We start from the raw sequence: 54,880 nt of genomic DNA, 5'->3' as shown, positions 1-54,880 counted from the left end.
AGTTCAACTTCGCCTCGGGCGTCGACGTCCGCGGCCTGAACGTCCTCGTCAGCGAACGCCTCTTGTAGCGCGAGCGCGAGCGCTACCGTGAAGGCGTGAGCCCGGCGGACCTGGAGACCCTGGCGTACCTGCGGCGCGCCAAGGACCTGATCGACCGCGAGTACGCGAAGCCGCTCGACGTGCCGACCATGGCGCAGAAGGCGCTCATGTCGCCCGCGCACTTCTCGAGGCAGTTCCGCGCCGCCTACGGCGAGACGCCGTACAGCTACCTCATGACGCGACGGATCGAGCGCGCGATGTCGCTGCTGCGCGACGGCATGAGCGTCACCGACGCGTGCATGGCCGTGGGCTGTACGTCGCTGGGCTCGTTCAGCTCGCGGTTCGCCGAGGTGGTCGGCGAGACGCCGACCGCGTACCGCAGCCGCGAGCACACCGCGGTCAAGGCGATGCCGCCGTGCGTCGCCAAGGTGCAGACCCGGCCGGTGCGCAACAAGAGCAGGATCGAAGAAGCAACCGCCGAGGCTGCGACCTAGGTTCGTGGGCATGACCATCACACTCAAGTACTGCAACGTGACCGTGAGCGATGTCGACGAGGCGATCGACTTCTACGGGGCCCTCGGCCTCAAGGTCCAGAACGACGTGGCGTCGGGAGAGTTCCGCTGGGTCACTCTCGGCAGCGACGCGCAGCCGGGGCTCGGCATCGTCGTCTCCGTGCCGCACGCCGGCCGCTCCCAGGTGGAGGGCGACGCGCTCCAGGAGCTGCTCGTGAAGGGCTCGCTGCCCACGCTCGTGTTCAGCTCGGACGACGTGGACAGGACGTTCGAGACCCTGCGCGAGTGGGGCGCCGAGGTGCTGCAGGAGCCCATGGACCAGGGCTGGGGGCCGCGCGACTGCGCGCTGCGTGATCCGTCGGGCAACACCGTGCGGATCAGCCAGGCCGCCTGACCGACCCGTTCGCCGCGGCGCGGGTCGGCTACGTTCGGCGTATGCCCACCCGCGCCGCGTCCTCGAGGACCGCGTGCATCGTCGGTGGCGGACCGGCGGGGCTGATCGCTGCGGAGGTGCTCGCCACGGCCGGCGTGGCGGTCACCGTGCACGACCGGATGCCGTCGGTCGGGCGCAAGTTCCTGCTCGCCGGGCACGGGGGACTGAACCTGACGCACTCCGAGGATCGCGAGCCGTTCCTCTCCCGCTACGGCTCGTCCGCCAACCATCTGGCACCCATGATCGACGCGTTCGGCCCGCAGGACCTGCGCGACTGGAGTGCCGGTTTGGGCGAGCCCACGTTCGTCGGGTCGAGCGGGCGCGTGTTCCCGGAGGCGTTCCGGGCGATCCCTCTGGTGCGCGCGTGGCTGACGCGGCTCGCGGGGCTGGGCGTCACGATCCAGACGCGGCGGACGTGGACGGGGTGGACCGACGACGGGGTGCTCCGGTTCGCGGACGGCGTCGAGCCTGCCGCCGACGCGACCGTCTTCGCGCTCGGCGGTGCCTCGTGGCCACGTCTTGGCTCGGACGGCGGATGGGTGGAGCACTTCACCGGCCGTGGAGTCGAGGTCGCCCCTCTCCGAGCCGCGAACGTGGGTGTGCGCGTGGCGTGGAGCGACGTGCTGGCCGAACGGTTCGCGGGGACGCCGCTCAAGAGCGTCGCGCTGACCGTGCGCGGGTCGAGCGGGTCGAGCGGGTCGAGCGGTTCGACGGGGCGCGGTGACGCGATGGTGACGCGGCACGGCATCGAGGGCGGCCCGGTGTACGCGATCGGAGCGGCGATCCGCGACGGCCTCGACGCGGGGGCCTGCGTCGTCGAGGTCGACCTGCGGCCGGCGCGCACCGTCGACGAGCTGGCAATGTCCCTCGCGCGCCGCCGTCCCAAGGAGTCGTCGTCCACGTGGCTCCGCCGCACCATCGGTCTCGACCCGGTCGCCATCGCATTGCTCCGCGAGGACGGGCCGCTGCCCACCGACCCGCGGGGGATGGCCGCACTCGTCAAGGCCGTGCCGGTGACCGTCACCGACACGATGCCCATCGCGCGCGCGATCTCGACCGCAGGGGGCATCGCGTGGTCGGAGGTCGACGAGTCGCTCATGCTGCGCCGCATGCCCGGCACGTTCGTCGCTGGAGAGATGCTCGACTGGGAGGCGCCGACGGGCGGCTACCTGCTGCAGGCCTCCTTCGCGACCGGCGTGGCCGCTGCGAGGGGTGCGCTGGACTGGCTGGAGCGCCCGACGCCGTGACATGACGAAGGGCCCGCCATCCACATCGCTGCGGATCACGGGCCCTTCGGTGCGCGGAGGATGGGGGATTCGAACCCCCGAGGGCTTTCACCCAACACGCTTTCCAAGCGTGCGCCATAGGCCACTAGGCGAATCCTCCCGGCCGACTGAGGATACCGGACTCGCGCCGGGTCTCCGAACCGGCAGTCCTACTCGCGCCAGTCCAGCGCGTAGAGGTGGTCGCCGGCGCTGTTGGTGTAGAGGTCGACCTGCAGCGCCGTGGTCGTCTGGTCGGCCCAGGTGGCCGTCCCGGAGCAGCGCATGACGAGGACCTCTCCCGTCTGCGGCAGGCGCAGCGCGGCGCGCGCGTCCGTGACCAGCACCATGGCGTCGGCGGCGGCCAGGGGAATCTCGTCGGGCTTGACGTTCTGCCGGGAGAACGTGACCGCCTCCGCGCCGACTTCTGCGCACGAGAGCGAGCGCAGGTCGTCGACGGCGGCCTTGTGGCGCTCGTTCAGGAAGACGGGGATGGCGATCGCGGCGAGCACGCCGACGGCGACCACGGCCGCGACGACGCAGCCGACAACCAGGAGGACCGTGGCTGCCGGGCTCCGGCTGGGTCGGGCCGGTGGGAACGGACCGCCGACCATGGCCGGCTGACGGTGCTCGGTCCACTGGACGCCGTCGAACCAGCGCAGCATGGCGGGGTTGTCAGGCTCGGCGTACCAACCGGGTGCTGCGGTGCTCACTGTCGTCCTCGCGTCGTCGTCGCCCTGCCCATCGGCATCTCATCGGCACGGCGACCACCCGGCTGAAGGCGACCGCTCAGGGCAGGACGCGCAGGGTGGGCGCCTCGAGCGGCGCAAGCATGGCCTGGGCCTGCGAATCGTGCGGCGGCCCGCCCTCGCTGCGGGTGTAGTAGCCGACCAGGAAGTCGCGCAGCGGGGCCGTGGGCAGCACCCAGGTCCCGTCGTCGGCCACCAGCGACGGGCGGACGGCCAGGCCGAGCAGCAGCATGCCGGGGATGCGCGCGAGACCGGGGGCGAGCGACGGCTGCACGTAGTCGATCGGCAGGCGGCGAGCCCCCCGGCGCAGGTAGAAGCGCTCGCGGGCCGCGGGGTCGCCGTGCTCGGGCGAGCCCGTGTGGACGGCCGGGTCCTCGATCTCGGCGATCACGACGAGCGGGTCGAGCCCGCTCCGCCACGCCGAGAGCGCCGCGTCGAGCAAGGTGCCGCCCACGCCCCTGCCTCGCCCACCGGCGCCCACGGCGAGATAGGAGAGCAGGAGCACCGCGCTGGCGGCATCCCAGGCGCCGACGGCGAGCGCGACGGCCTCGTCGTCCGACGAGGCGACCAACGCCACCAGGTCGCCGGCCTGCAGCCCGGCGACCATGTCCTCGGCGGACTCGAGCTCGTCGGGCGGGAACGACGGCGCGAGGATCTCGCCGTGCAGCGCGCGCAGCTCCTCGGCGTCACGGACCGGCGTGACCTGGACGGACATGACTCGACTATGCGGCGAGCGCCGTCCGCATTCAATGGACAGCGCTCGTCGGGTCCGGTAGACCCGCAGCCATGCCTCTGCCACTGCGCGCGATCCCGCCGTCCGGCCCGCCGGACGGTGGCGAGTGGTGGGCCGCGATCCCCGCGGTGCGTCAGGTTCTGACCGAGGGCTGGGACCTCAGCCCGATCACGGTGCTGGTCGGCGACAACGGCGCCGGCAAGTCGACCCTGGTCGAGGCGGTCGCGGTGGCGTTCGGGATGGGCCCGGAGGGCGGCTCGATCGGCTCGGGATACACCACGCGCCCCAGCGAGTCAGGGCTCCGGCTGAGCGTCCGGCGCGACATCGGCGCGGGGCGCTCGGGCTTCTTCCTGCGTGCCGAGACGATGCACGCGTTCTACTCGTTCCTCGAGGACAACCCCGGCAGCGGGTACGAGCCCGCGTTCCACCGGATGTCGCACGGCGAGTCGTTCCTGTCGCTGATCGGAGACCGCATGACGCGTCCCGGGCTCTACGTCCTCGACGAGCCCGAGTCCGCGCTCTCGTTCGACGGCTGCCTCGCGCTCGTCGCGAAGGTCAAGGATCTGGAGGCGAACGACTCCCAGGTGCTGCTGTCGACGCACTCGCCCGTGCTCGCGGCGATCCCCGACGCGGCGATCTGGGAGGTCGGCGAATGGGGGCTGCGCCGGTGCGACTGGGAGGACCTGGACCTGGTCCGCCGCTGGCGCGGGTTCCTCGAGTCGCCGGAACGCTTCTTGCGGCACGTCCTCGACTGACGCCGCGTCACACCCGCCGGTGGACCACGAGTGGCAGCACCGAGGTCGCGCCCGCCCGACGCAGCGCGGCGGCGGCCACTGTCACGGGCCACAGGGACGCGGTCGCGTCCACGACGAGCAGCACGGCGCGGCCCCGCACGGAATCGGGCTCGGGCACGGCCAGCGCGTCGCGCCATGCGGCCGCCTCGGCGGCGGAGGTCAGATCGCGCGACGCGCGGGCGGCCGCGACGGCGGCGTCGTCGATCCTCAGTGTCTCGGTGGCCATGCGGCCGATCTCCGCGATGCGGGCGGTCAGGCCGGCGGTGAGCTCGGTGAAGCCGGCGGCGGGCAGGCCCACCACGACGGCCGGCCGCTCGCCCCACTCGCGGCCCCAGGCCCGCAGCAGCCCGACGAGCCCGTCGACCAGCTCGTCGGGAGGCGCGGCGTCGCGGGCGAACACGGCCGCCACCAGCTCGCGCCACTCGGGGGCGTCGGCGTGGATGAGCGCGCGACCCGGCGCGGCGAGCTCGCCGGGCGCGATCCGGCCGCTCGCCCCGAACACCCCACCGGGCCACATCTTGCGGGGCTCGACGGGGTGCGACTGCGTGCGCAGCAGGCCCGCGACCGCGCGGGTGGACTCGAGCGACGGCTGCTCGGGCAGGCCGTCGGGGAGGGTGCCGGTGCACACGCTGCACCGGCCGCACGGCTGGGCGCTCGGGTCGTCGAGCGACTCCTGGAGCAGCTGCATGAGGCAGCGGCGGCCACTCGCGTAGTCGCGCATGATGTCGGCTTCGCGGCGACGGACCGCGAGCACACCTGCGTAGTGGGCCTCGTCGTACTCCCACGCCCGGCCGGTGGCCGCCCAACCGCCCTCGCTGCGCTCGACCACGCCGTCCACGGCGAGCTGCTTGAGCATGAGCTCGACGCGCGTGCGCCGCAGGCCTGACTCCGCCTCCAGCGCGGGCACGCTGGTGGGCGTGGACGGGAGCACGTCGAGCAGCCGCCGCATGGCCTGCGGGTCCGGGATCGAGGCCGTGGCGAAGTAGTCCCACACGCCGGCGTCCGCGGACGAGGTCAGCAGCACGACGACCGCGTGGTCGATGCCGCGGCCGGCGCGCCCCACCTGCTGGTAGTACGAGACGGGAGACGGCGGGGCGCCGACGTGCACGCAGAAGCCGAGGTCGGGCTTGTCGTAGCCCATGCCGAGGGCGGAGGTCGCGATGAGCGCCTTGAGCTCGTTGGTGCGCAGCGCCTCCTCCAGCCGCTCGCGCTCGGCCCCGTCCAGCTGCCCCGTGTAGGCCGCCACCGGGAGCGCGTCGCCGTGCTGGTCGCGGACCGCCTCGGCCAGCCGGTGCGCGTCGGCGACGGTCAGCGTGTAGACGATGCCCGAGCCGGGCAGGTGCGGCAGCTGCTCGGCGACCCACGCGTAGCGCTGCAGCGGCGTGAGCGAGTCGATGACCGCGAGCTCGAGGCTGCTGCGGGCGAGCGGCCCGCGCAGCACGAGGGTGTTCGCGCCGAGCTGCGCCGCGACGTCGTCCGTCACGCGGGCGTTCGCGGTCGCGGTGGTGGCGAGCACGGGGGTGTCCGGGTTGAGCGCGCGCACCGTGTCGGCGACCCGGCGGTAGTCGGGCCGGAAGTCGTGACCCCAGTCCGAGACGGCGTGCGCCTCGTCGATCACCAGCATGCCCAGATGGCCGGTGAGCGCGTCGAGCACCCGACGGCCGAAGCCCGGGTTGGCGAGGCGCTCGGGGGAGACCAGCACCACGTCGATCGCTCCCGAGCGCAGCTCCTCCTCGACGCGCGCCCAGTCGCCGACGTTCGACGAGTTGAGCGTCGCCGCGGTCAGGCCGGCCCGTGCCGCGGCGGCGACCTGGTCGCGCATGAGGCTGAGCAGCGGCGAGACGACGAGCGTGGGCCCAGCCCCCTCCGACCGGCGGATCGCGGTCGCCGCCCAGTAGACGGCCGACTTGCCCCACCCGGTGGCCTGGACCACGAGGACCCGGGCCCCGGGCTCGAGGAGGCCGGTGACGGCAGCGAGCTGGTCCTCGCGCAGCTGTGCTCCCGGGCCGGCCAGCGCCTCGATGACCGTGGTCGCCGTGGCCTGCCGCGTCGGGCTCAGGGCCGGACGATCGGCAGGAGGCCCGGCCGGCGAGGCCGCCGCGGAAGCGGCCGGGGAAGCAGTGCTCGTCATGAAGCCACCGTAGGTCGCCCGACCGACACCACGGGCGCGTCGTCCCCCGTTGACGCAATGGACAGATCTGTCTACTGTCGCTTAGACAGAACGGTCTACCCACTGGGGGTCTCGATGGAACGCCGCATGTCGCCCACCGCCACGCTGGCGCTCCTCGTCTCGATCGTCGTGACGTTCCTCGCGTCGTCCGCTGCGCCGACGCCCCTGTACGCGACCTACGGCGCCGAGTGGGGGTTCGGCTCGCTCGGTACCACGCTCGCGTTCGGCGTCTACGCGGTCGCCGTGCTCGTCTCGCTGCTCGTGCTCGGCCGGCTGTCCGACGAGCTCGGCCGACGGCCGGTCATCCTGGCGGGCATCGCCGGGCAGGTCGTCGCTCTGGTGGTTCTCACCACCGCGCCCGACTACGCCGCGCTGCTCACGGGTCGCGTGCTGCAGGGGGTGGCCACGGGTGCCGCCGTCGGGGCGCTCGGCGCCGCGATGCTCGACGTCGACCGCACCCGGGGAGCGATCGCGAACGGGACGGCGCCGGGTGCGGGCACGGCCATCGGAGCCCTGCTCGCGGGGGTCGTGGTGCAGTTCGCACCCGCGCCTACCCACGCCATCTACCTTCTGGTGATCGCCCTGCTGCTGCTCCAGGGAGTGGGGGTCCAGCGCATGACCGAGACCGCGCCGCGCCTGCCCGGTGCTGCCGCCAGGGCGCGCGCCAGCCTCGTGCCCGAGGTGCGGCTGCCCCGGGCCGTGCGGCCCCGCATGCTGGTCGCGGCGCCCGTCGTGCTGGCCGTCTGGGCGCTCGCGGGCCTGTACGGCTCGCTGGCACCCTCCCTGGTGCGCGAGCTCGGCGGTCAGGGGGTGCTGCTCGGGACGCTCGCGCTGACCACGCTCGCCGGCGTCGCCGCCGCGGCGGCGCTGGTGCTGCGCGAGCGGAGCGCGCGGACGCTGATGCTCGTCGGGATCGCGTCCGTCGCCGTCGGGGTGGCCGCGACCCTGACGGCCGTGGGCGCCGGGTCGCTCGTCGGCTTCTTCGCGGGGTCGTTCGTGGCCGGCATCGGGTTCGGCGCGGGGTTCCAGGGGGCCGTCCGCACGGTCGTCGGCGCGGCCCAGCCGCACGAGCGCGCCGGGGTCCTGTCCGCGGTGTACGTCGTCGCGTACCTCGGGATGGGCGTCCCGGCCGTCGTCGCCGGCTCGCTCGTCGGCCACGTGGGAGACGTCACCGCGGTGGTCCGCGACTACGGGATCGCGGTGGTGCTCCTCTCCCTCACCGCGCTCGCCGGGCTGCTGCGGCCCGAGGCGGTCGTGCCCGCCGGACCCGCGGCGAGTGCCGAGACGCCCGTCGTCGAGGCGGTGCGGGCGTGAGCGTGAGTAGGGTGGACGGGCCTGTCCTGGAGGAGGAGCGCGCGATGGTGACTACTCGCAGCCCGGCGCGCGACCGGCTGCTGGCCGCGGCGAACGAGCTCTTCTACGCCGAGGGCGTGCACGCCGTCGGCATCGACCGCGTGATCGAGCGTGCGGGCGTCGCCAAAGCCTCGCTGTACAACACGTTCGGCAGCAAGGACGCGCTGGTCGGGGAGTACCTACGAGGTCGGCAGCAGGCGAACAGGGAGCGGATCACCGCGGCGGTCGAGGCCGCCGACGGCCCGCGGGCGCGGCTGCTGGCCGTGTTCGACGCGCAGGCGGCCCTCTTCGCGCGGCCCGGCTACCGCGGGTGCCCGTTCGTCGCCGCGAGCGCCGAGGCGGAGCCGGGCGGGACGGTCCAGAAGGTGTCCGACGAGTACCGGGCCTGGGTGCGCGCGCTGCTCACCGAGCTGGCACGCGACGCCGGTGCGCCCGACCCCGACGCCCTGGCCCGCCAGCTCTACCTGCTCTACGACGGCGCGGCCATCGCGGTGCGCATGGACCGCGACCCGTCCGTCGCAGATCCCGTCCGCGAGACGGCCGCGCTGATCGTCGACGCGGCGCTGCGCGGCTGACCAACGCCCGACCGCAGCGCCGACCGGCGCCCGGCCGCGACCTCGCGCACACTGGGGCATGGCCAGCAACGCGACCGACCAGCCCGTCGTCCTGCTCGACGTGGACGGCACCCTGGTGGACTCCAACTACCTGCACGTGGACGCCTGGCTCCGGGCGTTCGCCGACGTCGGCATCGCGGTGGACGGCTGGCGCGTGCACCGCTGCATCGGCATGGGCTCCACCCAGCTGGTCGACGCGCTCGCGGGCGACGACGCGGACCGGGTGCGCGACGCGGTCGAGGAGGCCCACTCGTCGTACTACGCCGCGGCGAGCGACATGCTGCGGGCGTTCGACGGCGCCCGGGAGCTCGTCCGCGAGCTCGCCGACCGGGGTGCGCGGCCGGTGCTCGCCACGTCCGCCTCTCCCGACGAGCTGGAGCGGCTGCGCGCCGTGCTCGACGTGGAGCAGGAGCTGCACGCGGTGACGAGCGCGCAGGACGTCGAGGAGGCCAAGCCGGAGCCCGACCTCGTGCGGGTCGCGCTCGCGGCGGCGGACGCGTCGCCGCAGGACGCCGTCTTCGTCGGGGACACCGTGTGGGACGTGGAGGCCGCGAGACGGGCCGGCGTCCCGTGCGTCGGGTTGCGCAGCGGGGGCATCGGGGACGACGAGCTGCGCGAGGCCGGCGCCGTCGCGATCTACGACGACGCCGCCGCCCTGCTCGCCGACCTGGACGGCAGCCCCCTGGTGCGCCGCGTCACGAGCTGAAGCGGGCCACCTGGCGGATCTTGTTGGTGGCATCCAGCGCGGCCACCTTGTACGCCTCGGACAGCGTCGGGTAGTTGAGCACCGTGTCGACCAGGTAGTCGATGGTGCCGCCGCAGGCCATGATCGCCTGGCCGATGTGCACGAGGTCGGTCGCCGAGGTCCCGAAGATGTGCACGCCGAGCAGCTGGCGGGTCTCGGTGTGCACGAGCAGCTTGAGCATGCCGTAGGAGTCGCCGACGATCTGCCCGCGGGCCAGCTCGCGGTAGCGCGCCACGCCCACCTCGTACGGCACGGCCTCGGTGGTGAGCTCCTCCTCCGTGCGGCCGCAGTAGGAGATCTCCGGGATCGTGTAGATGCCGATGGGCTGGACCGACGCGAGCTCGCGGGCTGGCTCGTCGAACGCGTGGTACGCCGCGAGCCGCCCCTGGTCCATGCTGGTCGCGGCCAGCGCGGGGAATCCGATGACGTCGCCCACCGCGAAGACGTTCGGCACCGCGGTGCGGTACTGCGCGTCGACGGCGATGCGTCCGCGGGAGTCCGCCGAGAGGCCGGCGGCCTCGAGGTTCAGGGAGTCCGTCTGCCCCTGACGGCCCGCCGAGTACATGACCGCGTCCGCGGCGATGCGTTTGCCCGACGCGAGCCGCGTCACCGTGCCGTGGTCGTTGCTGTCGACCCCCTCCACCTCCTCGCGGAAGCGGAACGAGACCGAGAGGTCGCGCAGGTGGAACTTGAGGGACTCCGCCACCTCCGGGTCGCACATCTCCAGCATCGCGGGCCGCTTGTCGATGACGGTCACGCGGGTGCCCAGCGCGGCGAACATGGACGCGTACTCGATGCCGATGATCCCCGCGCCCACCACCACGAGGGAGTTGGGTACCTGCTCGAGGGCGAGCACACCGTCGGAGTCGAGCACCGATCGCTCGTCGAACTGCACCGTGCCCGGCCGGTGCGGCCGCGACCCGGTCGCGATCACCACGAACCGCGTGCTGAACCGTGTGCGCCGCACCCCGTCGTCGTCGAGCACGTCGATGGTGTGCGCGTCGGCGAACGACCCGGTGCCGCCCAGGATGTCGACGTGGTTGCGCAGCAGCTGCGCGCGGATCACCTCGGTCTCGCGGCCGATCACGTGCTGCGTGCGCGCGAAGAGGTCCTCCATGGTGATGTCGGACTTCACGCGGTAGCTCGCGCCGTAGACCTCGCGCTGCGCCATGCCGGTCAGGTACATCACGGCCTCGCGCAGCGTCTTGCTGGGGATCGTGCCGGTGTTGACGGAGACGCCGCCCATCATGTGGCGGCGCTCGACGACGGCCACCTTGCGGCCCAGCTTGGCGGCGGCGATCGCGGCCTTCTGCCCGCCCGGGCCGCTGCCGATGACTATGAGGTCGTAGTCGTAGTGCGCGGGTTCGTCGTGACTCGTCGTCTCGCCGGGAACGCCGTCCGTCGCCATCCCAGCAGTCTGCCCACATTCGTCCGGTCCCGTCAGGTGGGCGGCAGGATCGACCTCCGGCCTGCGTTACGATTTCCGGCAGACCCCTCGTGCGGCGTCATCTCGCTGAACTCCCCCAGGGCCGGAAGGCAGCAAGGGCAGGTGAGCTCTGGCGGGTGTGCGGGGGGTCCTTGCTTTCCCGCTCACGTCCCCCGCAGCGCGAGCCGCGTGAAGGTCTGCGCCACCCCGGCCTCCCTCTTGAGCCGCCGCACCAGCGCGTCCAGCGCGGGCGGGTCCGGCACCACGGCGTGCAGCAGGTAGTCGTACGAGCCGGTCACGTGCACGGCGTCGAGCAGCTGCGGGAACCCCGGGGGCTGCAGCAGCGCCGCGGTGAAGCCCTCGTTCGTGGCGTCGGGCGCGAGGCGGACCTCGATGAAGACCTCGAGGCCGGGCGGTCGGCCTCTGCCCGCCTGCGGCGCCGACGCCACGGTGAAGCCACGGATGACGCCCGACGAGAGAAGCCGTCGCACGCGGGCCGCGGCGGCGTTGGCGCTGAGGCCGACGCGCGCGCCCAGCTCCCGGTACGGCAGCCGCGCATCCGCCGTCAGCTCGCGGATGATCTCGTCGTCGATGGCGTCCATGCAGCGATTCTCGCAGGTGACTGCCGATATCGCGGCCGCGGACCCTGCTGCTGGTGGCGGCCGCGGATGCTGGGGCCGTGGAGACGAACGCGCTGGCGCTGGGTGCCCTCGCCGGGCTGGCCGTGGCCATGCCGCTGGGGCCCGTCGGCGTGCTGCTGCTGCGCGAGTCGCTCCTCGCGGGGCGGCGGCGTGCGGTGGCCGCGGCGCTCGGCGTCGCGACCGTCGACACCGTGTACGCGCTCGCGGCGGTGCTGCTGGGCGCGCGGGTCGCGGCTGTGGAGTCGGCAGCGGACGCGCTGCGGCTGGTAGGCGGCGCGGCGCTGCTCGTGATCGGCGCGGCGGGGCTCGTCCGGTGGTGGCGGACGCGGCGCGACGTGGTCGAGGTCGAGCAGGGGGCCGCGGGGTCCGCCTACCTGCGGTTCGTCGGGTACACGGCCCTCAACCCCGCCACCCTGCTGATCTTCGCGACGGTCGCCACGGGTGCGGTCGCGCAGCTCGGTGACGGCCGCCCGAGCGCCGCCGTCGGCGCCGCGTTCGTCGTCGGGGTCATGACCGCCTCGGCCGCCTGGCAGGTGGTGCTGGTCGTCATCGGCGGGCTCGCCGGCGCGCGTCTCGGCCCTCGCCTGCGCGCCTGGGTCACGCCCGTCGGGTCGGCGCTGCTGGTGGCGCTCGCCGCTTGGGTGGTGGCCGGGTGAACGCCTGGGGGCGGCCGTCGTCGTGTGTGGGCGCGGGCGTCTAGGGTGCGGGGGTGAGCCAAGCCCTGTACCGCCGCTACCGGCCGGAGAACTTCGCCGAGGTGATCGGGCAGGACCATGTCACCGCGCCCCTGCGGCAGGCCCTGCGCAGCGGTCAGGTCAACCACGCCTACCTGTTCTCGGGCCCTCGCGGCTGCGGCAAGACGACGTCCGCGCGCATCCTCGCGCGCATCCTCAACTGCGCGCAGAACACCGAGGCGACGCCCACGGACACGCCGTGCGGGGTGTGCCCCTCGTGCGTGGAGCTGGCTCGCGGCGGACCCGGCAGCCTCGACGTGGTCGAGATCGACGCGGCGAGCCACGGTGGCGTCGACGACGCGCGAGAGCTGCGGGAACGCGCCACCTTCGCGCCGGCGCGCGACCGGTTCAAGATCTTCATCCTCGACGAGGCGCACATGGTCTCGCCGCAGGGCTTCAACGCGCTGCTCAAGATCGTCGAGGAGCCGCCGCCGCACATCAAGTTCGTGTTCGCGACCACCGAGCCGGACAAGGTCATCGGCACCATCCGCTCGCGCACGCACCACTACCCGTTCCGGCTGGTGCCGCCCGACGTGCTGGTGCCGTACCTGGACCAGCTGTGCGCGACGGAGGGCGTGCCGGTCGGATCCGGGGTGCTCCCGCTCGTGGTGCGCGCCGGTGGCGGCTCCGTGCGTGACACGTTGTCCGTGCTCGACCAGCTCATCGCCGGGGCCGGTGACGGCGGGCTCGAGTACGAGGGCGCGGCCGCGCTGCTGGGCTACACGCAGGCGTCGTTGCTCGACGACCTCGTGGAGGCGATCGCGGCACGCGACGGCGCGAGCGCGTTCCGCGTGGTCGACCGCGTCATCTCCACCGGCCACGAGCCCCGTCGCTTCGTCGAGGACCTGCTCGAGCGCCTGCGGGACCTCATCGTCATCGCGGCGGCGGGCGACGCGGCCGACTCCGCGCTGCGTGACGTCCCCGCGGACCAGATGCAGAGCATGCGGACGCAGGCCGCGCACCTGGGTGCCGCGGAGCTGTCCCGTTCCGCGGACCTGGCCAACGCCGCCCTCACCGAGATGACCGGCGCGACCTCCCCGCGGCTGCACCTCGAGCTGCTGATGGCCCGCCTGCTGCTGCCCGCCGTCGACGACGACCGCGCCGGGCTCGGTGCTCGGCTCGACCGGCTGGAGCGGGGGTTGCCGGCGGCCGCCCCCGCCCGGGCCGGCGAGCCGGTGCCGTCGACGCCTGCCGCTCCGGCCTTTGCCGCGGCACCTGCTGCTGCGGCGGTGTCCACCGCTGCCTCCATGCCCACCGCTGCGCCCATGCCCACCGCTGCCTCCATGCCCACCGCTGCGCCCATGCCCACCGCTGCGCCCGCGCCCGCCGCTCCCGCTACGCCTGCCGCGCGGCCTGCGACCGCGCCCGCGGCGCGGCCCGAGCCCGCAAGTGTGGAGCCCCGTCCCGCAGCGGAGCCGAGCGCTCAGGAGCCGCCCTCCGCGGAGCCCGTCGGAGCAGAGCCCGGCGCCCAGTCGGCTGCCGCCGCGCCGTCGGACCCGACGGGCCCCGCTGCCCCGACGCCTGAGCCGGAGCCGGCGTCGGAGTCGCCGGTCCCCGCCCCGGCTGCTGCTCGCCCGGCGGCCCCGGACGCCCCGGCCGCCCCGGCGCCCGCGCCCGCGCCCGCAGCACAGTCCGCCCCGCCGGCATCGCACGCCGCGGCAACGCCCGCCCCAGCGGCGTCCGGCGGGCCCGACACCGAGATGATCCGCCGCCGGTGGCCCGAGGTCCTCGAGACCATCAAGGGGCTGCGGCGCGTCACCTGGGCGCTCGTCGATCCGCGGAACGCGCAGGTCGCGGACCTGGACGCGACCACCCTGCGCCTGTCGTTCGACACGGCGGCCCTCGCCGGCACGTTCCGCAACGGCGCGCACGGTGACGTCGTCGCCCGTGCCGTGCGCGAGACCCTCGGTTTCGACGTGCGCGTGGAAGGGATCCTCGCGGAGCAGGCGGGGGCTCGTGCCGCCTCGCCCGCGCCGGTCGCGCGGCCGGCCGCGGACGCCGGGTGGGAGACCCCGGCCACCTCGCCCGCCGCCGGGCGGAGCGCGGTCGAGCGTGCGGCCGCGTCGTGGGACCAGGAGCCGCCTCCCGCGGAGCCGCCGGTCGACCTCGACGACCCGTGGGCCACGCCGCGACCCGACAGCGTCGCGCCCGAGCCGCCCGCCGACGAGCCGTCGGTGCGCGCGCGGGGAGCGGCTGCCGCGCGCTCGGTGCTCGAGCAGACCACCGAGGCCGACGACCCGTCGCCCGACGACCCGGACATCACCTCGACCGGGCTGGTCGGTGCGCCTCTGGTCGCCCAGATGCTCGGCGGCACGGTCATCGACGAGCAGCTCGACGACTCTCGCGGCTGACGCGCGGCGTATCGGCGCTCCGATGCGGGTGTGAGCCGTGGGGGCGCGCGTCGAGCTACGCCCGCGCGCAACCTCGTAGGCCCGCACGCGACCCCGTCACGCGCGTGCGTTGAACTCCAGCGTGGCCACCGGGCGCCCGGCCTCGACGGACGCCTCGAAGGTCACCCGGCCGTCGGCGCCGTGCGCCACGCCGGCGCCGGCCGCGATGACGGCATCGCCGGACTCGCCGAGGTCCCTCTCGCACGCGGCCGCGAGCCGCGCGGTGTCGGTGCCCGAGTGCCAGCTCCGCGCGGCGTCGTCGAACCAGGCAGCCAGCTGTACGCACCGGACCGAGGCCGAGGCGGGTGTCGCGGTCGCCGCCCAGCGGACGCGCGCTCCTGCCGGCTCGTCTCCGCCGGTGAGGGTGACCGGCACGCCCCGCACGGAGGCCGTCGTGGTGTCGTCGGTGCGTCGCTCGGGGGTTGCATCCGGGATCCACCCCGCGGGGCCGCCGAAGGTGACGAGGCCCCGTGCCTGGCCCAGAGCGGCGCTCGGCCCGGGGTCGGAGCACGACGCGAGGACCGCGGCGCTCGTCACGGCCACGGCGGCGAGGACGGCGGTGCTGCGGCGCACGGGAACCTCCATCGGACGGTCGTGAGGACGGACGGGTGGCGACCCGGCTCCGCCGAGGATCGCCTCCCTTGCTGGGAGCCGCCTGGGTGCCGCGTGACCGGCCCGCCGCGCAGGAGGCGTCCGGCCCCGCGGCCCCGCCACCCCGTAGGCTGGCGGTCGTGTACGAAGGCGCGGTCCAGGACCTGATCGACGAGCTCGGGCGGTTGCCCGGGGTCGGGCCCAAGAGTGCGCAGCGCATCGCGTTCCACATCCTTGCCGCCGACCCCGCGGACGTCCGGCGGCTGTCGGACGCGCTGGTCGAGGTCAAGGCGCGCGTGAAGTTCTGCGAGATCTGCGGCAACGTCACGCAGGAGGAGCAGTGCCGGATCTGTCGAGACCCGCGCCGGTCGCCCACGTCGATCTGCGTGGTCGAGGAGCCCAAGGACGTGGTCGCGATCGAGCGCACGCGTGAGTTCCGCGGCAGGTACCACGTGCTCGGCGGCGCCATCAACCCGATCGCCGGCATCGGCCCGGACGACCTGCGGATCGCGCAGCTCATGAGCCGGCTCGCGGACGGCACCGTCACGGAGGTCATCCTCGCCACGGACCCGAATGTCGAGGGTGAGGCGACGTCCACGTACCTGGCCCGGCTGCTGGTGCCGATGGGGCTGACGGTGAGTCGGCTCGCGTCGGGTCTCCCGGTGGGCGGCGACCTCGAGTACGCCGACGAGGTCACGCTGGGCCGGGCGTTCGAGGGACGACGACGAATCAGCGCATGAGTGGGGAGCGACCGATGACCGACCAGACCTGGAGCGCGGACGCCGACGTCCGCGAGATCGCACAGTCCGTGGCCGAGCAGTCGCGCACCTTCCTGATCACCGTGACCGAGGTGGGCGCCGGCGGCGCGCCCGAGGCTGCGCTCCCGCTCCTGCTGCTCGCGGTCTCGGACCTTCTTGCCGCGGGTGCGCGGCTGGGCGCGACCACCGACGTGGTGCCCGCCGAGCGCTTCGAGCCGGACGTCGGCCCCGACCCCGACCTCGAGCCGCTGCGCGCGGCGCTCGTCAACGCGCTCGAGGGCGTCGACGAGTACTTCGAGATCGTGGACCCGCTGCTGGGCACGGACGTCGAGGCCGTGACGCTCTCGGGGAACCTCGTCGGCATCGCGGGCGCGCTCGCGCAGGGCCTGCGGCACTACGAGAGCGGCGGCGTGCTCGAGGCCCTGTGGTGGTGGCAGTTCTCCTACCTGTCCGACTGGGGCGAGCGCGCCTCGAGCGTGCTGCGGACGCTGCAGTCGATCCTCGCCCACCTGCGCCTCGACGTCGCGGACGACGTCGCCACCGAGGCGGAGTACGACGCGCTGCAGCCCTAGGCCACGCGCGTCCCGCGCGGCAGCTTGCGCGACGGGATCGTCAGGCGGCGGACGGCAACCACGAAGCCGACCACGCCGAGCAGGAGGTTCGCGGCGAGTCCCCACGGCCACACGGGTCCCGGCGTGTGCCGGTCCGGCGCGGCCGGTGCGGTTCCCTCGCCGTACATCCAGCACTCGTCCAGCACCTTGTCGGGCGAACGCAGGTCCCGCACGCCGTCGCGAATGGATCCCAGGGGATCGGCCGTGCCGCCGCCCGTGTCGTCGGGCGGCGGCGTGGGCCGGGTGCCCGCACCGTCGGCGACCACGACGAAGGGGTTGATCCCCAGCAGCCACCACGTGCGCTCGGTGTGGGAGACGTCGCGGGTCTGGGTGGTGAGCTCGCACTCCGGCTGGCCGTCGTAGTTCCAGCTCGCGGGCGGAGCCCAGACCGTGACCTGCTCCTCCTGCGTGATGGAGGGGAACGTCAGGCCGAACAGCGTCGGCGTGAGCAGCACGAGGGCGGCCACGGACATGAACGTGAGCACCGTCGACCCGGCGGTGCGGGACACGAGCGCGGAGAACCCGAGGCCGATCCCGCAGACGGCGGCGAGCAGCAGCGCGACGATCACCACGACGCGCAGCAGGGCGGACGGCGGCGTGTTGCCCCGGAACAGCGCCAGCACCAGGAACGGGACGCTGATCAGCAGGAACACGCAGGCGGCGAGCCACGCCGCGGCGAGCTTGCCGAGGGCGATCTCCGCCGGGCTCAGCAGCGTCACCTGCAGTGTCGCGAGCGTCCCGGCGTTGCGGTCGCCGTTGACGGTCGTGGACGTGAGGGTCGGGGTCACGAGCAGGCCGAGCCCCAGCACGAGGTAGACGACCGCCCCGAACATCAGCGGCCCGGTCTCGGTCTCCGATCCCATGGTCTCCGAGGAGAGCGCGCCCGACAGCAGCAGGGTCAGCCCGCCCACCACCACGAACCAGACGACGAGCGCGACGACCCAGCGGGTGGACCGCACCCGCTGCCGGAGCTCGAGCTGTGCGACGGTGCGCACGCCCTGCCACGTGAGCCGCCAGGTGCCGCTGCGCGGCGCCCGGCCGCTCGCCGGCACGGTGTCGTCGATCGCGACGGGGGACATGGCGGTCATCGCCGCTCCTCCTCGAGGGTGAGGTAGGCCTGTTCGAGCGAGCCGGTCACGGGACCGAGCGAGGTCAGCGGCACGCCGGCCGCCACCGCGTCGCGCACCAGCGCGGCGGCACCCGCCTCGCCTGAGACCTCCATCAGCACACTGCCCGGCCCGTCCGGCGACGAGCCGTCGCCCGGCTGCCAGGTGGCGCCCACCGAGGTGAGCCACGTGGTGAGCGCACCGAGCGACAGGGCCCGCACGTGCCACGTGCTCTGGGTCGTGACGGGCGTGGGGACCACGGTCCGTCCGCGGGAGATGAACACGGCGTCGTCGGCCATCTCCTCGAGCTCGGCGAGCACGTGGCTGGAGACCAGCACCGTGCAGCCGTCGTCCGCCAGGCGGCGCAGCAGGAGGCGCAGGTCGACGCGCGAGCGCGGGTCGAGCCCGCTGGCAGGCTCGTCCAGCAGCAGCACGTCGGGCTGGTGCACGAGCGCCCGCGCGAGCCCGAGCCGCTGCTTCTGCCCGCGCGACAGCACGCTGGCTGGCCGGTCCGCGAACTCCGTGAGGTGCACGGTGGCCAGCAGCTCGTCGACGCGCAGCCGCGCCGTCACGGGCGGGATCCGGTACGCGGCCGCGAACGTGAGCAGCACCTGCCGAGCCGTCAGCGAGTCCCATGTGCCGAAAGCGTCGGGCATCCAGCCGGTCCGCGCGCGGGCGGCGGGGCCCTCGGTCACGGGGTCGTGGCCGGCGATGCGCACCGATCCCGCGTCGGGGACGAGCAACCCCGCGAGGACCAGCAGCAGCGTGGTCTTGCCGGACCCGTTGGGGCCGACCAGAGCGGTGACCCGCCCGGCGCGCGCCTCGAGGTCGATGCCGTCGAGCGCGCGCACCGAGCCGAAGGCGCGGGACACACCCCGGACGACGATGCCCGGCGGGGCTGCGGGCGGCGGGGCGAGGAACTCGTCGGCGACGGCGAACGACATGCGCCGAACCTAGAGCCCCGCGCCGCACCCGCGCAGGCAGTTCTGTGAGCAACCTGTGCAGAGCGTGCGCCGAGGTGTCGACGATGCCCGGGATCGAGTCGTCCGCCATGCGGAAACGTCTCGTTCCGCATCCTGGGCGGAACGTAGACTCGCGCGCGTCCTCGCCCCACCCACTCGGAGCGCACCCTCGTGGCCCTCATCGTGCAGAAGTACGGCGGCTCGTCCGTCGCCGACGCCGCCAGCATCAAGCGCGTCGCGAAGCGGGTGGCCGAGGCCAAGCGCGCCGGGCACGACGTGGTGGTCGTGGTCTCCGCGATGGGCGACACCACCGACGAGCTCATCGACCTCGCCAACCAGGTGACGCCGCTGCCCCCGCAGCGCGAGATGGACATCCTGCTGACGGCGGGCGAGCGGATCTCGATGTCGCTGCTGGCCATGGCCATCCACAACCTGGGCGTGGACGCCAAGTCGTTCACCGGCCAGCAGGCCGGGGTGATCACGGACGAGTCGTACGGCAAGGCGCGCATCATCGACGTGTCCCCGAGCCGTATCAAGGACACCGTGGCACGCGGCGAGGTCGCCATCGTCGCGGGGTTCCAGGGCGTCAACCCCACCACCAACGACGTCACCACGCTCGGCCGCGGCGGCTCGGACACCACGGCGGTGGCGCTCGCGGCGGCGCTCAAGGCGGACGTCTGCGAGATCTACACCGACGTGGACGGCGTGTTCAGCGCCGACCCCCGCATCGTGCCCACCGCGCGCAAGCTGGATCGCATCAGCTACGACGAGATGCTGGAGATGGCCGCCAGCGGGGCCAAGGTGCTGGTGCTGCGCTGCGTGGAGTACGCGCGCCGGTACGACGTCCCGGTGCACGTGCGCTCGTCCTTCTCGACGCGCACGGGCACGCTGGTCACGAACGAAGCGCTGGTCACCAACGAAGAAGGCGAGCAGATGGAACAGCCGATCATCGCGGGCGTGGCGCACGACCGCAGCGAGGCCAAGATCACCGTGGTGGGCGTGCCCGACGTCCCCGGCAAGGCCGCGCGCATCTTCGAGGTGGTCGCCGGCGCCGGCGTGAACATCGACATGATCGTGCAGAACGTCTCCGCCGCGTCGACCGGGCTCACGGACATCTCGTTCACGCTCCCGGCGACGGACGGCGCGCACGCGACGTCCGCGCTCACGGAGCACCAGCCGGACATCGGCTTCACGGCGCTGCAGTACGACGACACGATCGGCAAGCTGTCGCTGATCGGCGCGGGCATGCGCTCGCACCCGGGCGTCTCGGCGAGGCTCTTCTCGGCCCTGTCCGAGGCGAACATCAACATCGAGATGATCTCGACGTCGGAGATCCGCATCTCGGTGGTGACCCGGGCGGACTCGCTCGACGACGCCGTGCGCGCCGTGCACACCGCTTTCGAGCTCGACTCCACGGAGGACCAGGCCGTGGTCTACGGAGGGACTGGACGATGACCGGCCTCAGCGTTGCCGTTGTCGGCGCAACCGGGCAGGTGGGCGCCGTGATGCGCCGCCTGCTCGACGAGCGCGACTTCCCCGTCGGCAGCATCCGCTACTTCGCCTCGGCACGCTCGGCCGGCACGACGCTGCCCTGGCGTGACCAGCAGATCACGGTCGAGGATGTCGAGACCGCCGACCTGTCGGGCATCGACATCGCGCTGTTCTCCGCGGGCGGTGGCACCTCGAAGGTGCACGCGCCGCGATTCGCTGCCGCGGGCGCGATCGTCGTCGACAACTCCTCGGCGTGGCGCCGGGACCCGCAGGTGCCGCTGGTGGTCTCCGAGGTGAACCCGGAGGCCCTCGACGACGCGCCCACGGGCATCATCGCGAACCCCAACTGCACCACCATGGCCGCCATGCCCGTGCTGAAGGTGCTGCACGCGGAGGCCGGCCTGCGCCGCCTGACGGTCTCCACGTACCAGGCGGTCTCGGGCAGCGGGCTGGCCGGCGCGGAGGAGCTCGACAGCCAGATCCGCGCGGCCGTCGAGCAGGACACGCTCGCGCTCGTGCACGACGGCTCCGCGGTCACGCTCCCGGCCCCGGTCAAGTACGTGGCGAACATCGCGTTCGACGTCATCCCGCTCGCCGGGTCCATCGTCGAGGACGGCCTGAACGAGACGGACGAGGAGCAGAAGCTGCGGCACGAGTCCCGCAAGATCCTCGGCATCCCCGAGCTGCTCGTCTCGGGCACCTGCGTGCGCGTCCCGGTGTTCACCGGTCACTCGCTGTCGGTCAACGCCGAGTTCGAGCGCCCGCTGTCGCCCGAGCGCGCCACCGAGCTGCTGGCCGACGCCCCCGGTGTCCAGCTCACCGACGTGCCCACTCCGCTCGCCGCGGCGGGCAACGACCCGTCGCTCGTCGGGCGCATCCGGGCCGACGAGGGCGCACCGGAGGGACGGGGCCTCGCGCTGTTCATCAGCAACGACAACCTGCGCAAGGGTGCGGCGCTCAACGCGGTGCAGATCGCCGAGCTGCTCGCTGCCAAGCTCGGGGACCGCGCCCCCGCCTGACGACAACAGCGAAGGCCGGGCCCCCGCGGTCCGGCCTTCGTCATGTCCGGCGGCGTCGTTCGTCGTAGTCGCCGTCGGCGGCTCCGCACCCCGCGAGGTAGGGATTTCCCTACGTCTCGCTCGTGGGTGGGCAGGCTCCCGGGCGGCGCGCGGCGCCCTCTAGCGTCATGGGCATGAGCACCGACTCCCTGCGGATCGCACCCGCGGTCCACCACCGACGCGCGCTGCTGACCGCGCCCTGGTCGGCCGCGACCTGGCGAGCCGTGTCCCAGCTGGTGGTGGGCGGCCTGGTGATGATCGTCGCCGCGACGCTCGTCATCACCGTGCTGTCCGTCGACCTCTCGCTCGTCTTCGTCTTCGCGCTGGGTGTGCCAGCCACCGTGGCCACGCTGCTCGCCGCGCGTCCGCTCGCGCGGTGGGAGCGGTCTCGGATCGAGATCCAGCTGGGCACGCCCATCGCGGCACCCGTCTATCCCCAGGCCGACCGGCCCGGCTGGTGGCCGCGCTGGGCCGCGGTGCTGACCGACGGCCGCTCGTGGGCGCACCTCGCCTACCCGCTGGTCGCCGGGGCGGTCCTCACGGTCGCCTCGGTCGCCGCCTGGTTGGGCTGCGTCGCGCTCGCCGCGGTGGCGTACGTGCCCGTGACCCTCGCGCAGGGTGTCGAGCTGAGCGCGTGGCGCGCCGTCGGCATCGTCGTCGGGGGAGTGGTGGGCCTGTGGGTCGCGCCGGTGCTGCTGCAGCTCCTCACGGTGGTCTACGTGCGTGTCGCACGCCCGCTGCTCGGTCCGTCGGCCGCCCAGGCCGCCGCCGACGCCGCGCGCCGCGCCGACGAGGCCGAGGACCGGGTGGAGCACCTGCGCACCACCCGGACAGCGGCGGTGGGGGCGGCCGACGAGGAGCGGCGCCGCATCGAGCGCGACCTGCACGACGGCGCGCAGCAACGCCTGGTGGCGCTCGGCGTCGAGCTCGGCGCCGCACGCCGCAGCACCGATCCCGAGGTCGCCGCGCTGGCCGTCGAGCACGCGCACCGCGAGGTCAAGGAGACGTTGGCCGAGCTGCGCGACCTGGTGCGCGGCATCCACCCGGCCGTCCTCACCGACCGGGGGCTGGACGCGGCGCTGTCGGCGCTCGCGGCACGCAGCCCGGTCCCGGTGCGGGTGCAGGTCGCCGACCCGGCGGCCGTCGGTGCGACCAGCGCGCCGGCGCAGGCCGCCGCCTACTTCGTCGTCGCCGAGGCGCTGACCAACGCCGCCAAGCACGCGTCGGCGACGTCGGTGACCGTGTCCGCCGACGTGCTGGGCGACCGGCTGCGCGTCGTGATCGCCGACGACGGCGCGGGTGGCGCCGTGGCCGGACCGGGCAGCGGGCTCGAGGGCCTGGCCGCCCGCGTCGCGGCGCTCGACGGAACGTTCGACCTGGACAGCCCGGCCGGAGCCGGCACCCGAGTGACCGTGGAGGTGCCGTGCGCATCGTGATCGCCGAGGACTCGGTCCTCCTGCTCGACGGCCTGACGCGGCTGCTCGAGGCCGAGGGGCACGAGGTGACCGGCTACCGGACCGCCGACGAGCTCGTGGCGAACCTCGGCGAGCCGTTGCCGGACGTGCTGGTGACCGACGTCCGCATGCCGCCCACGCACACCGACGAGGGCCTGCGCGCGGCCGTGCACCTGCGGTCCCTCTACCCCCGGCTCCCCGTGCTCGTCCTGTCCCAGTACGTCGAGCAGCGCTACGCCCGGGAGCTGTTCGCGGGCGACGTGCGCGGCCTCGGGTACGTGCTCAAGGACCGCGTGGCCGACGTGGACGAGTTCCTCGACGCGCTGCACCGGGTCACGCAGCGCGGGACGGTCATCGATCCCGAGGTGGTCGCCCAGATCCTGGCGCGCTCGCGCCGCGACGGGCTCGACACCCTGACCCCCCGCGAGCGGGAGGTGCTCGGGCTCATGGCCGAGGGCCGCTCCAACGCGGCCATCGCGGAACGGCTCGTCGTGGGCCTGCCCGCAGTCGAGAAGCACGTGACCTCCATCCTCGCCAAGCTCGACCTGCCGCCCGACGGCGACGACCACCGCCGCGTGCTCGCGGTGCTCCGGTGGCTCGAGCAGGCCCCCCCGACGGGAGAACGCCCATGACCACGATCCTCGAACGCCCCACGCAGCCCCCGGCGCCGCCCGTGAGGCGCCGCGGCCGCGGCCTGGTGTGGGCCGGCGGCATCGTCGGCGGCCTGATGCTGCTCAGCGGCGCCTGGAGCCTGCTGAGCCTCGCGATCTACGCCGACGCCGACCGCTCGATCACCACCACGTCGCACTCCTACGCGGCGGTGCCGGTCGTCGAGCTGGCTGCGGACGGGGACGTGCGCGTGACCACCGGCGGCACGCAGGTGGCCGTGGAGGCGATCGCCCGCACGGCGCTGACGTCTGCCCGGTACACGGTCGACGAGGGTGCGGACCGGCTCACCGTCTCGCACCGCTGCACGACGTGGACGGGGTCGTGCTCCGCGTCCCTGCGGGTGGTGGTCCCGGAGGGGACCCAGGTGGTGGTCCGGGCCAGTGACGGCGACGTGCGCGCCAGCGGCCTGACGGGCGGCCTCGACGTGCGCGCCGGGGACGGCCGCGTGGACGTGGACGACGTGCAGGGGAGCGTCGCGGTCGTGGCGTCCGACGGCAACGTCTCCGTCCGCGGGGTCACGGGTGACGTGGACCTCGACGTGGGCGACGGGAGCACCGACGTGGAGACCGTGGCGGGCTCGGTGGTGGTCGACTCGCACGACGGGCGCGTGACCGTGGCCGGCGTCGAACGCGACGTCGACATCGACTCGTCCGACGGGGATGTCGACGTGTACGGGACCGGCGCGCCGGTGGCGCTGGAGGTGCACGTGTCCGACGGCCGGCAGGTGGTCGACGCGCCCACGGACCCCGCGGCGGACCGCCACGTGCGGGTCCGCGCCGCCGACGGCGACGTGACGTACCGCGGCCCGCGAGCCTGAGCGGACGGACGACTGAGCGCACGGACAACGAAGGCCCTGGGCAGCGTGTGCTGACCAGGGCCTTCTGCTGTCGGGGTGGCGGGATTCGAACCCACGACCTCTTCGTCCCGAACGAAGCGCGCTACCAAGCTGCGCCACACCCCGTGGAGCCTGGCAAGGATAACCGACGCGGTGCCCGGTCACGAAACCGGGGGTGCCGCCGGGTTGCTCAGGGTGCCCGGAGGGTGAGCAGCGTCGCCTCCGGACGGCACGCGAACCGCACGGGCGCGTACGGCGACGTGCCGAGACCGGCGGACACGTGCAGCCACGTCGAGTCGGCCCCGCCCGGCTGGTCGGGCCGCGGACCCGGCCACCCGGACAGTCCCTTGGCGCGGCTCGTGTCCAGGTCGCAGTTGGTCACCAGGGCGCCGTAGAGCGGCACGGCGAGCTGACCGCCGTGCGTGTGCCCGGCGATGGCCAGGTCCACGTCGTCGGCGTGCATCGCGTCCAGCACGCGCCGGTAGGGCGCGTGCGTGACACCCAGGTGCAGGTCCACGGGCGCCTCCGCCGTGCGCGCGTCGTCCGGGCCGCCGGCCGCCGGGTACCGGTCGCGGTCGAGGTGGGCGTCGTCGGTCCCGGCCAGCGAGATCCGCCGACCGTCCACCTCGAGCACGTCACGCCGGTTGCCCAGGTCGATCCAGCCGGCCGACGTCAGGCGCGCCACCAGCTCACGCCACGGGAGCTCGGTGTGGTGCGAGCCGCTGCGGCGCGCATCGGGCAGCAGGTAGCGGGCCGGGTTCTTGGGCGTGGGCGCGACGTAGTCGTTGGAGCCGAGCACGAACGCGCCGGGACGCTCGAGATGCGGCTCGAGGGCCCGCAGCAGGGCCGGCATCGCGTCCAGGTGGGCCCAGTTGTCGCCCGTGTCGATCACCAGGTGGGGGTCGAGCGAGGCGAGGTCGCGCACCCAGTCCACCTTGCGGTGCTGGCCGGGCGTCAGGTGGAGGTCGGACAGGTGCAGGATGCGCAGCGGGCGCTGACCGGGCGGCAGCACCGGCACCTCGACCTCGCGCAGCGTGTACCAGCGCACCTCGACGAGGCTCGCCCAGGCCAGGGCTGCCGCACCGGCCAGCGCGGCGCCGCCGAGCGCGCGTGCGACGACAGCGGGCGCGCCCGCGCCCGCGCCCGGAGCGTCAGGCATCAGCCGCGTCGCCCCTTGCCGCCACCCTTGCCCGGTCCAGGCTTGCTGGTGTCGCCACCCTTGTCGCCGCCGTCGTTGCCGCCCTTGTTGTCGTTGCCGCTGTCCGGCGGCGCGACCTTGGAGCCGTCCGAGATCCGCAGCGTGATGACCGAGTTCTCGGGTGCGCTGCCCGACGGCGTCTGCTCGGCGACGGTGCCCTTGGGCTTGTCGGAGGCGACCTGCTGGGAGTCGACGTTCACCCGGAAGCCGGCGCCGCGCAGGATCGCCTCGGCGTCGCCCTGAGCGCGTCCGACCACGTAGGGCACGTAGACGCGCTTGCCGTAGATCTCGTCGTTGCCGGCGGCGTCGAAGCCCGGGTCGTCCTTGCCCTTCATGATGGCGTCCATCGTGCGCTTCCACGTGGGCGCGGCGACCGTGGAGCCGTACATGCGGGAGATGAACTGCCCGTTGAGCGTGATGTCCATGACGCGCTTGAACGACGCGTTGGGGTAGCCGACCCAGACGGCCGCGGCACGCTCGGGCGTGTAGCCGAGGAACCACGTGTTCTCGTTGCCGGAGGTGGTGCCCGTCTTGCCGGCGGCCGCGTACGTGGGCTTGCCGACGCTCGCGGCGGTGCCCTCCCACACGTGGCTGAGCGCGAAGTTGATCGCGTCGGCGTACTTCTTCTCGATGGCGCGGTGGCAGTCCGCGTCCGGCACCGGCAGCTTCTTGCCCTGCGCGTCGGTCACGCTCGCGATGGCGACCGGCGTGCAGTAGATGCCGCCCGAGGCGAAGGCCGCGAAGGCCCCGGCCATGCTCAGCGGTGCGACGGACGCCGAGCCGATGACGTTGGACGGAAGCACCGGCACCTGGCCGCCGTCGGCGGAACCGAGATGGACGCCCAGCTTCTCGGCGCCCTCGAACACCTTGCAGAGGTCGACCTCGGACGCCATGCGCAGGTAGGCCGAGTTGACCGAGTTCTTGGTGGCGTCGAGCACGCTCATGAACCGCAGGCTGCCGCCCTCGGAGTTGTTGAACGTGTAGTCGCCGGGGGCGAGGTTGGTGCACGGCGCGTTGAAGCCGGACATCGGCAGCGTGAGCTTTCGCGCGTCGACGTTCTCGTACAGGCTGTGGCCCTCACGCAGCCACTCCAGCAGCGTGAACGGCTTGAAGGTCGAGCCCGTGGCGAAGCCGCTCGCGGCGCCGTACTTGTTGTCCGTGTTCCAGTTCACCGCGGTCTCGGTCTTGCCGTGCTCGCTGGTGCTGTTGTACGTGCGGTTCTGCGCCATCGCGGTGATCTTGCCGGTGCCGGGCTCCACCACGACGATCGACGACCCCAGGCCGTACTTGTTCTTGGTGGGGACGCCCTTCTTGACCTGCTTGTCGGCCGCCTTCTGCTCCGAGGGCAGCAGCGTGGTCTTGATGGTCAGCCCGCCGCGGTAGAGCTTCGCGAGACGGTCGTCCTGCGTCTTCCCGAAGGCCTTGTTGTTGCGGATGATCTTGGTGACGTAGTCGCAGAAGAAGCCCGAGCCGCGGATCGCCTCGCCCGCGGACATGCAGCCGAGCTTGGGCTCCTGGACCTTGAGGGTGTCCTTGAGCGGCGTCGCGACGCCCTTCTCGTACTCGGCAGGCGTGATGTAGTTCTGCTGCTCCATGAGCTTGAGCACGGTGTCGCGGCGGTTCTGCGACTCCTTGGGGTACCGCGTGGGGTCCCAGGCCGAGGGCGAGCGGGTGATGCCCGCGATGGTGGCCGACTCGAGGTAGGTCAGGTCCTTCGCGGGCTTGCTGAAGTAGTGCTGGGCCGCCGCCTCGACGCCGTAGACCGAGACGCCGAACTGCGCGATGTTGAGGTAGCGCTCGAGGATCTCGTCCTTGGAGAGCTTCTTCTCCAGCGAGATCGCGAGCTTGGCCTCGCGCAGCTTGCGGGCGTACCCGTCCGAGCCCTCGTCGTTGCGCGCCTCCTTGAGCGCGGCCTGACGCTCGGCCTCGGTGTCCTTGTTGAGCGCCGCCTCGATGAGCACGTTCTTGACGTACTGCTGCGTGAGCGTGGACGCGCCCTCCTTGGCGCTGCCCAGCTGGTTGCGCACCGCGGCGCGCAGCATGCCCGCCGGGTCGATGCCCGCGTGCTCGTAGAACCGCTTGTCCTCGGTGGCGACGACCGCGTCCCGCAGCGACGGTGCGATGTCCTTGAGCGGCACCACGACGCGGTTCTGGTCGTAGAACGTCGCGATCACGGTGCCGTCGGCCGCGAGGATCGACGACTTCTGCGGCAGCGCACCCTCCTCGAGCTCGGTGGGGAGCTCGTCGAACGCGTCCGTGGTGATGTCGGCGACGCCGTTCGCGACGGCCGCGCCGGGCAGCACGAGACCCGCGGCGAGCACGCCGCCGACGGCTGCGACGAGGACGAACGAGAGCAGCAGGGCCAACGCCTGCCCGGCGTTGACCTTGCGACCGCGGGCGCGTGCAGGGTTCGGCATGCCGTCAGGGTAGTCGGGGGTCCCGTCACGTACGCGCGTCAGGCGCGCGGATCCGGCGACCTGCACCGGACCTGCACACCGTCGCCCCCGAACGGGGGAATCTGGTCCACGGACCGATATGACCCGAACGGAGTCTCGCCATGGCCCCTGACCAGCAGATACGGTCCCTCCCAGCACGTGTGGCGCGGGCGCCTGTGCAACAAGGACGCACCCGGTGCCCGAGCAGGGGGAGGCAAGGATGACGCACGAGGGCCACTGGACCGCGGCCGCGGCGTGCGGCCAGGGCAACGTGAGCCCGGACGCGCTGTTCGTCGAGGGGTCCGCGCAGCGCGAGGCGCGCGCGGTGTGCATGACCTGTCCGGTCCGCCTCGAGTGCCTGGCCGACGCGCTCGACAACCGCATGGACTTCGGCGTGTGGGGCGGCATGACCGAGCGCGAGCGACGCGCGCTGCTGCGGCGCAGGCCCGAGGTGCGCTCGTGGCGCGGGGAGCTGGTCTCGCCCGACGCCGTGCTGGTGGCCGCGCGCTGAGACGTCCTCGTTCCGTGCGGTGGCCCGACCCCGCGCGGCACTAGGGTGGCGCCCATGGCACAGCAGCAGTGGGAGTACGCGACGATTCCGCTCATCATCCACGCCACCAAGGCGATCCTCGACCAGTGGGGCGCCGACGGCTGGGAGCTCGTCCAGGTGGTGCAGGGGCCCGACGCCGGCCTCGTCGCCTACCTCAAGCGGCCCAAGCAGGACTGATGGGGGCCCGCGCGCAGCTGGCCGAGCTCGGCCTCGCGCTGCCTCCCGTCGCGGCGCCCGTCGCGGCCTACGTGCCCGCGGTGCGCACCGGGTCGCTCATCCACACGAGCGGACAGCTGCCCTTCGTCGACGGGTCGCTCGCGATCACCGGCAAGGTGGGCGCCGGTGTGACGGCCGACGAGGCCACGGCCCTCGCGCGGATCGCCGCTCTGAACGCGCTCGCGGCGGTGGCGACCCTCCTCGAGGCCGAGGGGGCCGGCGCCGGTGTCGACGCGCTCGACCGCGTGGTCCGCGTGGTCAAGGTGGTCGGCTTCGTCGCGAGCGACCCCTCCTTCACCGGCCAGCCCGGCGTGGTGAACGGCGCCAGCATGTTGCTGCACGACGTCCTCGGCCCGGCCGGAGTGCACGCGCGCTCGGCCGTCGGCGTCGCGGTGCTCCCCCTCGACTCGCCGGTCGAGGTCGAGATCGTCGTCGAGACCCGCTGAGGCTGCCGCGCCCGCCGCGGGCGGGCGCGACGGCGCGCTCAGCGCGCGCGGCGCTCCAGCCGGTCGACGTCGAGCAGCACCACCGCGCGGCCCTCGCGCCGCACCCACCCGCGGGCGGCGAAGTCGGCGAGCGCCTTGTTGACCGTCTCGCGGGACGCGCCCACGAGCTGGGCCAGCTCCTCCTGCGTGAGGTCGTGCGCCACGCGGATGCCCTCGTCGACCGTCTCGCCGAACCGCGTCGACAGGTCGAGGAGTGCCTTGGCCACGCGGCCGGGGACGTCGGAGAACACGAGGTCGGCGAGCGCCTCGTTGGTGCGCCGCAGCCGGCGCGCGAGCGCCTGGAGCAGCTGCTGGGCCACTGCGGGGCGCTCCTGCAGCCACTGCACGAGGTCGGTGTGGCCGAGCTCGAGCACCACGGCGTCGGCCACGACGGTGGCCGTCGCGGTGCGGGGGCCCGGGTCGAACAGGGACAGCTCGCCGAACATCTCGCCGGGGCCGAGCACCGCCAGGAGGTTCTCGCGGCCGTCGCTGGACCGGCGGCCGAGCTTGATCTTGCCCTCGCGCACGACGTAGAGCCGGTCGCCCGGCTCGCCCTCGTGGAAGAGCACGTCGCCACGCGCCAGCTCCAACGGCGTCATCGTCGCGACCAGGGTCGCCGAGGCGTCGTGCTCGAGCCCGGCGAACAGGGGTGCCGACAGCGCGATGTCGTCTTCCACGATGAACCTCACCTCTCCGGCCGCACACTCGCGTGGCGGCGTCCTCACCGGCCGCTCGTGGCCGGTGATCGGCCGGGGCGGTGTCCTCGTGAATCGCGGGCTCCCGCTGGTCAGCGGGACGTCCAGGTCAAGTGTGCCCCATCCGGGCATCAGCCGCGGCTGAGCGGCTCGCGCATCCAGGCGGTCGTCGCGAGCGGATCGGCGGCGAGCCGGGCGATGAGCCGCTCCGTGGCGGCGCCCAGGGCGTCGCGGACGCCGTCCTCGTACCGGGCCAGCTGAGCGTCCAGGGCGCGCAGCTCGTCGAGACGTCCGACCTCCGCCTGGGGGTCCACGCCTGCGAGGATCTCGCCCAGCTCGCTCGGGCGCGGCACGTCGACGCCCACCGGCACGGGGAGCTGGAAGGCGACGCCCTCACCGAGCGGCTGCGGCTGCGTGGCACTGGCCACCGCGAGGTCCATGCGCGCCCGCACGAGGCGTCGCCACCACCCGACGCGAGCCTGCTCGGCGCGCAGGGCTCGACGGTCGAGGCGCAGGTCGCGGACCCGCTGCTCGACAGATGACGTCATGTGCTGTTCCTCCGGGGTGATGCCTGATGATTCGGACACTCCGGGCCGCGACTTGAGGGTTTCGGTGCCGTGACCAGTGACATCACTCGGGGGGAGCAATGTGGGCGGCCGGTCTTAGGCTGCCCGGGTGATGCTCGACGAGACCGACCTGGCCCGCACGCGTCGTGCACGACGGATCGACCGGCTGCTCGCCGAGCGCTATCCCGACGCGCACTGCGAGCTGGACTTCCGCAACCCGTTCGAGCTGCTGGTCGCGACCGTCCTGTCGGCGCAGACCACGGACGTGCGCGTGAACCTCACCACCCCCGTGCTGTTCGCGCGGTACCCCGACGCCGCGGCGCTCGCGGCGGCGGATCCGGAGGTGCTCGAGGAGATCCTCCGGCCCACCGGCTTCTTCCGGGCCAAGGCCCGCGCGGTGCAGGGGCTCTCCGCGGCGCTCGTCGCTGAGCACGGTGGTCAGGTGCCGGGGAGGCTCGCGGACCTGGTCCTGCTGCCGGGCGTCGGCCGCAAGACGGCGAACGTCGTGCTGGGCAACGCGTTCGGGGTTCCCGGCATCACCACGGACACCCACGTGATGCGGCTGTCGGCCCGGCTGGGTCTCACGTCGAGCGACGACCCGCTGGTGGTCGAGCGCGACCTGTGCGCGCTGCTCCCTCGGCGCGACTGGACCATGGCCTCGCACCGGCTGATCTTCCACGGGCGGCGCACGTGCTTCGCGCGCAAGCCGGCGTGCGGCGCGTGCCCGGTCGCCCGGTTGTGCCCGTCCGCCGGGATCGGCGAGAACGACCCTGTGCGCGCGGCGGCGATGCTCAAGGGGTGATGCTCAGGCCGTGCTGCTGAGGCGGTGATGCTCACGCCGTGACGGTCGCCAGCCAGTCCAGCAGCACGTCGTTGACGTGGTCGGGGGCCTGCTCGGCGGGGAAGTGGCCCGCGGCGGGGAGCAGCTCGTACCGGTACGCGCTCGCCACCTTGGCGGCGGTCGCACGCGTCAGTGTCGCGCGTGCCGCCGGGCGCAGGCCGTCGCGACCGCCGTGGATCTGGAGCGCAGGTCGGGGCGTCGCGCCCTCGAGCGCCGCCGCGTAGCGCCGGCCGTCCAGGCGTGGCACGGACCGCAGCAGCCAGCGCAGCTGCTCGAGCTGGCTGTGCGCCGCGAACGGGACCCGGGCGGCCCCGCGGTAGACCTCGCGCGTCTCCGCGTCCGCCCAGGCGGCGCCCCCGCCCCACTCGGTGAGCAGCCTGTCCACGAGGTCGCCCTGCGTCATGGCGCGCTCGGGCGCGGACGGCAGCTGCACCGCGGTGAGCCTCCGCAGGCCGCGCGCGCGCAGCGAGGCGAGCGGGTTGGCGCGCACGTCGAGCGGGTGCGGCGCGGCGAGCGCGGCGACGGCCGACGTGACGTCGGGGTGCAGCGCGCCCATGGCCCAGGCGATCTCGCCGCCGGTGCCGGAGCCGACGACGACCGCCTCGGAGGCGCCCAGCGACCTGATCACGCCCGCGACGTCGTTGGTCAGCGTCGGCACGTCGTAGCCCTGGGGCGGCTTGTCGGAGCCGCCGGTGCCGCGCACGTCCATCGCGGCGACGCGGTAGCCGGCGTCGGCGAGGACCGGGATCTGCTGGCGCCACGCCCACCAGAACTCGGGCACGCCGTGCAGCAGCACCACGAGCGGGGCGTCGCGCTCGTCGGGACCGGCGACGGCGACGTGGAAGCGCGCGCCGTTGGCGGCGACGAACCGATGCTGCCAGGGGCCGTCGAGCAGCAGCGTGGCGGAGTCGACCGTGCTCATCATCGATGCAGAACCTACCGGGTCCTGGCGTCGGCGAGTGCGCCGTGGTGCCGGTCGCGCTGCCAGAGCGCGACCCCGCCGAGCACCGCGGCGACCAGCGAGGCGAGCAGCACGGCCATGACGATGTGCTCGTCGTGCGGGCTGCCGTCACCGAACGCGAGCTCGCCGACGAGCAGCGAGACGGTGAACCCGATCCCTCCGACGAGCCCGACGGCGACCACGTCGGCCCAGCCAAGGCCGGGCGCCAGCGTCGCGTGCGTGAACCGGGCCACGAGCAGCGTCGCGGCGACGATCCCCAGCGGCTTGCCGACCACGAGGCCCACCGCGACGCCCTGCGCCACGGGGTCGCGCACCGCGTCCGCGACGACGCCTGCGCTGAACGTCACCCCGGCGGCGAACACCGCGAAGACGGGGACGGCGAACCCGGCCGAGACGGGCCGCCAGCGGTGCTCCATCGACTCCGCGAGCGACCGCTCGGGCGGGTGGTCCGTCCGCAGAGCCCGCTGGGTGGCGGCGGCGGTCGCCGGCACGACGAGCCCCAGCAGTACGCCCGCGATGGTCGCGTGCACGCCCGAGGCGTGCACGAAGGCCCAGGCCGTCACGCCCAGGGGAACCAGCAGCCACGGGCTCACCCAGCCACGCCGGATCACCGCGCCGAACACGACCACGGTGCCGAGCCCCGCCGCTAGGGGCCCCACGCTGATGGAGTCGGTGAAGAAGACCGCGATGACGATGATCGCCAGCAGGTCGTCGACCACGGCGAGCGTGAGCAGGAAGGCGCGCAGGGCGTTGGGCAGGCGACGGCCCACCACCGCGAGGACGGAGACCGCGAACGCGATGTCGGTCGCGGTCGGCACCGCCCACCCGGCCAGATCGCCGCCGGGCTGCAGGTTGACCAGCACGTAGAGCGTGGCCGGGACCACCATCCCGCCCACCGCGGCGACGATCGGCACGACGGCCGTGCTCAGGTTGCGCAGCTCCCCGGCGACGATCTCGCGCTTGAGCTCGAGGCCGATGACGAAGAAGAAGATGGCGAGCAGGCCGTCGGTCGCCCACGCGGCGAGCGTCAGGTCGAGGTGCAGCGCCTCGGGGCCGACGACCGCGCCGGAGACCGCGGCGTAGCCGTCCGGGTCGAGGTTGGCCCACAGAAGGGCCACCGCCGTGCCGACCAGGAGCAGGACGCCGCCCGTGCGCTCCTGGCGCAGCGTGTCCATGAGGTTGCGCTCGCCGCCGGGGCTGAGCGTCGCGAACAGGCTGGCGACACGGTCGCGCACCCGGACCTCCTCGGGGTCGTGCCTGATGCCGGGCGCGGTGGCGCGGGTCAGGCGTCGGCCGGCTCGTGCACCTGGTCGCGGTCGTCGACCGCCCCGCGGCGGTCCTTGGGCGGGTCGAACCGGTAGCCGACGTTCCGCACCGTGCCGATGAGCTGCTCGTGCTCGGGTCCCAGCTTGGCGCGCAGGCGCCGCACGTGGACGTCCACCGTGCGCGTGCCCCCGTAGTAGTCGTAGCCCCACACCTCCTGCAGCAGCTGGGCGCGCGTGAAGACGCGGCCGGGGTGCTGCACCAGGTACTTGAGGAGCTCGAACTCCTTGTACGTCAGGTCGAGGGGGCGGCCGCGCAGCCGGGCCGTGTAGCCGCCCGCGTCGATGGTCAGCTCGCCGGAGCTGATCTCCTGCGGCGCGTCGTCGTACGACGAGGTGGCCGCCCGCTCCATCACGAGCCGGAACCGGGTCTCCACCTCGGCTGGGCCTGCCGACTCGAGCACGATGTCGTCGACGCCCCACTCGGCCGTGACGACCGTGAGCCCGCCCTCCGTGAGCACCAGGACGAGCGGGACGGTCAGGCCCGTCGCGCGCAGCAGGCGACAGGTGGTGCGCGCGGTGACGAGGTCGCGGCGCGCGTCGAGCACGACGATGTCGGAGTCCGGGGCGTCCACGAGCGCGGACGGCTCCACCGGGAGCACCCGCACACGGTGCGACAGCAGCCCGAGCGCGGGCAGCACCTGTGCGGATCCGCCCGGGACCGGAGTCAGCAGGAGCAGGTCTGCCACCTGGAACCTCCCTGAGGGCGGTCGGGGACGAGCGAGTGGCCACACGCTACAGGTACCCGGCAGACACATGGGCTCGCCATCCATGACGTGGTGGTCATCCGGGTGTCACGCAGTCGTCATCTGCGACAATCGCCGACGTGATCCCCAGCCGTCCGTCGCTCTCGTCGCGCGCCGTCGTCGCCGACCGCTCGTCGGCGACGAGGCGGTAGTCGCTGTGCAGCTCGCCACCCGCGCGGTCGTCACCGCCGTCCTCGCCGCGCTCGTCGCGGTCGCCGGCTACGTCGGCGGCATGCCGGTCACCATCGCGTCCGCGCTGCTCGCGGTCGTCTTCGCGGCGGGCTGGCCGACGCTCGCCGGGCTGCCGTTCCCCCTGGGCTCGACCCTCGTGATCGGGCTCGGCGGCGTGGGCGCCGTGGTCGCGGTGCACGTCACCCCGGACCAGCCGTACCTGCGCTACCTGCCGGTCGTCTTCGCGAGCTCGATCATCCTCGCGTTCGTCAGCGAGCTCGTGCGCCGCGACGGGCGCACGCGGCTGGTCGAGTCGGTCGCGGGGACCGTGACCGGGACGCTCGTCGCGGTGGCCGTGGCCGGCTGGGTCGCCATCGGCCGCACCCCCGGGGGTGAGCCCCTCGTGGTGGGCGGCGCGTTGGCGCTCGCCGTCGGCTCCGCGGTCGTCGCGCTGCCGCTGGTCGCGTGGCTGGGGGCCGTCGTCACGTCGGTCGTCGCCGCTGCCGCCGGGGCCGGGGCCGCCGCGGTGCTGCCGGACATCGACGTGATCGCCGGACTCCTGCTGGGCCTGGCGGTCGGCATCCTGGTCGCGACCCTGCACGTCTTGTTCGACCGGCTGCCCACGCTCGAGCAGCGCCGCCCGGCGCTCGCCGCCGTGACGCTGCCGGTGACCGTGACCGGCATCCTCGTCTACGTCGTGGGGCGCGTGCTCGTCGGCTAGAATCCCGACGTGGATCGTCTGGTTTTCATCCTCGTCGTGCTGGCTGTCGCCACCGCGGCCGGGCTGTGGTGGCGCTCGCGCAACGGCCGCTACACGGCGATCGACCCGGCCCTGCTGACGTCCGACGATCCCACCCCGCCGGGGTCCGACCTGCTCGGACCCGCGCAGCTCGGCTCACCGCTCGGATCGCGCGCCACCTTCGTCCAGCTCTCCAGCGAGGTCTGCGCCCCCTGCCGCCGCACGCACGCGGTGCTGGGCGCGCTCGCGGCCGAGCACGAGGACCTGGCGCACGTCGACCTCGACGTCGCCGAGCACCTCGACCTGGTGCGCCGCTTCAACGTCCTGCGCACGCCCACCACGCTCGTGCTCGACGCGCAGGGTGCGGTGGTCGGACGCCTCTCGGGCGGCACGGACCGCCACCACGCGCTCGCCGCGCTCTCCCAGCTGCCCGCCAGCACCTCGCCCGCCAGCACCACCACCGCCACCCGGAGCCACTCGTGAGCCTTCCCCCCACCCCCGCCGGCATCGACCCGCGCGGCCCGCGCTTCGGCGCCGCCCTCACCGCCGTGCTCCTCGTGCTGGTGCTCGCGCTGCCGGCGCCGGCATCGGTCGTCGTGCTCGCGGTGGTCGTCGCGTCGTTCGCGGTGGGCGCCGTGCGCGGCGTCGGCGGGACCTGGCAGGGCTGGGTGTACCGCCGGTTCGTGCGGCCGCGGCTCGCCGCGCCGATCGAGCTTGAGGATCCGCGGCCGCCCCGGTTCGCGCAGCTCGTGGGCCTGGTCATCACCGGGCTCGGCCTGCTCCTCGCGCTGGTGGGCGTGGCCGCGGCGGTCCCCGTCGCCGCGGCGCTCGCGCTGGTCGCGGCGTTCCTCAACGCCGTGTTCGGGCTGTGTCTCGGCTGCGAGATGTACCTGCTGGGCGTCCGGCTGCGCGCACGCGCCGCCGCCTGAGCCCGTGCACCCCGTGCACGGGGTGCACGGGGTGCTCAGTACACGAGCGCCTGGGCGTCCTCGGCGAGGGACTCCTCGACGAAGACCGCGGCACCCGCGATGCGGACTCCCGGGAGCACGTCGTCGGTCGTGATGCCGCGCCGGGCGGCGCACTGCGTGCACACCGTCACCGTGCCGCCCTCGAGCACGGCGTCCAGGAGGTCCGCGAGCGGCGTCGCGTGCTCGAGGTCCAGCTCCGCGGCCCGGCCCGGGAGGCCGAACCACGCCGCCTCGCCCGTGAGCCACAGCGACACGCGGGCCCCGGCCGCCACCGCGGTCGCGGCCACCGTGAACGCCTGGTTGCATGCCTCGGGCCGGTCGAGTCCGGACGTGGTCTTGATCACGAGCGTGCGCACCGGAACAGCGTAGGGGTGGCTGCTCGTTAGGATCGGTGCATGACTGCGCTGGAGGGTTTGTTCATCGGCCTGCTCGTGGCGGCGACCCTGACCATCGGTTGGGTCGCCTGCCTCGTCGTCTACAAGCTGTACAAGGGCCAGCGCTGACGAGCGCAGCGACCGGCGCGCTCGCGCGTCGCGACGCCCATCAGCAGGCTCGTCAGGAGGTACGGAGATGACGTTCGCACTGCCCGACCCCGAGGGGCTGGCGCCCGAGGTGTACCCGCTGGCCTGGCTCCTGGGCCGCTGGCGGGGCGAGGGCTTCGTCGACTACCCCGGGATCGCCGAGGCGGCGTTCACGCAGGAGGTGGAGTTCACCAGCGACGGTGGGCCGTACCTGTCGTACACCTCGACCATCCGGCTCGTGGTGGCGCCCGACGACGCGGCGGCCATCGAGTCGCCCGACGGCGAGGGCGACGCTCCCGTGTGGTCCACCGAGTCCGGGTTCTGGCGCGTCCCGCCCGAGCGCCCCGAGGGCGTCTCCCCGGGCAAGCACCCCGTCGAGGTGCTGCTCAGCGATCCCGCCGGGTTCGTGTCGGTCCTCGTCGGGGAGATCGGCAACGGCCGCATCGACCTCGCGAGCGACCTCATCGCCCGTGTGCCCGGCGGGGCGGACGTCAGCGCGAGCAAGCGGCTCTTCGGCCTCGTCCAGGGGCAGCTCATGTGGGCCCACGACATCGCGGCGTTCGGCCACCCGATGCAGTCGTACGCGTCGGCGAAGCTCTCGCGCGTCGACGCCCCGTCGGCCGACGACGCCCCTGCCGACCGCCCCTCGGACACAGAGGACTGACACCCGTGACCACCACCGCCCCGGACGTCGCACGCCACTCCAGCCCGCTGCTGCGCCGCCACGGTGCGGTGGCCGGCGCCGGGCCGGACGCGGGCGTCGCGTGGCACTATGGCGACCCCACCGCGGAGCAGCGCGCGCTGGCGCGGGGTGGCGCGGTCGTCGACCAGTCGCACGTCGGCGTGGTGACCGTGACCGGGCCCGACAGGCTCACGTGGCTGAACTCGATCACGTCCCAGGAGCTGAGCGGCCTCGCACCGCGCACCTCCACCGAGCTGCTGGTGCTCAGCCCGCAGGGGCACGTGGAGCACGCGGCCGGCGTGGTCGACGACGGCGTGACCACCTGGCTGCTCACCGAGACGCCCGTCGCGCTCGCGGCGTGGCTGGACCGGATGAAGTTCAGCCTGCGCGTCGAGATCGCCGACGCGACGGACGACTGGGCCGCCATCGGTGAGCCGGTCGACGCCGAGGGCGCCGCGGCCGAGCCCGTCACGTGGCGCGACCCGTGGCCGACGGTGGCGCCCGGTGGGACGCGGTACGGGCCTGCCGACGACGAGCACCCGGGCACCGACCGTGCCTGGCGACTGGTGCTCGTGCCCCGCGCCGAGCTCGCCCAGCAGATCGCGTCGCGCGAGGCCACGGGCTGGCGGCTCGCCGGGACGTGGGCCAGCGAGGCGCTGCGCGTCGAGGCCTGGCGGCCGCGCGCCAGCCACGAGGCCGACCACCGGACCATCCCGCACGAGCTCGACTGGCTGCGCACCGCGGTCCACCTGCACAAGGGCTGCTACCGCGGGCAGGAGACCGTGGCGCGCGTGCACAACCTCGGCCGTCCGCCCCGGCGCCTGGTGATGCTGCACCTCGACGGCTCCGGCCACCTGATTCCGGTCCCCGGCGCCGAGGTGCGTGAGGTCGTCGACGGCGAGCCCGGGCGCGCGGTCGGGCACGTCACCACGGTCGCGCGGCACCACGAGATCGGGCCCGTCGCCCTCGCGGTCGTCAAGCGGTCGGTGCCCGAGGACGCGGCGCTCGTGGTCGACGGCGACGCGGACGTGGTCGCCGCGGCGCAGGAGGTCGTCGTGCCCGGCGAGGGCGTCACCCTCGACCGGCCCGCTGCGCGCGGACCGCTGACCCGCGGCCTCGGCCAGCACCCGATGCTCTGACGCCGTGGCCGGCGCCGAGGGGGCTTCCCGACTGACCGGCCGCGACGTGCGCGTGCTCGGCGAGGCGCGAGTCCGCCAGGGCCTCGCGCGCATGCGGGCCGCCTGGTTCCCGATCCTGCAGGCGGCCGTGGCGGGCGGCATCGCCTACGCCATCGCGCACTACTGGGTCGGGCACCCGATCCCGTTCTTCGCGCCCGTCTGCGCCTGGATCGCGCTCGGCTTCTCCATGGACCGCTCCGTGCGCAAGGTCGCCGAGCTGGCGGTCGGCGTCGCCATCGGCGTGGGGCTCGGCGACGTGGTCGCCCACCTCATCGGCCACGGGGTGTGGCAGATCTCGCTCGTGCTGTTCGTCTCGGCGATGCTCGCCCGGTTCATCGACCGCGGCGTCATGCTCACGACGCAGGCGGGCGTGCAGGCCATCGTCATCGTCGCGCTGCCCGCGGCGTCCGGGGGACCGTTCGGACGCTGGATCGACGCGGCGATCGGCGGCGTCATGGCGCTCGCCGTGGCGCTGCTCACGCCCAGCGACCCGCGACGGCACCCCCGCATGCTGGCCCAGCGGGGGCTCGAGGAGCTGTCCGGCGTCCTGCACCTGTTCGCGCGCGGCATCGTGGCGGGAGACGTGGGTGACGTCGAGGACGCGCTGGTGCGCGCCCGGGCCACCCAGCCCGTGCTCGACGAGTGGCGCACCATTGCCGCGAACGCGCGCGACCTGGCCCGCGTGGCGCCCGCGAGTCGTCGGTACCGCGACGAGCTCACGGCGAGCGTCGACGCCTCGGTGCTCACGACCCGCGCGATGAACAACGCGCGGGTGCTGCTGCGGCGCACCCTCGCCCTGCTCGAGGCCGACGTGCCGCACGACCTGCGGGGCGTCGGCAGCCGCGTCGACACGACGGCGCGCGCCGTCGACGAGCTCGCCGTGGCCCTCGGCACGGGCCGCGGCCTCGAGCGTGCCCGCGCGTCGCTCACGGCCGCCGCGCATGCGCTCGACCCGTTCGTGGTCGAGCCCGACGACTGGCAGGTGCAGAGCCTGGTGCTGCTGCAGCGTTCCTTGCTGGTCGACGTGCTCGAGGCGGCCGGCGTCCCGCCCAGGGCGGCCCGCGAGGCGCTGCCGGAGATCTGACGGGGACGCCCGGCGCGCCTGGTGCTCCCCGGCGCGGACCATGTGCCCGGTACGGTCGTCGCATGGAGGTCGCGGTGAGTGCTCTGCGCGCAGAGCTCAAGCAGTGGATCGAGGCGGCACGCGCCGGCGAGGACGTCGTCATCACCGAGCGGGGGATCCCGGTCGCCCGCCTGTCGGGCATCGAGTCGGCCGACCTGCTCACGCGGCTGCAGCGCGACGGCCTGCTCACCTCGCCCGGGGTGCCGCGGCCCGCGGCCGAGGGCGAGCAGGGGCGGGCGACGACCGCCGTGTCGGGTCTGGTCCGCCGGCTGCGGCGCTGAACCGTGGCGATCGTCTACCTCGACACCAGCGCGCTGGTGAAGCTGTGCGTCGCCGAGCCGGGCTCCGCCCTGGTCGCTGCCCTCTGGGACGGCGCCGACCTCGTGGCCACGTCGCGGCTGGCCGACGCCGAGGTGCGCGCGGTCCTCGCGGCGGGACAGCGGGCCGGGCGGCTCGAGCGCGCACAGGCCCGGGCGGCGCTCGCCGCCTGGGAGCGGCTGTGGCCGGGTCTGCACGTGGTGGAGCTGCACGACGTCGTCACGGCCGGCGCGGCGACCCTCGTCGGCACGCACCCCCTGCGCGCCGCCGACGCGCTGCACCTCGCCTCCGCCCTGATGCTGCGCTCGCCGGACCTGCTCGTGGGCGCCTGGGACGACCGGCTCGCCGCGGCCGCGCGCGCCGAAGGGCTGCGGGTACTGCCCTGAGGTGGTCGGCGTCTCGTAGGCTCGCCTCGTGGTCGCCACCCTCCAGCTGCTCATCTTCCTCGTGTTCATGCTCGCGATCTTCGGGTTGTCGGTGTGGGCGCTGGTGGACCTGCTGCGCCGGCCCGCGTCCGCCTTCCCGGCCGCGGGCAAGCGCACCAAGACCTTCTGGGGCGTGATCGTGGGAGTCGCGACGGCGATCGCGTTCTGCTCGATCCCGCCGCCCATCGGCATCGCGATCTCCCCGTTCTTCCTCTCCCTGCTCAGCGCCGTGGCGGCGATCGTCTACCTGGTCGACGTGCGTCCGGCGGTCGAGCCCTACACCCGCCGACGGCCGCCCTCGTCCGGTTCGTCGCGGGGCGGTTGGTGACTGACGTCGACTCCGCCGCGGTCCCGCTGGCGCGGGTGGTCCGGGGCGACCTGGTCGAGTCCGTGCACCGCGGGCACCTCGTCGTGCTCGCACCCGACGGCGGCGTGCGCCTCGCGCTCGGAGACCCCGAGGTCACCATCTGGGCGCGGTCCTCGCTCAAGCCGTTGCAGGCGGTCGGCATGCTCTCGAGCGGGCTCGACGTGGACCGCGAGCAGCTCGCGCTCGTGTGCGCCAGCCACAACGCGGAGCCGGAGCACCTCGCGGTGGTCGAGGCGATCCTGGCGTCGGCGGGCCTGGCCTCCGACGACCTGCGGAACACCCCGGACTGGCCGCTCGACGCGGACGCGGCGTTCGATCGCCGCGCGGCCGGGCACGGGCGCGCGTCGGTCACCCAGAACTGCTCCGGCAAGCACGCGGGCATGCTCGCGACGTGCGTGGCCGCCGGCTGGTCCACGCAGGACTACCTCGACGCGGACCACCCGCTGCAGCAGGCACTCGCAGGGACGATCGCGGCGATGACCGGCGTGCCCGTGGCGCACGCGACGGTCGACGGGTGCGGGGCGCCCCTGTTCTCGACGTCGCTGGTGGGGCTCGCGCGGTCGTTCGCCCTCGTGGCCGGCGCGACGTCCGGTCCCGCCGCGCGAGTCGCAGCCGCCATGTCGGCCCATCCGTGGCACGTCGCCGGGACCGGGCGCGACGCCACCCGCTTCATGCAGGCTCTCCCGGGGCTGGTCGCGAAGGACGGCGCCGACGGCGTCTACGCGGCGGGCCTGCCCGACGGGGGTGCGCTGGCCTTCAAGATCGTGGACGGCTCGGCCCGGCCCCGCCCCGCCGTGCTGGCCGCTGCGCTGGTGGTCGCGGGCGTGGCGGTGGGAGACCTCGGCGAGACCCCGGTGCTGGGCCACGGCGTGCCCGTCGGTGCCGTGCTACCGACGTTCGGGCCCTCGACGTGAGGGCGGTCGTCCAGCGGGTCACGCGTGCGTCGGTGACGGTCGACGGGATCGTGGTCGGGTCCATCGACAGGCCCGGCCTGCTGGCCCTGGTCGGTGTGACGCCCGGTGACGGACCCGCGCAGGTGGAGCTCATCGCCCGCAAGATCGCCGAGCTGCGCATCCTGCGCGACGAGGTGTGTGCGGTGGACGCGGGAGCGCCCGTGCTCGTCGTGAGCCAGTTCACGCTGTACGCCGACACCCGCAAGGGTCGCCGCCCCACCTGGAACGCCGCGGCCCCCGGGTCCGTCGCCGCGCCGCTCGTCGACGCCGTCGTGGCCGACCTGCGGGCCCGCGGCCTCGAGGTGGCGACCGGGCTGTTCGGCGCGGACATGGCCGTCGAGCTGGTCAACGACGGACCCGTGACGATCCTGCTGGAGTCCGAGCCGGCCCCTCGGGCCTGACTCCTCCTGCGACCGCAGTACCGGCACATCCGGTCCGGGACCGTACACGGACACCCTGCTCGCCGAGCCCGCGGCCGCGCACGTCCACGCCACCTTCTTCCTCATCGGACAGAACGTGGCCCGCTACGCCGGCCAGGCGCGCGCGGAGGTCGCGGCCGGGGACGTGATCGGCAACCACTCGTGGTCGCACCCGCAGCTCACCCTGCTCTCGTCGAGAGCCATCCGGCGAGAGGTCGACCGGACCCAGAAGGTGATCCGCACGGCGACGGGTGTCCCGCCCGCACTCATGCGCCCGCCGTACGGCGCGGTCAACAGTCGGGTGCTGACCCAGCTGGCGCGGCGGGACCTGCCGGCAATCCTCTGGAACGTCGACACCGAGGACTGGAAGAACCGCAGCGCACGCGTCACGAGCCAGCGGGCGCTGGCAGGTGCGCGGCCCGGGGCGATCGTCCTCATGCACGACATCCATCCCACGACCGTCCAGGCCGTGCCGGGGATCGTCGCCGCGCTCAAGGCGCGCGGATTCACCCTGGTGACGGTGCCGCAGCAGCTGGACGGGCAGCTGACCGGAGGTCACGCGTACTTCGGTCGCTGACCCACGTGCGGACGGGCCACGGGCACAGACGCGTGCGGACGGGCCACGGGCACAGACGCGCCGGCGACCGGGCCGGAGACGGACGAAGGCCCCTCGGAGTAAGCGTCCGAGGGGCCTTCGTCTGACCGCAGGCCGTGTGTCCCCGGCGAACCGTTGACAGGCGCCGCTCTGACGATGCGGCCTGGCTCCGACACCCGACGGGCCGGCGAGCCGGTCCGCCGCGGGCGGCGCCACTGCAGTCGACCTTCCGGTCCGGAGCGGCCCCCGCGGCGTCATCCGCGGGTCGAGCGGGTCTCCCCACCCGATCTGGTCGCCCGTTCTCCGGTCGGCCCGTCCTCACCGCACCTGTCCCCGCCGTTCGTCCGGAGCCCCGAGAGGCTCCTTCTGTCCTGCGGTTCTCGATCCGTCGAGGTCGATGTGAGATTTCTAGTCCCGCGCTTGGCGGCCTCGCAAGAGCTTCTGGAGGCTTTCTTTATCCACCGTTGACTCCACAGGCTCGTCCACAGGGTGGCCTGCGGAAACATCGGCTGGGCACAGGGGTGTGGACAAGATTTGTGGATGAGAAGGGGTGTCGTTCACCCGGACGGGGGGACCTCCCGCGTAGCCTGGGAACCAGTGAAGGCCCCTCGGTGTAAGCGACCGAGGGGCCTTGCTCGTCGCCCGGGTCGAGGCCCGGCGCCGCCGCCCGCTGCGCTCCGGCCTTGACGGTCCCCGCATGATGGGCGCATGCGGATCGAAGCGGTGCAGGGCGACATCACGACGCAGGACGTCGACGTGATCGTCAACGCCGCGAACTCGTCGTTGCTGGGCGGGGGAGGGGTCGACGGCGCGATCCACCGCGCGGCCGGTCCGGGCCTCCTCGACGCCTGTCGCGAGCTGCGACGGACCACGTACCCGGACGGGTTGCCGGTGGGCTCGTCGGTCGCGACCCCGGCGTTCGACCTGCCCGCGAGGTGGGTCGTCCACACGGTCGGGCCCAACTGGCACGCGGGCGAGCGCTCGGGCTCGATGCTCCTCTCGTGCTTCGTCACGGCGTTGGAGGTGGCCGTCGAGCTCGGGGCGACGAGCGTCGCGTTCCCGGCGGTGAGCGCGGGCGCGTACGGCTGGGACGTCGACGAGGTGGCGCGCATCGCGGTGGGCGCGGCGCGCGCGTGGGAGACCGGGGCCGACTCCTCGTGGGAGCCCGACCACCCCCACCCCACCGGCATCGTGCTGGCTCGCTTCGTGCTGTTCTCGCCGCAGGCACTGGCGGCGTTCGAGCACCAGCTCGCGCGCTGAGCATCGCGAACGCGGACAGCCGGACGCGGGCAGCCGGACGCGGGCAGTCGAACGGCACGCCGCGCGGAGAGCGGCGTGCCGTTCGACTGAGTGCCCCCAGGGGGCGCCGGGGCGGTCGTCAGCCCACGGGTGCGGGCTCCTTGACGGCGGGCTCGGGCTCGGGACCAGCGCCCGGAGCGACCGGCTCGGGGCGACGGGCGAGGGCCGAAGGCCACCACATCCGCTTGCCGATGTCCAGGTTGAGCGCGGTGACCAGGACGGAGCGCACGATGAGCGTGTCGAGCAGCACGCCGAACGCGACCGCGAACCCGATCTCGGCGAACGACACCAGCGGCAGCGTCCCGAGCACCGCGAACGTGCCCGCGAGCACCAGCCCCGCCGAGGTGATCACACCGCCGGTGGCGGCGAGCCCCACCAGCGACCCGCGACGGTGCCCGATGCGCACCGTCTCCTCGCGGACCCGGGTCATGAGGAAGATGTTGTAGTCGATCCCCAGTGCCACCAGGAACACGAAGACGAACAGCGGGAACCCGGTGTCCACCCCGGCGTAGTCGAACACGTGGCGGAACACGAGCGCCGAGACGCCCATGGCCGCGCCGAACGACAGCACGACCGTGCCGATGAGCACCACGGGTGCGAGGATCGCTCGCAGGAGCAGGGCCAGGATCAGGAACACCACCAGCAGGATGATCGGGATGATCACCAGCGTGTCCCGCAGCGAGGCGCGTTCGACGTCGAGCGTCACGGCCGTGCTGCCGCCGACGAGCGCATCGGCGTCCGGCACCGCGTGGACCGCGTCACGGACCCTGTCCACCGTGTCGAAGGCCTCGTCGCTGTCCGGTTCCGACGTGAGCGTGCCCTCCATGTAGGCGACGCCGTCCTTGACCACGGGCTCGGTGACGCTCTCGGGGTCGATGCCCTCGACGCCCGCGAAGACGGTCTGCACCGCGTCGGCCTGCTCGGCGTTCGCGATGACCACGACGGGCGACCCGGCGCCCGCCGGGAAGTGCGCCGCGAGCACCTGCTCGCCGACCACGGAGGGCTGCTCGGTGGTGAACTGCTGCTCCGTGGTGAGGCTGGTCGGGTTGAGCTGCACGATGCCGATGGTCGCGACCGCCAGGACCGCCGCCGTCCCGATCCACGTGCGGCGCGGGTGGTGCGAGATCCGGCCGCCGACGCGCGCCCAGAAGCCGTCCTCGGTGGGCTCGTGGTCGCCCACGTGCGGCGTGCGGGGCCAGAACACCCAGCGTCCGACGAGCACCAGGAGCGCGGGGAGCAGCGTCAGCATGACGGCCAGTGCCACGACGATGCCGACGGCGGCCACGGGCCCGAGGCCGGCGGTGGAGTTCATGGTGGCGAACAGCAGCACCAGCATGCCGAGGGCCACGGTGGCGCCCGACGCGATGATCGCGGGCCCGGCGCGGTGCAGGGCCACGGCCATCGCCTCGTGCCGGTCGGAGTGCCGACGCAGCTCCTCGCGGTATCTCGCGGTGAGGAGCAGCGCGTAGTCGGTGCCTGCCCCGAACACGAGCACGGTGAGGATGCCCGCGCTCTGCGCGTTCACGGTGAGGTCGAAGTTGTCGGCCAGCAGGTAGATGACGGCCTGCGCGACGGTGAGGGCGATGCCCGCCGAGATCAGCGGCAGCAGCCACAGCACCGGGCTGCGGTAGGTCAGCAGGAGGATGACGATGACGACGCCCGCGGCCGCGTACAGCAGCGTGCTGTCGATGCCGGCGAACGCGTCGGCGGAGTCGGCCGCCATCCCGGCCGGACCGGTGATGTACACGGCGGTGCCGGACGGGAGGCCCTCCTCGGCGGTGGCCTTGAGGTCGGCGACCGCGTCGGCGGCGAGGTCCCACCCGTCCTTGCCGAGGTCCAGCGGCACGACGATCTGCGCCGCCTGGCCGTCCTCGGACGGGATGGGCCCGACGACCTTGCCGTCGAGCGTGCTCAGGGTGCTGAACTCGTCGGCGTCCGCCTGGATCGCGGCGAGGTCCTGCGACGTCAGACCGTCGGGGTTCTCGTAGACGATGACGGCGGGGATCGTGTTCTCGGACACGAAGCTGTTCGCGACCTCGATGACCTGGGTGGACTCCGCGTCGGCGGGCAGCCAGCTCGCGGCGTCGTTGTCCTGTGCCGCCGTCAGCTTGCCGGCGAGCGGACCCAGCAGGGCCACGACGACGAGCCAGAAGGCGATGACGACGAATTTCATGTAGCGGTGGGTGATCCAGCCCGCGACCTTGGACATGATTCTTCCTCAGGGAGTCGACGACGACGGAGTGGCGCCCGCGCGGCGCCGTGCGGCTCTCAGGCTTCCGTTCCGGGCACCCTGGCCACCATCGGGGATACCCCCGACATCTTCCTCAGGGTCGCCACCGTGTCACTCAGATACTTCTCAGGGGAAGGAAGCTCGCACCGGATCCGCTCAGCCGGTTCTCAGGTTCGATGCTCAGGCTCGCCCGGGTCGCCGAACACCTCGAGCACCCAGGAGCGCACGGCCGCGGCGACGGCGTCGTGGTCGCGCGGGGAGTGGTCGCCGGTGACGAACACCGTGCTCAGCGGGCCGCGGACCGCGGCCAGGTGGGCGCGGAGCTCGTCGGGCGTGCCGAACGCGTCGCGCAGGCCCGAGACCGCCAGCACAGGGACGTCGACGTCGGGCAGGTGCGCGGTCCGCAGCCGGTCGGGCTGGCCCGGCGGGTGCAGGGGGTAGGAGAGCAGCGCGAGGCCCGCCGCCGGCTGGCCCTGGGCGACGGCCATCGACGCCATCCGCCCACCGAACGACCGACCACCGAGCGCGATCCTGTCCCGCGTCACGCCCAGCTCCGCGGCCAGGTCGTCGGCCTGGGTCCGCAGGTACGCGACCGCCGCCTCCGGGCGGTCCGGCGCCGAGCTGCCCCGCAGGCGGTTGGGCAGGTCGACCCGACGGACCGGCAGCGGCGCGAGCGCGGCCTCCACGGCCACCAGCGCCGGGCTGTCGCGCCCGGCACTCGCCCCCGGCGCGAGCAGCACACCTGCCAGCTCCCTCACCCGCCCACCCTAGCCACGCCGCTCCACCCACCCGCCGCCTGCCGGCTCGCGCCGTCCCCTCCGCCCGCCCGCTCGCACCACCCGCCGCCGGCGCGACTCCTCATTTCGCCGATTCGTCATCAGTTCGCCGGTTGCAATCGGCGAATCGGTGCGGAATCGGCGAATCGATCGGAGCTGGCGGATCGATCGGAGCTGGCGGATCGATCGGAGCTGGCGGATCGATCGGAGCTCGCGATGGCGGATCGATCGGAGCCCGCGATGGGGGATCGGTAGCGCGGCGTGCACCTGCGCACACCTTTCCCCAGCACGCGCACTCCTCATTTCGCCGATTCGCCATCAGTTCGCCGGTTGCAATCGGCGAATCGGTGCGGAATCGGCGAAACGATCGGCGCCACCGATGCGGAATCGGCGAAACGATCGGCGCCAGCGATGCGGAATCGGCGAATCGATTGGAGCCTGCGATGCGGAATCGGCGAAACGTTCGGAGCCTGCAATGCGGAATCGGCGAATCGATCGGAGCCTGCGATGCGGAATCGGCGAAACGATCGGCGCCAGCGAGCGGAATCGGCGAAGCGATGAGGATCGACGAACAGGTGTGGCCCGTGGCCAGTCAGTGCGGGGCGAGCGCCGTGAGGGCGCGGCTGACGTCGTCGGCGTCGTTCCAGACGTGGAACGCGAGCCGGACCCCGCCCGCGCGGCCGGCGACGCGGCAGCCGGCGGCTCGCAGGCGGTCGCCCACGGCGCCGGACGCGTCGGGCAGCGAGACGATCGCGCTCCCACCCGGCGCGAGCGACAGGCCTGCCCGCAGCGAGTCGGCGAGCCCGACCGCGTGCGCGCGGACCGCGGCCATGTCGGTGGCGGCCCACAGCTCGAGGACCGGGGCGGCCCCCACCCAGCAGAGCCACGCCGGGGAGACGTCGAGCCCGCGCGCGCCCGTCGCGAGCCGCATGTTCGGTCCGTAGCAGGATCCCCAGACGTCGTCGCCCGCGTACCACCCGGCCGCGAGCGGCCGCAGACCCTCCACCACCTCGCGGCGGGCGGTGAGGAACGCGACACCGCGGGGCGCGGCGAGCCACTTGTACGCGGAGCACACGGTCACGTCGAACCGCGAGGCGTCGACCGGCATCCACCCCGCCTGCGTGGTGTCGCACAGCGTGAGCGCACCCGCCGACCGTGCCGCGGCCAGCACCGCGTCCACGTCGGCCACCGAACCGTCGCGCGACTGCACGAGCGAGAACGCCACCACGGCGGTCGTCGGCCGCACCTCGTCGGCCAGCGCGGCGAGCGGGGCGTGCCGCACAGTGATGCCGCGGTCGGCGTGCGCCAGGAACGGGTAGACGACCGAGGAGAAGTCGCCGTCGACGACCAGCACCTCGGCGCCGTCGGGCAGGGCCGAGGCGACCAGCCCCACGAGCGCCGACGTCTGCGCGCCGATCGCGACGTCCGTGGGCGCCACGCCGACCAGCCGCGCGTAGGAGGTCCGCGCGGCGGCGACCGCGGCGTCGTATGCGTGCAGGTCGGCGCGACCGGCCTGCCACTCGTCGAGCGCGTCCCTCAGGGCGGCGAGGGTGGCGAGCGCCGGCAGCCCGACGGTGGCCGCGTCGATGTACCCGGGCGCGTGCGCGAACTCGGAACGGAGGTCGGTTGTCACCCTTCGATGGTCGGGAGTTCGGCGGCATCACACAACGACGAAGTTCGAACAGTTCCCATCACGGTGTGTGATGCTGGCGGGATGGACGACCTTCGGACCGCGCGGGCGCTCGACGTGGGCTCGCTGCGGATGCTCCGTGCGATCGCGGACACCGGGACCATCACCGGGGCCGCGGCTCTGCTGGGGGTGGGCCAGCCCGCGGTGAGCCAGCAGGTGCGGCGGCTCGAGCGGCGCCTCGGCACCGCGCTCCTGGACCGCTCCGGCCGCACGGTGCGGCTCACGGAGGCGGGGGAGGTGCTGGCTCGGCACGGCGCCGCGGTCGGCGTCGCGCTGCGCGCAGCCACGGCTGAGGTCGCGGCGCTGACCGGGCTGCGCGCCGGGCGGGTGCGGCTGGTCGCGTTCCCGTCGTCGTCGGCCACCCTCGTCCCGCGCGCTCTCGTGGCGCTGCGCGCGTCGCACCCCGGGCTGCAGGTGACGCTCGACGAGGCCGAGCCGCCCGAGGCCCTGCGCGCGCTCCGCTCGGGCGAGTGCGACGTGGCGCTGGCGTTCGACTACCCGGGGGTCGGGCTGGGGCGCGGCGAGGACGACCTGGCCGGCTTGGTCACGCGCCACCTGCTCGACGAGCCCATGCTGGTAGCCCTGCCGGACGGGCACCCGGCGTCGGGCGACGACGTGCTCCAGCTGGCCGACCTCGCGGACGACGACTGGATCGCCGGCTGCCCGCGATGCCGAGGCCACCTGCTGAGCGCCGCCCTGGCGTGCGGCTTCGCGCCGCGGATCGCGCACGCCACGGACGACTACGTGGCGGTCCTGGCGCTCGTCGAGGCGGGGCTGGGCGTCGCGATGCTCCCCGACCTGGTGCGTCCCGTCGCGGAGCGCCAGCCCGGGGTCGTGGTCCGCCCCGCGGCCGGCACGTCGACGCGGGCCGTGCACGCGGTCACGGCTCCGGACCTGCTCCGCGTCCCCGCGGTCGCCGCCACGCTGGACGCGCTCGCGGCCGCGGTCTGAGCGACCGACCGTCTGCAGAGCCAGGTGACCAACCGGCTACAGCCCCAGCGCGGCCGTGATGGTCCGGACCACCCCGTTGCGGGAGTTGGCGGGTGCGACGTACCGGGCCGCCGAGCGTACGTCGGGGTGCGCGTTGTCCATCGCGAACGAGTACTGCGCCGCGGCGAGCATGCCCAGGTCGTTGTGGAAGTCGCCGAACGCCATCGTCTGCGCGGGGCCGATGCCGCGCGCGTGCTGCACCTGGCGCAGCGCGACGCCCTTGTCCGCCGCCGGGTCCATGACGTCCACCCAGTGCGGTCCGGAGACCATGACGCCGTCGAGCCCGTCCAGCGCACGGGCCGTGCGCGCCGAGGAGTCGAAGTCGTACACGGCCACCTTGAGCACGTCGTCCTCGACCGCGGCGAGGTCCGGGACGGTCTGGAGCAGGTGGTAGTACGGCCGGACCTGGTCGAGGAAGGCGTCGTCGGTGCGCTCGACGTAGGCCGACCGCTTGCCGCACAGGACCACGCCGGTGTCGTCGCCGGCCGCGCGGACCGCGTCGAGCGCCTCCCGTGCGGCGGCCGCCCCGAGGGGGGTGCAACCGACCTCGCGACCCTCGTGCACCACGTAGGCGCCGTTCTCGGCGATGTACACGAGGTCGTCGCGCCCGAACTGGTCGCGCAGGGTCGCGTACTGCCGGCCGCTGGCCGGGCACAGCGCGATGCCGCGCTCGTGCAGCTGGTCCAGGAGCGGCCAGAACGACGGGTCGACGCGCTTGTCGTCGTCGAGCAGCGAGCCGTCCATGTCGACGGCGATCAGGCGGATGTCGGGGTTGCCGAGCTCGGGCGGGTCGAGGACCGGGTTCACGACCCCATGGTCGCAGCCGCGGCCAGGGCGTCCTGCACGCCGGTCTCGTGGCCGCCGGCGGCGGGCGCGCGGCCGACGAGGGCGTCCCACGCGGCCTTGTACGAGGCCGGGATCTCGCGCAGCCGCCACGCGACCGCCTGCCGGGGCTGCACGCTCGAGGCCGAGACGGGCGCGCCCGTGACGTCCATGCCGGCCGCCGCGCAGGAGAACAGTGCGCGGGGGAGGTGGTAGTCCTGGGTCAGCACGACGGCGGAGCGGACCCCGAACACCTCGTGCGCGCGCACGCACGAGTCGTGCGTGTCGAAGCCGGCCGCGTCGAGCACGATTCGGTCCGCGCGGATCCCGGCCTGGAGCAGGTAGTCCCGCATCGCACCGGGCTCGTCGTGCGTCGTCGTGCCGTTGTCGCCGCTGACCAGCACCACCTGGACCGCGCCACGCTCGTAGAGCGACACCGCGGCGTCGAGCCGGCGACGCAGGTACGTGGACGGCGAGCCGTCGGGCCGCAGGCCGGCGCCGAGCACGAGGGCGACGGGGGTGTCGGGGACGTCGCCGAGCGAGCGGGTGTGTGCGAGGCCCACGCCCTGCACGACGAGGAGCGGCGCGAGGAGCACCAGGACGACCGCCGCGGCAGCGAGCCAGACCAGCCGACGGCGACGGCGTCGCCGCCGCGGCGCCGCGGGCGCCAGGGCCGACGAGCCTGCGGCGGGGCCCGGCGTGGGGCCGCCGTCACCCGGCCGGTCGTCCGCGGTCACCGGCGCCGGCGCCCCCTCGTCGTCACCCATGGCTGGAGGCTAGCGGTGCGTGCCGTCGCCCGGGCGAGATCGACTCATCCCCCTCGCGTCACCCCAGCGTCACGCCTGCGGCGAACACGGGCAGTCCTGGCAGGGTCCCGCCGTTAGCATCGAACAACGCCGTCCCACCGACCCCGCAGCGCCCGGCGCGGAACCGGTGGGCCACGCAGCTCGTGAGGAGTGCACATGTTCGAGAGATTCACGGACCGAGCCCGTCGCGTGGTCGTCCTTGCCCAAGAAGAGGCACGGATGCTCAACCACAACTACATCGGGACTGAGCACATCCTCCTGGGGCTGATCCACGAGGGTGAGGGAGTGGCCGCCAAGGCGCTCGAGTCGCTCGGCATCTCGCTGGAGGCCGTGCGCGCCCAGGTCCAGGAGATCATCGGCGAGGGCCAGCAGGCCCCGTCGGGCCACATCCCGTTCACGCCGCGCGCCAAGAAGGTGCTGGAGCTCTCGCTCCGCGAGGCGCTGCAGCTGGGCCACAACTACATCGGCACCGAGCACATCCTGCTGGGTCTCATCCGCGAGGGCGAGGGCGTCGCCGCCCAGGTGCTCAACAAGCTGGGTGCCGACCTGAACCGCGTGCGCCAGCAGGTCATCCAGCTGGTTTCGGGCTACCAGGGCAAGGAGCCGGTCGCGGCCGGAGGTCCCGCCGAGGGGCAGCCTTCCGGCAGCGCGGTGCTCGACCAGTTCGGGCGCAACCTCACGCAGGCCGCGCGCGACGGAAAGCTCGACCCGGTCATCGGGCGCGAGAAGGAGATCGAGCGGGTCATGCAGGTGCTGTCCCGCCGCACCAAGAACAACCCGGTGCTGATCGGCGAGCCCGGCGTCGGCAAGACGGCCGTCGTCGAGGGCCTCGCGCAGGACATCGTGCGCGGCGACGTCCCCGAGACGCTCAAGGACAAGCAGCTCTACACGCTGGACCTGGGTGCGCTCGTGGCCGGCTCCCGCTACCGCGGTGACTTCGAGGAGCGCCTGAAGAAGGTGCTCAAGGAGATCCGCACGCGCGGCGACATCATCCTGTTCATCGACGAGATCCACACGCTCGTCGGTGCGGGTGCCGCCGAGGGTGCGATCGACGCCGCGTCGATCCTCAAGCCGATGCTCGCGCGCGGCGAGCTGCAGACCATCGGCGCCACGACGCTCGACGAGTACCGCAAGTACGTCGAGAAGGACCCGGCCCTGGAGCGGCGCTTCCAGCCCATCCAGGTCTCCGAGCCGAACCTGCAGCACGCGATCGAGATCCTCAAGGGCCTGCGGGACCGGTACGAGGCGCACCACCGCGTGTCGATCACGGACTCCGCACTGGTGGCGGCCGCCACGCTGGCGGACCGCTACGTCAACGACCGTTACCTGCCGGACAAGGCCATCGACCTGGTGGACGAGGCCGGTGCCCGCCTGCGCATCCGTCGCATGACGGCTCCGCCGGAGCTGCGCGAGCTCGACGAGCAGATCGCCGAGACGCGTCGCGACAAGGAGTCCGCGATCGACGAGCAGGACTTCGAGAAGGCTGCGCGCCTGCGCGACGCCGAGAAGCAGCTCGGCCTCAAGCGCCTCGAGAAGGAGAAGGCGTGGAAGTCGGGTGACCTCGACGCGGTCGCCGAGGTGGACGAGGAGCTGATCGCCGAGGTGCTGGCGAACGCCACGGGCATCCCGGTCTTCAAGCTCACCGAGGAGGAGTCCAGCCGACTGCTCCACATGGAGGAGAACCTGCACAAGCGGGTCGTCGGCCAGGACGCGGCGATCAAGGCGCTCTCGCAGGCCATCCGCCGCACGCGCGCCGGGCTCAAGGACCCGAAGCGTCCCGGTGGCTCGTTCATCTTCGCCGGCCCCACGGGCGTCGGGAAGACCGAGCTCGCCAAGGCGCTCGCGGAGTTCCTGTTCGGAGACGAGGACGCGCTGATCCAGCTCGACATGTCCGAGTTCTCGGAGAAGCACACGGTCTCGCGCCTGTTCGGCTCGCCTCCCGGCTACGTCGGCTACGACGAGGGCGGCCAGCTCACGGAGAAGGTGCGTCGCCGGCCGTTCTCGGTGGTGCTGTTCGACGAGGTCGAGAAGGCCCACGCGGACATCTTCAACTCGCTGCTGCAGATCCTCGAGGACGGTCGCCTGACCGACTCGCAGGGTCGTGTCATCGACTTCAAGAACACCGTGATCATCATGACCACCAACCTCGGCACGCGGGACATCGCGAAGGGCGTCATGACCGGCTTCCAGGCCGGCGGCGACCTGTCGACGTCCTACGACCGCATGAAGGCCAAGGTCAACGACGAGCTCAAGCAGCACTTCCGGCCTGAGTTCCTCAACCGCGTCGACGACGTGGTCGTGTTCCCGCAGCTCTCGCAGCCGGAGATCTTCGCGATCGTCGACCTGATGATCGCCAAGCTCGACAAGCGTCTGCGCGACAAGGACATGGGCATCGAGATCACGCCCGCGGCCAAGAAGCTGCTGTCGGAGAAGGGCTACGACCCGGTGCTCGGCGCCCGGCCGCTGCGCCGCGCGATCCAGCGGGACATCGAGGACGCCCTGTCCGAGAAGATCCTGTTCGGCGAGCTCAAGGCGGGCCAGCTGGTGATCGTGGACGCAGTCGGCGAGGGCATCCTCGGCGAGTTCACGTTCCAGGGCGTGACCAAGGTGGACATGCACAAGGAGACCGTGGGGGCCGGCGTCTCGGCCGGGACCCCCGGCTCGGGCACCGACCTGCCGGCGGCGCCGCCCATCTCGGCGGCCGGCGACGGCGGCACGGGCACGCTTCCCCAGGTGGGTTGACGGTCGCCTGACCTCGATCGAGAGCCCCGGTCCCTCGCGGACCGGGGCTCTCGTCGTGTGCGCCCTTCGCAGCCGAGCCCGGCCCGCCGGTCAGTCCACCTCGAGGACGGTCCACCAGTCGTTGGTGTCGCGACCCGCGAAGCCGGTGACCTCCTGCTGACCGCCCGTGGCGTCCGACGAGTGCGGGTGCGAGTGCAGGGCCGCCCCCGTCCCGACGTGCACGAGCCGGACGCGCGCGCCGGCGGTCCACGCGCCGCCGCCGTCGACCTCGACGCGCCACTCGTCCTCCGCCGGCCCGACGAACAGGCCCTGCTGACCCGTCACCGGTGAACGGGCGCGGCCGCTGCCGAGGAACCCTCCCGATGCGACGTGCCGCAGGCGCACGTGGTCCCGCGCCGTCCGGGTGCTGAGCACCGCCCAGCGCTCGTCGTCGGACGCCGCGCTGCGCACCGCGGTGACGCGCTGGCCCGAGGGTGCGCCCGGGTAGGCCCACGGGGTGCGGTCGCTGTGCAGGGTGCGTCCGGTCCACACGTGCGAGAGGGCGACGACCGAGCCGGGCCCGACCGGGGCGCTCGGGTCGGCGGGCGACCGCGTGAGGACGGTGGGCTTCTTGCGTGCGTAGTCCTGGACGAAGAACCCCCGCCAGGTGGGCCCGTTCGACGCCACCCAGGCACCGTCCTTCGGGGTCAGCGTGACCTCGCGCCCCGGGCTGTTCGAGTCGGTGATGAGGACGGAGGTCGTGCCGTTGCTCCGCGAGTACCCGTGCGCGACCACCTGGTGGTTCTTGCCGATGGCGCTGACCCTGCGGGCGACCACCAGGCCCAGCGGCACGGGCCTGCCGGCGTCGATGGCCCGGATCACCTTCGGCAGCTCGTCCTCGACCGTCCAGCGCCGGACGCCCTTGAGCGGCCCGGCCGGGTC

Annotated in this window: 57 protein-coding genes, 2 tRNA genes, 1 other RNA gene and 1 pseudogene (2 of these 61 running past the window's edge); 37 read left to right on the top strand and 24 right to left on the bottom strand. The window is 73.6% G+C overall.

Annotated elements, in window-relative coordinates; genetic code table 11:
* The 4 genes in view from QRT05_RS00565 to QRT05_RS00550 are tightly spaced (at most 41 nt apart) and all read left to right on the top strand, a layout consistent with a single transcriptional unit that may run on beyond the window.
* Positions 1–68, top strand: the 3' portion of a protein-coding gene (locus QRT05_RS00565) for a PH domain-containing protein (RefSeq protein WP_289444201.1). 307 nt of this gene lie to the left of the window's left edge; 68 of the gene's 375 nt are visible here — the last part of the coding sequence; the start codon falls outside the window, past its left edge; it ends in the stop codon at positions 66–68.
* A 27-nt stretch (positions 69–95) separates the two neighbouring features.
* Positions 96–533 (top strand): helix-turn-helix transcriptional regulator, encoded by a 438-nt coding sequence (locus QRT05_RS00560; RefSeq protein ID WP_289444200.1) that lies wholly within the window; start codon positions 96–98, stop codon positions 531–533.
* Positions 534–543: 10 nt separating this feature from the next.
* Positions 544–945 carry a VOC family protein gene (locus QRT05_RS00555; RefSeq protein WP_289444198.1) on the top strand — a complete coding sequence of 134 codons (402 nt, stop codon included), beginning with the start codon at positions 544–546 and terminating at the stop codon, positions 943–945.
* A 41-nt stretch (positions 946–986) separates the two neighbouring features.
* Positions 987–2,231 (top strand): BaiN/RdsA family NAD(P)/FAD-dependent oxidoreductase, encoded by a 1,245-nt coding sequence (locus QRT05_RS00550; RefSeq protein WP_289444196.1) that lies wholly within the window; start codon positions 987–989, stop codon positions 2,229–2,231.
* A gap of 54 nt (positions 2,232–2,285) precedes the next feature.
* Here the strand turns inward: QRT05_RS00550 and QRT05_RS00545 are convergent.
* From QRT05_RS00545 to QRT05_RS00535, 3 genes are all read right to left on the bottom strand, one after another.
* Positions 2,286–2,370: transfer RNA gene (locus QRT05_RS00545), tRNA-Ser, on the bottom strand.
* 49 nt (positions 2,371–2,419) lie between these two features.
* Positions 2,420–2,959, bottom strand: coding sequence for a DUF2510 domain-containing protein (locus QRT05_RS00540; protein ID WP_289444195.1), 540 nt, complete (start codon positions 2,957–2,959; stop codon positions 2,420–2,422).
* Between the two features lie 76 nt (positions 2,960–3,035).
* Positions 3,036–3,710, bottom strand: coding sequence for a hypothetical protein (locus QRT05_RS00535; protein WP_289444194.1), 675 nt, complete (start codon positions 3,708–3,710; stop codon positions 3,036–3,038).
* A 71-nt stretch (positions 3,711–3,781) separates the two neighbouring features.
* On the opposite strand from QRT05_RS00535, the gene QRT05_RS00530 reads away from it, so the two are divergent.
* Entirely contained in the window at positions 3,782–4,483 is a 702-nt protein-coding gene (locus QRT05_RS00530) for an AAA family ATPase (RefSeq protein WP_289444193.1), read from the top strand.
* Positions 4,484–4,490: 7 nt separating this feature from the next.
* On the opposite strand, the gene QRT05_RS00525 is transcribed toward QRT05_RS00530, so the two are convergent.
* A complete protein-coding gene (locus QRT05_RS00525) occupies positions 4,491–6,653 on the bottom strand; it encodes a DEAD/DEAH box helicase (RefSeq protein ID WP_289444192.1) in 2,163 nt (720 codons plus the stop codon).
* 126 nt (positions 6,654–6,779) lie between these two features.
* Here QRT05_RS00525 and QRT05_RS00520 point away from each other — a divergent pair, with 126 nt between their 5' ends.
* From QRT05_RS00520 to QRT05_RS00510, 3 genes are read left to right on the top strand one after another with little or no spacing between them, the layout of a single operon-like run.
* The gene (locus QRT05_RS00520) at positions 6,780–8,006 is read left to right on the top strand and encodes an MFS transporter (RefSeq protein ID WP_289444191.1); all 1,227 of its coding nucleotides are present in this window, start codon (positions 6,780–6,782) and stop codon (positions 8,004–8,006) included.
* 11 nt (positions 8,007–8,017) lie between these two features.
* On the top strand, positions 8,018–8,620 hold the full coding sequence (locus tag QRT05_RS00515; protein ID WP_289444190.1) for a TetR/AcrR family transcriptional regulator: 603 nt from the start codon (positions 8,018–8,020) through the stop codon (positions 8,618–8,620).
* A gap of 58 nt (positions 8,621–8,678) precedes the next feature.
* Positions 8,679–9,365, top strand: a complete 687-nt coding sequence (locus tag QRT05_RS00510; RefSeq protein ID WP_289444189.1) for an HAD family hydrolase — start codon at positions 8,679–8,681, stop codon at positions 9,363–9,365.
* Here QRT05_RS00510 and sthA read toward each other — a convergent pair.
* Positions 9,355–10,812, bottom strand: a complete 1,458-nt coding sequence (gene sthA, locus QRT05_RS00505) for a Si-specific NAD(P)(+) transhydrogenase (protein ID WP_289444187.1) — start codon at positions 10,810–10,812, stop codon at positions 9,355–9,357. The genes QRT05_RS00510 and sthA overlap by 11 nt on opposite strands.
* A gap of 78 nt (positions 10,813–10,890) precedes the next feature.
* On the opposite strand from sthA, the gene ffs reads away from it, so the two are divergent.
* Positions 10,891–10,987: signal recognition particle sRNA small type (gene ffs / locus QRT05_RS00500), an RNA gene on the top strand.
* A 7-nt stretch (positions 10,988–10,994) separates the two neighbouring features.
* Here ffs and QRT05_RS00495 read toward each other — a convergent pair.
* On the bottom strand, positions 10,995–11,432 hold the full coding sequence (locus QRT05_RS00495) for an Lrp/AsnC family transcriptional regulator (protein ID WP_289444186.1): 438 nt from the start codon (positions 11,430–11,432) through the stop codon (positions 10,995–10,997).
* 77 nt (positions 11,433–11,509) lie between these two features.
* On the opposite strand from QRT05_RS00495, the gene QRT05_RS00490 reads away from it, so the two are divergent.
* Positions 11,510–12,127 (top strand): LysE family transporter, encoded by a 618-nt coding sequence (locus QRT05_RS00490; RefSeq protein WP_289444184.1) that lies wholly within the window; start codon positions 11,510–11,512, stop codon positions 12,125–12,127.
* Positions 12,128–12,180: 53 nt separating this feature from the next.
* Positions 12,181–14,556 (top strand): DNA polymerase III subunit gamma and tau, encoded by a 2,376-nt coding sequence (locus QRT05_RS00485; protein WP_289444183.1) that lies wholly within the window; start codon positions 12,181–12,183, stop codon positions 14,554–14,556.
* Between the two features lie 96 nt (positions 14,557–14,652).
* Here the strand turns inward: QRT05_RS00485 and QRT05_RS00480 are convergent, their stop codons facing one another.
* Positions 14,653–15,168 (bottom strand): hypothetical protein, encoded by a 516-nt coding sequence (locus tag QRT05_RS00480; protein WP_289444182.1) that lies wholly within the window; start codon positions 15,166–15,168, stop codon positions 14,653–14,655.
* Positions 15,169–15,326: 158 nt separating this feature from the next.
* On the opposite strand from QRT05_RS00480, the gene recR reads away from it, so the two are divergent.
* Positions 15,327–15,926 carry a recombination mediator RecR gene (recR, locus tag QRT05_RS00475; protein ID WP_289444181.1) on the top strand — a complete coding sequence of 200 codons (600 nt, stop codon included), beginning with the start codon at positions 15,327–15,329 and terminating at the stop codon, positions 15,924–15,926.
* Positions 15,927–15,940: 14 nt separating this feature from the next.
* Positions 15,941–16,516 carry a DUF5063 domain-containing protein gene (locus tag QRT05_RS00470; protein ID WP_289444180.1) on the top strand — a complete coding sequence of 192 codons (576 nt, stop codon included), beginning with the start codon at positions 15,941–15,943 and terminating at the stop codon, positions 16,514–16,516.
* On the opposite strand, the gene QRT05_RS00465 is transcribed toward QRT05_RS00470, so the two are convergent.
* On the bottom strand, positions 16,513–17,643 hold the full coding sequence (locus tag QRT05_RS00465; protein ID WP_326522622.1) for an ABC transporter permease: 1,131 nt from the start codon (positions 17,641–17,643) through the stop codon (positions 16,513–16,515). The genes QRT05_RS00470 and QRT05_RS00465 overlap by 4 nt on opposite strands.
* Positions 17,640–18,605: an ABC transporter ATP-binding protein gene (locus tag QRT05_RS00460; protein WP_289444179.1), complete on the bottom strand. Its 966-nt coding sequence runs from the start codon at positions 18,603–18,605 to the stop codon at positions 17,640–17,642. The genes QRT05_RS00465 and QRT05_RS00460 overlap by 4 nt, the downstream gene beginning before the upstream one ends.
* A gap of 189 nt (positions 18,606–18,794) precedes the next feature.
* On the opposite strand from QRT05_RS00460, the gene QRT05_RS00455 reads away from it, so the two are divergent.
* The 5 genes from QRT05_RS00455 to QRT05_RS00435 all read left to right on the top strand — a co-directional run bounded on the left by QRT05_RS00455 (position 18,795) and on the right by QRT05_RS00435 (position 24,112).
* The gene (locus tag QRT05_RS00455) at positions 18,795–20,078 is read left to right on the top strand and encodes an aspartate kinase (protein WP_289444178.1); all 1,284 of its coding nucleotides are present in this window, start codon (positions 18,795–18,797) and stop codon (positions 20,076–20,078) included.
* The gene (locus QRT05_RS00450; RefSeq protein WP_289444177.1) at positions 20,075–21,133 is read left to right on the top strand and encodes an aspartate-semialdehyde dehydrogenase; all 1,059 of its coding nucleotides are present in this window, start codon (positions 20,075–20,077) and stop codon (positions 21,131–21,133) included. Before QRT05_RS00455 ends, QRT05_RS00450 begins: the two co-directional genes overlap by 4 nt.
* A 173-nt stretch (positions 21,134–21,306) precedes the next feature.
* Complete coding sequence (locus QRT05_RS00445; protein WP_289444176.1) at positions 21,307–22,608, top strand: sensor histidine kinase; 1,302 nt, start codon at positions 21,307–21,309, stop codon at positions 22,606–22,608.
* Positions 22,596–23,258, top strand: coding sequence for a response regulator transcription factor (locus tag QRT05_RS00440; protein ID WP_289444174.1), 663 nt, complete (start codon positions 22,596–22,598; stop codon positions 23,256–23,258). The genes QRT05_RS00445 and QRT05_RS00440 overlap by 13 nt, the downstream gene beginning before the upstream one ends.
* Positions 23,255–24,112 carry a DUF4097 family beta strand repeat-containing protein gene (locus tag QRT05_RS00435; RefSeq protein WP_289444173.1) on the top strand — a complete coding sequence of 286 codons (858 nt, stop codon included), beginning with the start codon at positions 23,255–23,257 and terminating at the stop codon, positions 24,110–24,112. The genes QRT05_RS00440 and QRT05_RS00435 overlap by 4 nt, the downstream gene beginning before the upstream one ends.
* Positions 24,113–24,182: 70 nt before the next feature.
* Here QRT05_RS00435 and QRT05_RS00430 read toward each other — a convergent pair.
* The 3 genes from QRT05_RS00430 to QRT05_RS00420 form a co-directional block, all read right to left on the bottom strand.
* Positions 24,183–24,256 (bottom strand) — tRNA-Pro (locus QRT05_RS00430).
* 64 nt (positions 24,257–24,320) lie between these two features.
* Positions 24,321–25,289 (bottom strand): metallophosphoesterase, encoded by a 969-nt coding sequence (locus QRT05_RS00425; protein ID WP_289444172.1) that lies wholly within the window; start codon positions 25,287–25,289, stop codon positions 24,321–24,323.
* Positions 25,289–27,745: a penicillin-binding protein gene (locus tag QRT05_RS00420; protein ID WP_289444171.1), complete on the bottom strand. Its 2,457-nt coding sequence runs from the start codon at positions 27,743–27,745 to the stop codon at positions 25,289–25,291. The genes QRT05_RS00425 and QRT05_RS00420 overlap by 1 nt, the downstream gene beginning before the upstream one ends.
* 238 nt (positions 27,746–27,983) lie before the next feature.
* Between QRT05_RS00420 and QRT05_RS00415 the strand changes: the two genes are divergently transcribed.
* Genes QRT05_RS00415 through QRT05_RS00405 form a run of 3 tightly spaced genes read left to right on the top strand, consistent with a single transcriptional unit; the run spans position 27,984 to position 28,975 of the window.
* A complete protein-coding gene (locus QRT05_RS00415) occupies positions 27,984–28,274 on the top strand; it encodes a WhiB family transcriptional regulator (RefSeq protein WP_289444170.1) in 291 nt (96 codons plus the stop codon).
* Between the two features lie 54 nt (positions 28,275–28,328).
* On the top strand, positions 28,329–28,490 hold the full coding sequence (locus tag QRT05_RS00410) for a hypothetical protein (RefSeq protein WP_289444169.1): 162 nt from the start codon (positions 28,329–28,331) through the stop codon (positions 28,488–28,490).
* Entirely contained in the window at positions 28,490–28,975 is a 486-nt protein-coding gene (locus tag QRT05_RS00405) for a RidA family protein (RefSeq protein ID WP_289444168.1), read from the top strand. The genes QRT05_RS00410 and QRT05_RS00405 overlap by 1 nt, the downstream gene beginning before the upstream one ends.
* Positions 28,976–29,013: 38 nt before the next feature.
* On the opposite strand, the gene QRT05_RS00400 is transcribed toward QRT05_RS00405, so the two are convergent.
* Together QRT05_RS00400 and QRT05_RS00395 are read right to left on the bottom strand one after the other, a co-directional pair.
* Positions 29,014–29,691, bottom strand: a complete 678-nt coding sequence (locus tag QRT05_RS00400; RefSeq protein WP_289444167.1) for a Crp/Fnr family transcriptional regulator — start codon at positions 29,689–29,691, stop codon at positions 29,014–29,016.
* A 149-nt stretch (positions 29,692–29,840) separates the two neighbouring features.
* The gene (locus QRT05_RS00395; RefSeq protein WP_289444166.1) at positions 29,841–30,257 is read right to left on the bottom strand and encodes a hypothetical protein; all 417 of its coding nucleotides are present in this window, start codon (positions 30,255–30,257) and stop codon (positions 29,841–29,843) included.
* Between the two features lie 130 nt (positions 30,258–30,387).
* On the opposite strand from QRT05_RS00395, the gene nth reads away from it, so the two are divergent.
* Positions 30,388–31,077: an endonuclease III gene (nth, locus tag QRT05_RS00390; RefSeq protein WP_289446079.1), complete on the top strand. Its 690-nt coding sequence runs from the start codon at positions 30,388–30,390 to the stop codon at positions 31,075–31,077.
* A gap of 31 nt (positions 31,078–31,108) precedes the next feature.
* Here the strand turns inward: nth and QRT05_RS00385 are convergent, their stop codons facing one another.
* Genes QRT05_RS00385 through QRT05_RS00375 form a run of 3 tightly spaced genes read right to left on the bottom strand, consistent with a single transcriptional unit; the run spans position 31,109 to position 34,088 of the window.
* Positions 31,109–32,038, bottom strand: a complete 930-nt coding sequence (locus QRT05_RS00385; RefSeq protein WP_289446078.1) for an alpha/beta fold hydrolase — start codon at positions 32,036–32,038, stop codon at positions 31,109–31,111.
* 14 nt (positions 32,039–32,052) lie between these two features.
* Positions 32,053–33,312 (bottom strand): Na+/H+ antiporter NhaA, encoded by a 1,260-nt coding sequence (gene nhaA / locus QRT05_RS00380; protein WP_289444165.1) that lies wholly within the window; start codon positions 33,310–33,312, stop codon positions 32,053–32,055.
* A 47-nt stretch (positions 33,313–33,359) separates the two neighbouring features.
* Entirely contained in the window at positions 33,360–34,088 is a 729-nt protein-coding gene (locus tag QRT05_RS00375; RefSeq protein WP_289444164.1) for a winged helix-turn-helix transcriptional regulator, read from the bottom strand.
* A 214-nt stretch (positions 34,089–34,302) separates the two neighbouring features.
* Here QRT05_RS00375 and QRT05_RS00370 point away from each other — a divergent pair, with 214 nt between their 5' ends.
* The 3 genes from QRT05_RS00370 to QRT05_RS00360 are packed head-to-tail and all read left to right on the top strand — an operon-like array spanning position 34,303 to position 35,984.
* Positions 34,303–35,037: a hypothetical protein gene (locus QRT05_RS00370; RefSeq protein WP_289444163.1), complete on the top strand. Its 735-nt coding sequence runs from the start codon at positions 34,303–34,305 to the stop codon at positions 35,035–35,037.
* Positions 35,038–35,046: 9 nt separating this feature from the next.
* Positions 35,047–35,538: a TlpA family protein disulfide reductase gene (locus QRT05_RS00365; protein WP_289444162.1), complete on the top strand. Its 492-nt coding sequence runs from the start codon at positions 35,047–35,049 to the stop codon at positions 35,536–35,538.
* Entirely contained in the window at positions 35,535–35,984 is a 450-nt protein-coding gene (locus QRT05_RS00360; RefSeq protein ID WP_289444161.1) for a DUF4395 domain-containing protein, read from the top strand. Before QRT05_RS00365 ends, QRT05_RS00360 begins: the two co-directional genes overlap by 4 nt.
* A 35-nt stretch (positions 35,985–36,019) precedes the next feature.
* Here the strand turns inward: QRT05_RS00360 and QRT05_RS00355 are convergent, their stop codons facing one another.
* On the bottom strand, positions 36,020–36,379 hold the full coding sequence (locus tag QRT05_RS00355; protein ID WP_289444159.1) for a DsrE family protein: 360 nt from the start codon (positions 36,377–36,379) through the stop codon (positions 36,020–36,022).
* Positions 36,380–36,593: 214 nt separating this feature from the next.
* Here QRT05_RS00355 and QRT05_RS00350 point away from each other — a divergent pair, with 214 nt between their 5' ends.
* From QRT05_RS00350 to QRT05_RS00305, 10 genes and pseudogenes are all read left to right on the top strand, one after another.
* Positions 36,594–37,208, top strand: a complete 615-nt coding sequence (locus QRT05_RS00350; protein WP_289444158.1) for an FABP family protein — start codon at positions 36,594–36,596, stop codon at positions 37,206–37,208.
* The gene (ygfZ, locus tag QRT05_RS00345) at positions 37,205–38,365 is read left to right on the top strand and encodes a CAF17-like 4Fe-4S cluster assembly/insertion protein YgfZ (protein ID WP_407650301.1); all 1,161 of its coding nucleotides are present in this window, start codon (positions 37,205–37,207) and stop codon (positions 38,363–38,365) included. The genes QRT05_RS00350 and ygfZ overlap by 4 nt, the downstream gene beginning before the upstream one ends.
* Before the next feature lie 4 nt (positions 38,366–38,369).
* Positions 38,370–39,488 carry an FUSC family protein gene (locus QRT05_RS00340; protein WP_289444156.1) on the top strand — a complete coding sequence of 373 codons (1,119 nt, stop codon included), beginning with the start codon at positions 38,370–38,372 and terminating at the stop codon, positions 39,486–39,488.
* A gap of 74 nt (positions 39,489–39,562) precedes the next feature.
* Positions 39,563–39,808 (top strand): type II toxin-antitoxin system Phd/YefM family antitoxin, encoded by a 246-nt coding sequence (locus QRT05_RS00335; protein ID WP_289444155.1) that lies wholly within the window; start codon positions 39,563–39,565, stop codon positions 39,806–39,808.
* A 3-nt stretch (positions 39,809–39,811) separates the two neighbouring features.
* Positions 39,812–40,231 carry a type II toxin-antitoxin system VapC family toxin gene (locus tag QRT05_RS00330; protein ID WP_289444153.1) on the top strand — a complete coding sequence of 140 codons (420 nt, stop codon included), beginning with the start codon at positions 39,812–39,814 and terminating at the stop codon, positions 40,229–40,231.
* A gap of 28 nt (positions 40,232–40,259) precedes the next feature.
* Positions 40,260–40,598: a DUF2516 family protein gene (locus QRT05_RS00325; RefSeq protein WP_289444151.1), complete on the top strand. Its 339-nt coding sequence runs from the start codon at positions 40,260–40,262 to the stop codon at positions 40,596–40,598.
* The gene (locus QRT05_RS00320) at positions 40,595–41,551 is read left to right on the top strand and encodes an asparaginase (RefSeq protein ID WP_289444150.1); all 957 of its coding nucleotides are present in this window, start codon (positions 40,595–40,597) and stop codon (positions 41,549–41,551) included. Before QRT05_RS00325 ends, QRT05_RS00320 begins: the two co-directional genes overlap by 4 nt.
* Positions 41,548–41,991 carry a D-aminoacyl-tRNA deacylase gene (gene dtd, locus QRT05_RS00315; RefSeq protein ID WP_289444147.1) on the top strand — a complete coding sequence of 148 codons (444 nt, stop codon included), beginning with the start codon at positions 41,548–41,550 and terminating at the stop codon, positions 41,989–41,991. The genes QRT05_RS00320 and dtd overlap by 4 nt, the downstream gene beginning before the upstream one ends.
* Before the next feature lie 43 nt (positions 41,992–42,034).
* Positions 42,035–42,586, top strand: a pseudogene (locus tag QRT05_RS00310) (polysaccharide deacetylase family protein); the annotation flags it as partial.
* Between the two features lie 726 nt (positions 42,587–43,312).
* Positions 43,313–43,864: an O-acetyl-ADP-ribose deacetylase gene (locus tag QRT05_RS00305; protein ID WP_289444145.1), complete on the top strand. Its 552-nt coding sequence runs from the start codon at positions 43,313–43,315 to the stop codon at positions 43,862–43,864.
* A gap of 118 nt (positions 43,865–43,982) precedes the next feature.
* On the opposite strand, the gene QRT05_RS00300 is transcribed toward QRT05_RS00305, so the two are convergent.
* The 3 genes from QRT05_RS00300 to QRT05_RS00290 all read right to left on the bottom strand — a co-directional run bounded on the left by QRT05_RS00300 (position 43,983) and on the right by QRT05_RS00290 (position 48,542).
* The gene (locus QRT05_RS00300) at positions 43,983–46,112 is read right to left on the bottom strand and encodes an MMPL family transporter (protein ID WP_289444142.1); all 2,130 of its coding nucleotides are present in this window, start codon (positions 46,110–46,112) and stop codon (positions 43,983–43,985) included.
* Positions 46,113–46,300: 188 nt separating this feature from the next.
* Complete coding sequence (locus tag QRT05_RS00295; RefSeq protein WP_289444140.1) at positions 46,301–46,891, bottom strand: alpha/beta hydrolase family protein; 591 nt, start codon at positions 46,889–46,891, stop codon at positions 46,301–46,303.
* Between the two features lie 610 nt (positions 46,892–47,501).
* Positions 47,502–48,542 carry an aminotransferase class V-fold PLP-dependent enzyme gene (locus QRT05_RS00290; RefSeq protein WP_289444138.1) on the bottom strand — a complete coding sequence of 347 codons (1,041 nt, stop codon included), beginning with the start codon at positions 48,540–48,542 and terminating at the stop codon, positions 47,502–47,504.
* 81 nt (positions 48,543–48,623) lie between these two features.
* Between QRT05_RS00290 and QRT05_RS00285 the strand changes: the two genes are divergently transcribed.
* The gene (locus tag QRT05_RS00285) at positions 48,624–49,550 is read left to right on the top strand and encodes a LysR family transcriptional regulator (RefSeq protein ID WP_289444137.1); all 927 of its coding nucleotides are present in this window, start codon (positions 48,624–48,626) and stop codon (positions 49,548–49,550) included.
* Between the two features lie 36 nt (positions 49,551–49,586).
* Here the strand turns inward: QRT05_RS00285 and QRT05_RS00280 are convergent, their stop codons facing one another.
* Positions 49,587–50,396 carry a Cof-type HAD-IIB family hydrolase gene (locus QRT05_RS00280; protein WP_289444135.1) on the bottom strand — a complete coding sequence of 270 codons (810 nt, stop codon included), beginning with the start codon at positions 50,394–50,396 and terminating at the stop codon, positions 49,587–49,589.
* Entirely contained in the window at positions 50,393–51,178 is a 786-nt protein-coding gene (locus tag QRT05_RS00275) for a SanA/YdcF family protein (protein ID WP_289444134.1), read from the bottom strand. Before QRT05_RS00275 ends, QRT05_RS00280 begins: the two co-directional genes overlap by 4 nt.
* A gap of 195 nt (positions 51,179–51,373) precedes the next feature.
* On the opposite strand from QRT05_RS00275, the gene QRT05_RS00270 reads away from it, so the two are divergent.
* Positions 51,374–53,959 carry an ATP-dependent Clp protease ATP-binding subunit gene (locus QRT05_RS00270; protein WP_289444133.1) on the top strand — a complete coding sequence of 862 codons (2,586 nt, stop codon included), beginning with the start codon at positions 51,374–51,376 and terminating at the stop codon, positions 53,957–53,959.
* 90 nt (positions 53,960–54,049) lie between these two features.
* On the opposite strand, the gene QRT05_RS00265 is transcribed toward QRT05_RS00270, so the two are convergent.
* Positions 54,050–54,880, bottom strand: partial view of a dolichyl-phosphate-mannose--protein mannosyltransferase gene (locus QRT05_RS00265; RefSeq protein ID WP_289444132.1) — the 3' portion only. The gene runs 315 nt beyond the window's last position; the window shows 831 of its 1,146 coding nt (coding positions 316–1,146); its start codon lies off the right edge, out of view — the gene reads right to left on this strand; the stop codon is at positions 54,050–54,052.

Source organism: Cellulomonas edaphi (assembly GCF_030362815.1).
Taxonomy (GTDB): Bacteria; Actinomycetota; Actinomycetes; order Actinomycetales; family Cellulomonadaceae; genus Cellulomonas; species Cellulomonas edaphi.
This window is presented reverse-complemented; position numbering and strand designations above follow the sequence as displayed.

What these genes read in the sequence shown, in the direction of transcription:
- QRT05_RS00555 (WP_289444198.1), top strand. Translation starts at nt 544, where the DNA reads ATGACCATCACACTCAAGTACTGCAACGTGACCGTGAGCGATGTCGAC.
- QRT05_RS00550 (WP_289444196.1), top strand. Translation starts at nt 987, where the DNA reads ATGCCCACCCGCGCCGCGTCCTCGAGGACCGCGTGCATCGTCGGTGGC.
- QRT05_RS00535 (WP_289444194.1), bottom strand. Translation starts at nt 3,710, where the DNA reads ATGTCCGTCCAGGTCACGCCGGTCCGTGACGCCGAGGAGCTGCGCGCG.
- QRT05_RS00530 (WP_289444193.1), top strand. Translation starts at nt 3,782, where the DNA reads ATGCCTCTGCCACTGCGCGCGATCCCGCCGTCCGGCCCGCCGGACGGT.
- QRT05_RS00525 (WP_289444192.1), bottom strand. Translation starts at nt 6,653, where the DNA reads ATGACGAGCACTGCTTCCCCGGCCGCTTCCGCGGCGGCCTCGCCGGCC.
- QRT05_RS00520 (WP_289444191.1), top strand. Translation starts at nt 6,780, where the DNA reads ATGTCGCCCACCGCCACGCTGGCGCTCCTCGTCTCGATCGTCGTGACG.
- QRT05_RS00510 (WP_289444189.1), top strand. Translation starts at nt 8,679, where the DNA reads ATGGCCAGCAACGCGACCGACCAGCCCGTCGTCCTGCTCGACGTGGAC.
- sthA (WP_289444187.1), bottom strand. Translation starts at nt 10,812, where the DNA reads ATGGCGACGGACGGCGTTCCCGGCGAGACGACGAGTCACGACGAACCC.
- QRT05_RS00495 (WP_289444186.1), bottom strand. Translation starts at nt 11,432, where the DNA reads ATGGACGCCATCGACGACGAGATCATCCGCGAGCTGACGGCGGATGCG.
- QRT05_RS00470 (WP_289444180.1), top strand. Translation starts at nt 15,941, where the DNA reads ATGACCGACCAGACCTGGAGCGCGGACGCCGACGTCCGCGAGATCGCA.
- QRT05_RS00465 (WP_326522622.1), bottom strand. Translation starts at nt 17,643, where the DNA reads ATGACCGCCATGTCCCCCGTCGCGATCGACGACACCGTGCCGGCGAGC.
- QRT05_RS00460 (WP_289444179.1), bottom strand. Translation starts at nt 18,605, where the DNA reads ATGTCGTTCGCCGTCGCCGACGAGTTCCTCGCCCCGCCGCCCGCAGCC.
- QRT05_RS00450 (WP_289444177.1), top strand. Translation starts at nt 20,075, where the DNA reads ATGACCGGCCTCAGCGTTGCCGTTGTCGGCGCAACCGGGCAGGTGGGC.
- QRT05_RS00445 (WP_289444176.1), top strand. Translation starts at nt 21,307, where the DNA reads ATGAGCACCGACTCCCTGCGGATCGCACCCGCGGTCCACCACCGACGC.
- QRT05_RS00435 (WP_289444173.1), top strand. Translation starts at nt 23,255, where the DNA reads ATGACCACGATCCTCGAACGCCCCACGCAGCCCCCGGCGCCGCCCGTG.
- QRT05_RS00425 (WP_289444172.1), bottom strand. Translation starts at nt 25,289, where the DNA reads ATGCCTGACGCTCCGGGCGCGGGCGCGGGCGCGCCCGCTGTCGTCGCA.
- QRT05_RS00420 (WP_289444171.1), bottom strand. Translation starts at nt 27,745, where the DNA reads ATGCCGAACCCTGCACGCGCCCGCGGTCGCAAGGTCAACGCCGGGCAG.
- QRT05_RS00415 (WP_289444170.1), top strand. Translation starts at nt 27,984, where the DNA reads ATGACGCACGAGGGCCACTGGACCGCGGCCGCGGCGTGCGGCCAGGGC.
- QRT05_RS00410 (WP_289444169.1), top strand. Translation starts at nt 28,329, where the DNA reads ATGGCACAGCAGCAGTGGGAGTACGCGACGATTCCGCTCATCATCCAC.
- QRT05_RS00405 (WP_289444168.1), top strand. Translation starts at nt 28,490, where the DNA reads ATGGGGGCCCGCGCGCAGCTGGCCGAGCTCGGCCTCGCGCTGCCTCCC.
- QRT05_RS00395 (WP_289444166.1), bottom strand. Translation starts at nt 30,257, where the DNA reads ATGACGTCATCTGTCGAGCAGCGGGTCCGCGACCTGCGCCTCGACCGT.
- nth (WP_289446079.1), top strand. Translation starts at nt 30,388, where the DNA reads ATGCTCGACGAGACCGACCTGGCCCGCACGCGTCGTGCACGACGGATC.
- QRT05_RS00385 (WP_289446078.1), bottom strand. Translation starts at nt 32,038, where the DNA reads ATGAGCACGGTCGACTCCGCCACGCTGCTGCTCGACGGCCCCTGGCAG.
- QRT05_RS00350 (WP_289444158.1), top strand. Translation starts at nt 36,594, where the DNA reads ATGACGTTCGCACTGCCCGACCCCGAGGGGCTGGCGCCCGAGGTGTAC.
- QRT05_RS00305 (WP_289444145.1), top strand. Translation starts at nt 43,313, where the DNA reads ATGCGGATCGAAGCGGTGCAGGGCGACATCACGACGCAGGACGTCGAC.
- QRT05_RS00300 (WP_289444142.1), bottom strand. Translation starts at nt 46,112, where the DNA reads ATGTCCAAGGTCGCGGGCTGGATCACCCACCGCTACATGAAATTCGTC.
- QRT05_RS00285 (WP_289444137.1), top strand. Translation starts at nt 48,624, where the DNA reads ATGGACGACCTTCGGACCGCGCGGGCGCTCGACGTGGGCTCGCTGCGG.
- QRT05_RS00275 (WP_289444134.1), bottom strand. Translation starts at nt 51,178, where the DNA reads ATGGGTGACGACGAGGGGGCGCCGGCGCCGGTGACCGCGGACGACCGG.
- QRT05_RS00270 (WP_289444133.1), top strand. Translation starts at nt 51,374, where the DNA reads ATGTTCGAGAGATTCACGGACCGAGCCCGTCGCGTGGTCGTCCTTGCC.